Consider the following 55,925-nt stretch of genomic DNA (forward strand, 5'->3'; position numbering starts at 1 on the left):
CACCGGTATCGCCATGTGCTCACCGGTAGGCCGACCACCGCGGCAAGGACATCGAACCCGTTCACGCCGTCACCCGCCTCGGCGACTGTTTCCCCGGAGGCTGTGGACGTCATTCCGGCGGGATTGGGGGCGTCGGGGTGCAGGCGCGCCCGGTAGGCCCGAATGCTGGCGGTCCGGGCGCGGTGGAGGCGTTCGGTCAGCGATCCCATCGAACCGGGCTCACGTTGGTCTTTACGGCCCGGTCGGAGAACAGCAGACTGCCCAGCGGGACGAAGTGAGCGGAGGCCCCGAGGTCGTCGTCGGCCGGGGCGGCGCTCTGCTCCACCGCCCGTACCTGCGCGGGCTCGGCGGCCTCGGCAGCTGGGGCTGCGCCCAGGCATACCGACACGGCGGCGATCGCAGCGGAGGACACTGCGGCAAGTCGGGTAGCTGCGGTAAGAGACATGAAGCACGCTCCTGGCTAGTCAGAGATCAGATAAACCAGGCAACGACACCGCACCCCGTCGGTCACGAGCAGCACGACCACACGTTGACCAAACCCAGCGGTCCGGATCAGAGCGCTTCGCGAAGAGCCCGAGCGAGGAAGTTGTTCGCAGTCGTTCCGGGATGGTGAACAACGGCTGCGTACACGGTCCGCCCGCCGGCCTGGAACCGCAGTGCGCGGGCGCGACGGGGCCGGATGATGTGCGGCCTGGTTCCGTTGATGACGTAGATGCTGGCCGGGTGGGTTGAGGTGATGACTGCGGCCATACCGCGGCCGGTGCCCTGGACGCTGAGGGTGATGCCGCGCCCCATGCTGCCGGGGGCCAGCTGCTCGGCCCGCCTCACGACTGGGGCGGCCCGGCGCCGCAGGATGCGTTCACCGATCCCGCCCGGCCGGCGCAGCGCACGTTCCAGCCGGGTTGCGTCGATACGCACTTCCACACTCATGGTGAGGCCTCCTCCGGGCACGGGGCGCACCCTGGCAGGGCGACGATGACGCGCTGCTCGACACCGACGCATCCGCCCTGCGGGCCGATGGTCCGCTGCTGTCCCATCACGAAGCGTCGACCGCGGCGTCCGGCGGTATGCGGCAGGCAGCACATGAGGCTGTTGTAGACGGTGACCGAGTCGAGGTGGGTCACCCGGGCGGCGGCCGCCAGTTCCTCGCAGGTGGGAGGGCAGCCTTGTTCGGCGACCATCGGGGCGCACCGCAGGAGCGTGACGACGAGCTCGACGGCAGTCGTGGGCGGCGGGCGCCCACAGGACCGCCGCGACGGCAGTAGGTGACGGCAACGTGGACGAACAAGTGCAGTCGTCCACGCTCTCTGGCGATCAGCCGGCGCGATGCCTCAAGCGCCAGGTGCAGGTGCCGAGGTAGCCCGGTCGGTCTTTGGGGAGAAGACTTTCGAGGCGCGGGCCTTCTCCTGGTTTGGGCTGGGACCGCACTGCCCGAAGACTCGGCTTCAATGAGTAAATCTTGATCACCGAGCCCACCTCGGGCGCTGCACCTGGTTGCGGTACAGCAGCGAAGTACAGCAACCTCCGCAACCGACCACGACCGGCAGCGCCCCTTCAGGGCCATATCGCGACCGCTATGACCGTCGCTGACCGATCCACATAGAGCTACGGATCGGAAGGCTTCTGACATCCACGGCTGACATCAATCATGGCCCCGGTTGTCGTAGGCGGTGCCGACCTGGACGGGGCCGATGCGGGTGACGTCGCAGAAGCGGCGGCGGGTCATCAGCTGGTGTCCTCTCCGGTGAAGTCGGCGGTGTGCTCGGTGAGTCATTGCCGGATCTCGGCGTGTTCGTCGTCGGTCGCCCGGCTGATCGCCGCTTCGGCGATGGCCACGGCCTGAACGCCCTCGTTGCGTCGGGTCAGTTCGGCGGCCCTCTTCAGGGCGGACTCGATGGACGGACGCATGGCGTGTATCTCCTTGCTTTCAGGTGAGTTGGGCCGCGATGGCTTCGGTCATGGGCGCCGGGACGCCGAGGCGGGCGCGGAGGGTCAGGGTGTCGATGGGGGTTCGGTGCGGGCGTGGTGGTCGGCGGCGACCTTGCGGGCGTGTTCGACGAGGGCGGCCGGGACGGGTACAGCCGGGCGCTCGGGTGGTGCCTGTCGGAAGGGATCCGAGCCCTTTCGTGTCTCGAGAACGTCTGGGTTGACCGCTCACAACCTATTCGTACATTTGTTCGAATGCAGTGGGTCCACCGTGCTACTCGCCGCCTCGTCCGGGGGCTGCTCGCGTCGATCCCTGTGTGTCCGCGCCGAACGGCCCCCTCTCCGATGCCTCTTGGAGGTACTGCGTGACCGCACGCCACAAGCCGAACCGAAAGCGATCGATCGTACGAGGTGGACTCGCCGCCGCAGTGGCCATGGCGGCCGCCAGCGGAACCCTGCCATTCCTCCTGACGGACGCCCACGCCGAGTCCGCCCCGATGACGATCCCGGCCCCGGACCGCTTCAAGCCGGTCGCCAACCCGGTGTACGGGGCGGGACCCGGCGGTGTCGTGGAGCGCACGGAGGTCAAGGACCAGAGCGGGCTCGGCTACTACCGATGGACCCCGGACGGCGGTACCCCGGTCGACCTGCCCGCCTCGTCCCCGTACGACGACGTCAACAGGATCGACGGAGCGAGCCACGTCTCCGTCACCAGCGGGGACGTCGTCGCGATCTACGACTTCCCGAACAAGGTGCAGCTGAAGGACATGAAGTCCGGCACCACCACCAAGTACACACTGCCGGACGGTCACTTCTACCGGGGCGTCTTCGGCTCCGCCGTGCTCACCGCCACCCGGGACGCGAACGGCAACAAGAACGTCCTGCACGTACTGCGCATGACGGACGGGCAGCTCACCGACATTCCCGTCACCGGTCTGAACGGCTGGGTCGCGGAAGACAACATGACGCTCGGCGGCGACGAACGCACGGTGGCGATCTGGTACGCGCACCCCGACGGCACCCGCGGCGTCGGTCTTCTGGACCTGGCGACGGCCGAGGTCACCCCGGTGCTTCCGGGCGCGACCGGCGCGGACGCACAGGTCGTGTTCTCGGACGCGTACGTCGCCTGGTACTCGCCCGAGGGCGGCAACACCACAGGCCGTGTGCTGCCCCGCGCCACCCCGGAGGCGGCCGACACCAAGATCGAGCTCGGCTCGGGCGGCGAGGGCACCCCGCGGCTCGGGCTCGTCGGCGACTGGCTGCTGACCACGCGCCAGGTCGAGCAGGCTGCGGGTGACTTCCTCGTCCGCGAAGGCGCCCCGCTCACCGCCCTGCCGATCGCCGGCGGCGAGCCGAAGACCCTGCTGGCGCACGCCGGCTGGCGTATGGCGCAAGTCCCGGGCGGCAGCCTGGCCATCACCGGCGGCGCCTCGTCCCGGGACTGGGCCCTGCGCCGGGTCTTCGTCGGCGACGACGGGGCGCCCGCGCTGCGGACGGTGCGCGAGGTGGCGCCCAAGGAGGGCAAGCTCACAGGGCTGTCGCTCACGGCCGGGCACCTGGTCACGGCCGAGTCCGACACCACGTACCTGTCGGCGCTCTTCCAGCGGAACATCACCCTGGGCGCTGCCCCGTCGATGGGCGAGCGGTCCCTGCTCGCGCGCCCGGACGCGCAGACGACCGGCGAGACGGCACAGCGCGTCTACGACTCCCGGCAGCCGGTCGGCACCGGAGACGGCCGTACCGTCGTCGCCACCACGGACGCGGACGGCGCCCAGGTACTGATCGTGCTGGCCGCGGACGGCACGAAGACGGTCGTACCCGCCCTGGACCCGCAGACCGGCGAGAAGATGCCGACGGGTTCCGGCCACTCCTCGGCCGTGCGCTCGGCCTCCGGCCGCTATGTGGTGTTCGGCGACAGCGGGCGCGGTCTGGAGGACCGGCAGTACGTCGTCGATCTGGATGCCTCCGGCGGGCCGAAGGTGGTCCGGGTCCGTCAGGGCCAGGGCGCGCTCGCAGTTTGGGGCACCAAGCTGTGGATGCCCGGTGACACGGACGGCACGCTCCAGGCAGTCGACCTGAAGACCGGCACGGTGACGGAAACGGAGCCGATCACCGACAACGGCTGTCTGCCGCAGCAGATGCAGGCCGTGGGGCCCTGGGTGTACTGGGACTGCTACCCCTCGGGGGCCATCAGCTCCGGTCACGGCGTCTACAACACGCAGGCCCAGCAGTCGTCGTACGCCCCGCGCGGCACCCTCGGCGACGGCTACGTGGTGGCGTACGAATACGACCGCGGCCAGCTCAACCTCACTCCGATCGGGGGGACGCCGCACACCGTCGAGGCGTTCACCTCCCAGTACAACGGCCCGCTCGTGGAGGCCGACCGCTTCGGCGGCGCCATCGCGTACGCGAAGGAGAAGAACGCCCGGATCACCGTGCTCGACTCGGGCGTCGCCACCTCTTCTGTGGCCGAGATCGAGTCGCGGGTCGAGCAGTCCGTGAACCTCGCGTCGGCGACCGACGCCGTGTGGGATGCCGACTGGCAGCTGTCCAAGGCGGTCACCGGCGCCCGGGTGACGATCCGGAACAAGGCCGGGCGCACGGTGTTCACCGGGTCGGCCAAGGAGTACGCCGCCGCCGTCGCCTTCTCGTGGGACGGCCGGAACGGCGACCGCCAGTACGTCAACGACGGCACCTACACCTGGGAGCTCACCGGCACGCCCGGGGACGGCAGCGGCGCCCCCCTGAAGGTCACGGGCACGATCGAGCTCACCAAGCGTGCGTAGGCCGCTGCCGGCCGAGGCACGGACAGGAACATCTCTTGGCCGGGCGGGGTGGCGCTAGCGCACGTCTTGCGGAGTTGGTGTCGCACGCCTCCCTCGACGAGCAGCGGAAGGCGGGTTGGCGTACCCGGCGACAGTCCCTCCGGAAGATCCCGGAGGGGCTGTTCGCCTGGTAGGGCGGTTTTGACTCTCACCGACCGGTCCGCATCGCGCTACGGATCACAAGGCTTCTGACATCCACGGCTGACATCAACGACGCCGGACGGGGGCGTACACCAGCATCTCCGTCCGGCCGTTGCACCAGTCGAGGGCAGCAGCCGGAGCGGGCTCGGATCGAACTTGCAAAGCAGATGTCGGCGGTTCGAAACCGTCCGCGCCCACCAGCAGGAAGCACGACAAAGGCCCAGGCCACCGGTACCGAACCGGAAGCCTGGGCCTTGTTCGTTCCTCAGTCGCGGAGGCGGGGGAGAGGCGTCGTGCCACTTACGTGCCAGATGCTTGGTCGGACTCTGCCGGCCGAACCTTCCTGATCTGCTCATGCAGGTCCTCGGACCATGACAGCTCCCGCCCGAAGTCTCTCCATGCCGACCTTCGCTGCCAGGCGCACGGACCGATGGTAATCGCGAAGCGTCCGTCGCGCCCGGCCTCATTGACACCAAGACTTGAACGTGTTCAAGATGATGTCCGCTGCTTCCTTGAGGCGTCGCTCCCGGGCATGTGCGAGACACGAGAGGCAGGGCCGTATGGCTGCCAATCAGCATCAGAGGATACGACGTGCATTCATGGGCGCTGCGTCGGGATGTGCGGTGACATTCCTGTTGGCCTCCTGTTCCGTCTACCCAGTCGAGGTCAACACCGCTGATCAGCTGACGGGCGTGTGGTCGGACTGGAGCGGGGCGACAGTTGAGTTCAAGGACGACGGCACGTTCACGGCCAAGGGCTTGGACAAGGCGGACGTCGTCGGCTGGGGGTGCTCCGGGTTCGCCGACCGGCAACATGGAACCTGGTCTCCCTCCGGAACGTATGGCACGGTCACCTTCGACGGCGTGGACTGCGAGGACATGAAATTGGCCTTCTACGGCTCCCCGGATTCCTTCATCGCCTGCTTCACTCGGGACGTGACTTCCGGTGGGTGCACGCACGAATTCAGCCGGGAGAAAGGCTGATCCGAGTGATCCTGGCCGCGAACCGACTACTTGATCGCCACGGCACGGGACATGTACGGGACGACTCGTCAGCCGGAGGGCGTATCTCCAACGACTTCAAAATCCGCTGCTGCGCGGTGACCGACGCAAGGTCCGGTCACTGCGCAGCGGTATGAAGTCCCAGTGCAGCCTCTGCTCCTCGTCCACTACGGGCGTGTAGTTGTTGAGGGGCTGGGAGGTCTCGAGAGACATGGCGATCGCCTCCATGAGCACCGGCAGGGACGTCCACATCTCGTGTGATACGCGCATAAGGCCTTCCACGGCCTCGGCTTCGTGGACGCGCCCCCGGTCGATCTCGGGACGGTGGTCCAGTACGAGGTAGCCCCCGCCGACGTCCCGCGCGATGGGGATCAACTGCGGGTGTCCGTACAGGACGTGGCCGGCCCCGATCTTCATGAAGTCGTAGTCCGCCTCCTCTCCTTCCTCGTCCGCCGTGCGCTTGTCGTAGAAGCGGGTGAAGAGTTGCCACTCAGCCGCTGTCTCGCGTGCACTCATCGGTCTGTAGAACCCTGGCAGCAGCGAGAATCGCTGGTCGAGGAGACCGTCGTGCCGCAGCAGCGACATCACCAAGGGCTTCAGCAGTGGCCGGCCGATGACGCGTTCGGTCGCGGCGATGTCCGCCGGATCCGCGGGCGGCGCCAGCGCAGCACAGGTCGCCGGCGCATGCTCGGCCAGCCAGTTCTCGATTCGCGTTCACGACTCACTGATCGGTGCGGTCATGGCACGGCATCCTGCCACCTGGTACTGACAACCCCAGGGAAACAGCCAGACGGCGGCCATGACCCCGATTCATCCGACTGGGGCCGTCGCCGGGCCGTGCGAGGGGACTCAACGATGACAGGCGACGACAATCGCCGACCGCCAACCCGCAGGCCAGAAGGGCGACAGCTGTAGTGCGTGCAGGTCAGGAAGGTACCGCGTCACTTCTTCGGCTACTGACCGAGCTGGAGCCCGAGGTCCGCCCGTGGGCTGCTCGGCCGGCGCCCCTGGATCGTCGCAGGACAGCAGCGAAGTACAGCAACCCCATCGATCGGCGCCAACGGTCTTCGCCCCTCGCCAGGTGCGCCACCAGCCCAGGAGACCCCAGTGACCGCCACGCCCGTAGTTCGCATCGAGGAGTTCAGCGGCAACGCCTCATCGCCAGCCGACGCAGCCTTATGAGTAGAAGCCGACCCCGTACTCGTCACGACTGCACACGAAGTCATCAGGGCGCTCGACGCGCAGCACCTCGTACCGGGCAGCAAAGATGTCCAGCGCCTCATGGAGCGAACAGCCGAGGTGCCCTCGGATCACCATGAGCCCGCGGATGATCTGCTTGGCGAGGATCTGGTGGTCGGCAACGTCGATTGCGGCACCATCGGTCATGGTCGCGATCGAAGCCGACCCGCACCCTATCCGCAACAGAGCTTGCCGCCCTGCCCCTGCGTGCCACTACCGTGCCAGAACGATCGGGCAGTAGCGGTCAGTCAAGAGCAGCGGTGGGGCCAGTACGCGTTCCGCGACCATGGGACCGCTCAGGCTGGATGACCTGGGCAAACTCCTCATAGATCATTGCCAGGTTTACAAAGCAGATGTCGGCGGTTCGAAACCGTCCGCGCCCACCAGCCAGAACGCCCCCGGAGGTCGGGGGTTGCGATGATCGTTAGAACCCAAGCTCGCGACCCGCTGCGGGGGCGTTGACGGTAGTTCTTGACGGCAGTCGCTCAGTCGGACGGGCGGCGATGCCGCAGCAGACGGTCCATGTGGCCCATCGCCTCCCGGACACGTGTCCGCACTGGTCGCAGCATTGTCCGCCACCAGGCCGGGCCCGATGTCCGCAGGTGCCCGGACACCGGCCCGGACACCTGCCCACGAGTGTCCGGACACCAGGCGCGGCCTGCCTGCCCCCTGACTTGGAGGGGCGGGCAGCTATCGGAAGAGCGCGACGACAAGGGCTATGGGGCGGGTATCGAAAGCAGATCTCGACCGCGCGGTGATCTCGGCGAGTGCCGCCGATGTCGCCGACCCGTCAGCCGCCGGGTCGTCCACTGCCAAAAGCCCCACCTTTGTCATCCTTGTGTGCGTCCCTCGGCGAAGAGGGCCGGTTGATCTGATATGGGCTGAGACCTTCCCCGAAATCATCTGCAGCCCTCAAGTTTTCGTCGCTTCGGGAGGCAGGCTCGGCCCGTGGTCCCTGCTGTCGTGCCCGAGACCGACGGCGCGCGTCCCACCGGACGAGGCCAAGCAGAACAGCGACTACGACCACTGCTATACCGACGGGGAAAATCCAGCGCACAGCTGAAGCGGCCAGTGTGATGTCACTGATGGGCACCTGGCTCACAAGGTGGCTCATCTGGCCCACGTCCTTCCTGAGGGGATTCCACCGCTCACGAAGCGAGGCAGAGGCTTCCGCTCATTGGAGAGAGAGCCCGCGATGGCTGGAGCCATGGGGAACTCCAATCCCGCCGCCCTTGGCGGGATCAATCTCGCGGGGCCCGCCTGAACTGGACGTCTGGCAAGGCTCAGGCTCCCTGACAAGTCTACGGCGGGGAGCGTACGGGGGACCGCTCAGTGCGCGGCGGGTGTATCAGCGGCCGGAGAGCCATCTGCACGAGAGTGAGTGCACGCCTGCGCCGATCTCGGGTGATGGCGTTCCACCGTTCTAGGGCTTGTGGTCCGGCACTGACTCGGGCAGCCCTGCGTACCAGCCCTGGACTGCCAGCCAGAATCCGGCCAGCACTATGGCGACGAGGGCGACGCGGCCTGCGTACCCGGCAATGGACGGCCCGATTGTCCATCGCCGGGGCGGCAACCACGCTGACAAAGCGGCTACCACTCCGATGAGAACGGTCAGCGGAAGCTCCGCGTACAGCACGCTCCAGTCCGGCCCTGCTTCGAATCCGGCGCGCGCCCGGAGTTCGGCATCCGCGGCCCATCCCAGCAGCCCGACGAATCCACCGGCCAGGGCCACCCCGGTACCACTCAGTGCTTCAACGCGTTCCCTCATGATCACTGGAGACGCCGGCTACTTCGTGGGAGTTCCCGGAGAACCGCACGATTCTCCGTCGCGAGGCAGGCCGGCGTGCCCATCAATGGTTCGAGTCCTTGATCCGACGATGAGAGACCTGTTCCCGTGCCGTGCGCCACCGTGACCGAGTCTGGTCGACCACCCTGTCCCACTGTCGGCGGACCTCATGGTCGGAAGGACGGTGGCCCTGACGGATCCGGCTGAGCTCGTCTCGTACTTCTCGTCCCAGTGCCGCCGATGCAACCAGGGCGAGCATGACAGCGAAGAGGGCGGAGAGCATCGCGAAGACAGCACCGACCACCCCGTAGCGTGCTACGGAGGTGTTGAAGAGACGCGGCATGTAGATGGTTGCGCCCACTGAATACGCCGCCGTCAGGACGGCGCCGGTGACACCGAAGGGAAGCAGGTCCGGCCGGCTGATCCGCTTCGCCGACAGGATCCGGCCGCTCCAGACGAGGAACGCAGCGGTCACCAGTACCCCACACGCCAAGGCGGCCAGACCCAGCGGGCCCCCGCTGAGGAGCGCGGAGAGCAGCGTGGTGACCGCTGCGTAGCCACCGAGAGTGAGGATCCACCACAAGCCGTTGCGTGTGTTGCGCACACTGAGGGGCTTGAGTTCCCATGTCTGTTCGAAGAGTCGCTGTGCGGCTCGCGCGAAACTCAGCACCGAGATCGCCAGAAACACGACCCCGAAGATGCCCACGCTTGCGCTGGTCGTTTCGGCAGGAGAGAACAGCGAACTGACTGCCGTGGCGCCTGCTCCGGTGAGGTTGTAGCGCCGGATGATCCGCTCTGCGGCGTTGTAGTGCACGAAGTTGCTCAAGACAGCGCCAAGGAGGATGGAGAGCGGGACCAATGCCGTCAAGGCGCTGGATGCCAGGGCCAGCGAGCGGTCGAAACCCACGATCTTCTGAAACCGGTTGATGACTCGCAATGCGAAGGCAGGCCGCAGCCAGAACGTCAGCGTCCTGACGAGGCGCTCTCGATTGATCCCCGTCGTCGTGCCCTCCGTGAAGATCGGGACCTTTGTGGCGACGCGAGCCTAACGGTCGGTCGCCTGACCGATGAAGTGCGACACGAGAAGCAGCATGCCGACCGTACGCAGCACCCCGCCCGGCACGAACCGGGCGGGGTGCAGGTCCGTGTCGGCCGCGGGAGTTCCGGTGTTCACCCGATCGCGGCCGCTGTGCTTCTCCGCCCGTCCGCTGGAGAAGTTCGCGCATGCCCGCCCGGCGAACGGCCCGGCCTGCGGATCAGCGGATTGCGGGCCCCGGTGGGCGCTCTTGTGGGGCGGAGCCAAGGGGGTGAGCAGGGGTACAGGAAGCGGCGGAGGCCCTTCTGCTTCGGCCCCTCGGCCTTGGGTTCGGGCGCAGCCCGGAGCGCCCGAAGAGAGCACCGGGCCGAAACCTGTACGGCAGATGTCACTCCGGTCGGATGGGAGCTACAGGTGTACAGCAGCCACTGACGACCTGCTCAGGTCCCTGATACCCGGTGTGCAGATCCCAGGACGGCGGCCCACGGAAGCTCTCGGTCCGCCGGGCCCTGACGTGGTTCGTCCAGCGGCCAGACGTCAGCCCCGTACACCAGCTCCACACCTGCCTTCCGCAGCGCCTCGATATGCCCCTCCCACGCCGGGTGCCTCGCATGTGCCGCATTGATCCGGGGGAACACCACGACCGGAACGCCGATGGTGCCCAGCGCTTCGCCCACTTGCGTCAGGGCTTGGTTGTCGGCGATGCCCGTCGCGAGCTTGGCCACGAAGTTCGCGCTGGCAGGGGCCACGACGTAGCAATCGGCAACCGGGTGTGGACGTGGCTCAGTCGGCAGGCGAGGCGCATCCCGCACCGGCAGGCCGGTCAGTGACTCCAGTCGGTCCAGCTCGCCGTTCGCACGCAGCCATCGGCCGGCATTCGGCGTCAGGGTCACGGCTGCCTGCCAACCGAGGGCGATGGCCGGTTCGACCAGTCCGGTGCGCAGTGTCTCGATTCCATCGGCCGCCGTGCCTACGACGCCCAGCACTCCAAGACTGCCAACGCTCACCGTTCCACCGCCCCGTATCGGTCCGCCCCAGGGGCAGCAGTACAGCAGAGAAGTACAGCAACCACACCAACTGCCAGCAACCGTTGCTCATTCCTGCAGCCCGTGTTGCCAGGCCGACAGACCTCGGAACCGCAGTTGTACGTGATCACGCCGAGCGCGATTGTGCCGGCTGACAGCTGCTGACAACGGAGATGTTCCGGCAACGGGCCCATGGCCGCAGGCAGTTGGCGGGGGGCGACATGCCGGGGGTTGTGAGCTGCTGTCGGTTTGCTGAGCTGAAGTGCGTTGTGGTGAGCAGGTGAGTCCTGTCGGCGAGTTCACCGAGTGGGAACGGAAGTTCTTGGATCGAATGGGTGACCTTGACGTCTGCTGCTCGTTGGGCAGGTGGCAGGTTTCCGGTCTCGTGGGAGGCGGTGTTGTGGTGGGTGGTGTGCGGGAGTTGGCGGGGCCCTTCGTGGTGCCCGGGCCTTGCGGGGTGGCGGTCCGGGACCGTAGACCCGCGAGAAACACGGCCGCAGGAAACGGTTCCGGCAGCTGATCTCCGGCATCCCGACCGGAAAGCTCAAGGCCCGGCTGGTCTCCATGGCCGCCGAACAGGGCCTGAGCATGGTCGCGGTCGACCCCGCCTACACCAGCATGTGGGGTGCCCAGCACTGGCAGAAACCACTGGCCACCCCGCACCGCAGAATGTCCCGTCACGATGCCGCCGGCATCGCGATCGGACGACGCGCCCTCGGACACCCGGTCCGGCGTCGGACGGCACCGCCCCCACACGACCGGAGCGATCGTGCGGGGCATCGGACCGCCCAGGCCGGACCAGGCACCCGAGGACGTGAGGGAACCCGCCCGCCCGCAACGGACCACGCCCGCAGAGACGTGCCGCCGAACGGGACGAGAAAGCGGCAACCCAGCGCATCCAGCACCGTTCGGGATGCGCCCAGTACACATCGGTGGGCCCAGGACCCACTCATGCACACTGGCTAGGAACGGTTCAGGGCTCGATTGAGTGCGGTCGTACGGTAGTCGGTGATGCGGGTGCTGAGTTCGGCGTCGGGGGCGAGTAGTTCGCCGGCGTGGATGCCCCCTGGGTAGACGTGGAGTTCGACCGGGACCCCTGCCTGGATGAGCCGGTTGGCGTAGGTGATGTCTTCGTCGCGGAAGACGTCGAGGTCGCCGACGTCCAGGTATGTGGGAGGCAGCCCGCTGAGGTCCTCGGCGCGGGCGGGCGCGGCGTAGGGGCTGACGTGGTCGGTGCCGAGCCTGTCGCCCAGGAGGGACTTCCAGCCCTGGAGATTGGCGGCGCGGTCCCAGATGCCGATGTCGGTGATCTCGTGGCTGGAGGGTGTTGTGTTGCGGTCGTCGAGCATCGGGTAGGGGAGCATCTGGAAGGCCAGGTGCGGGCCACCGCGGTCGCGGGCGAGCAGGGCGACGCCGGCGGCCAGGCCGCCGCCCGCGCTGCCGCCGTAGAGGGCCAGCCTGCCGGGGTCGACGCCGAGCGCGGAGGCGTTTCGGGACATCCACAGCAGTGCGGCGTAGCAGTCCTCGACGGGGGCGGGGTCGGGGTGTTCGGGTGCCAGGCGGTATTCGACGGAGACGACGACCGCGTTGACCGCTTCGACGAGGGGCAGCACCTGCCGGTGGTCGGTTTGGATACTGCCGGTGATCATGCCGCCGCCATGGATGTACAGGATGCCCGGGAGGGGTGCGGTGTCCGTGCTGTCCGTGGGGCGGTAGATCCGTACGCTCACCTCCGGGCCGTCGGCCGGGCCGGGCACGGTGAGGTCTTCGTACTGCACTCGGTCATTGGGAGGCAGTGCCGCGAGGGCTGCCCGGTTCATCTCCTCGTACAGCTCGCGCTGGCGCGGGATGTCGAAGTTGATCAGACCGCCGGGACCGGTCAGTGCGTGCAGGCCCTGCAGGCCCTGGCGGACCTGGGGGTCGATGCGGTCGGTCGTGCTCGGGTCGGACATGTGCGTGCGCCTTTTCTCCGGTGATGGGGCTGAGGTGGAGTAACGTAAAACCCTCACGTGGACGTGAGGGTCAATCCGGTGCGTTGTGAGGTGGGTTACATGAAGATCGGCGAGCTCTCGCGGATGACCGGCGTCAGCGTGCGTGCGCTGCGCTATTACGAGGAGGAGGGGCTGATCCGGCCCGCCCGGAGCAGCAACGGCTATCGCGACTTCTGCGACGGCGCCGACGAGGTGGTCCGGCAGATCCGCGGGCTGATCGAGTGCGGGCTGCCCACCCGGATCATCCGCGACATCCTGCCGTACCTCGACGGCCCGTCGGATCTGCTGCCGCAGGTCCCGTGCGCGCAGATGCTCGACCAAGTGGCCGCCGAGCGGGAGCACCTCGACAGCCGCATCCGGTGCCTGACCCGTAATCGCGACGCCGTCGACGCCTATCTGCGGGCCGCCCGGAAGGCTGCCCGCGCGACCGTGGAGGCGTGAGTCCGGGATGGTGCGGCCCGGGTTTGACCCTCACGCAGACGTGAGGGTTTTAGCCTCCGGGCATGACCTCTGCCACTCACTCTCCGCGTTCTGCGAATCCCTCCAGCACCACGAGTTGGCCGCTCGGTGGACTGCTGGTGCTGGCCGGATCCGCGTTCGTCACCATCCTCACCGAGGCCCTGCCGGCCGGAGTGCTGCCCGCGATGAGCGGCGACCTGGGCGTGAGCGAGGCGCGTGCAGGGCTGCTGATCACCGTCTACGCACTCGCCGCGGCCCTCACCGCGATCCCGATGACCGCCTGGACCCTGATCCTGCCCCGCCGCACCCTGCTGCTGGCGCTGCTCCTCGGCTTCGCCGCCACCAACATGGTGACGGCGATGTCCACCGGCTTCGCCCTCACACTTGCCGCGCGGGTCGTCTCCGGGGTGTTCGCCGGCCTGCTGTGGGCCATGGTCCCTGCCTACGCCGCGCGGCTGGCCCCGCAGCGCAGCGGCAAGGCGATCGCCACCGCGCTGGCCGGCATGACAGTCGGGCTGTCGCTCGGCATCCCGGCCGGCACCGCGCTCGGCGGACTCATCGGCTGGCGCGCCACTTTCGGGCTGCTCACCGTGCTGGCCGTGGCCCTGGCCGCCACCGCGCTGTGGCATCTTCCGCAGCTGTCCGGCGAGACGACGAGCCGCGGCGCGGGGCTGATGCGCACACTCCGTACGCCCGGAATCCCCGCCATCAACATCGCGTCGCTCCTGATGGTCCTCGGTTTCTACGTCCTCTACACCTACATCGCTCCCTTCGTGGAACGGGCAGGGCCGGGGGTCGGCACCGGCACCGTGCTGTTCCTGTTCGGGCTGGGCTCCATGGGCGGCGTCTGGATCGCCGGAGCAACCGCCGACCGCCGGCTGCGCGCCGCCACGATCGGCCTGCTGGCGTTGGCCGCCGTGTGCCTGGTGGCATTCGGAGCGGCCGGGCACAGCACCGTGGCCGTAGTGCTCGGTGCGGTGTTCTGGGGCGTGACGCACGGTGGCATTCCGACGCTGACGCAGACCGCGGGGGTGAAGGCGGCCCCGCTCGATCCCGACACAGCCAACTCCCTCTGGGTCACCGGCTGGAACATCGGCATGGCCGGCGGCTCCCTGCTCGGCGGTGCCGTCCTGGACGGCGCAGGGACGGGGGCGCTGCCGTGGACGGCCTCCGCCCTGCTGGCGGCCTCCGTGCTGACGGCCGTGCTCGCCCGGCGCGACGGCTTTCCTTCCCCCAGCCGCATTTACGCCCGCGACCTCGATCGGATGCATCGGGGCCGCTGAACCCGTCCCGCAGGCACGGGCACCCCTGACGATCGTCAGGGGGAGGCCCTTGCCCTTCGGCCCGGGTCTGCCGTTCCCTGGGCTTCTAGGTTCACTTCCCATGAAGCGAGAAACCGGAAGAAACAGGACCCGGAACGGACGGCCGTTGGCCGCCTGCGTCGTTCTGGGGGCGGGCGCGGCCGTCGTCGCGGGGCTTGCCCCGGGCGGATTGGGCAGGGCCGGAGCCGTGGAGGTGACGGGCGGCGCGTCCGCGTCCGCGTACCGTTCGCTGACCGGGGCGGTGGCTGACGGTCCCTCATGGACGGGGCCGCTGCTGGAGGCGGCTACCGAGGGCACCCTGGTGGCTCTCGGGCTGCTGTTGGTGTGGGCCTGGTGGGGTGCCGTACGTCGTGGGGACACCCGGCTGTCCGCCGGTACCGTGCTCACCGGCATCGGCACCGTACTGGCCTACGCGGTCAGCGAGGCCGTGAAGCAGGTGGTGGACGAGGCGCGCCCCTGCCGGGTCCTGCACAGCGGCGCGGAGGCCGTCGCCGAGTGTCCGGACCCTGGCGACTGGTCCTTCCCGAGCAACCACGCCACCCTGGCCGCCGGCCTCGCGGTGGGCCTGGCCATGCTGCGGCCGCGCCTCGCCGCCGTCACCCTGCCGTTGGCCGGCGCGGCGGCGTTGCTGCGGGTCCTGGTGGGGGTGCACTACCCGCACGACGTGCTGGCCGGTGCGGTCCTCGGGGGGTCGGTGACGGCGGCCGTGCTGCTCGCCTTCCTGCCGCTGGCCCGGACCGCGGCGTCAGCGCTCGGGAGGCGGCTCGGCAGGCGCGACGATCCCGGCCTCGTGGGCGACGACCGCCGCGGCGGCACGGTTGTCCACACCCAACCTGGCCAGGATGGAGCTCACATGGGCCTTGACCGTCCCTTCCACCACATGGAGCCGCCGGGCGATCTGTCCGTTGGACAGCCCGCTGCCGAGGAAGGCCAGCACGTCGCGTTCCCGGCCGGTCAGCGCACGGACCCGTTCCCGGGCGGCGGTGCGGCGGCCGGCCAGAGCACCCGCGCCCGTCGCCGAGAGATGGGCGACGACCCGCGCCGCGACCTTCGGTGACAGATAGGCGGCGCCGTCGGCCACCGCGCGGACTCCCGCGATGAGCTCCTCGGGCTCGCCCGACTTGATCAGGAAGCCCGCGGCGCCGCCTCCGAGCGCCTGGAGGATGTAGTCGTCCTCACCGAAGGTCGTGAGCATCACGACCCCCGTCTCCGGCACCGTGCGCCGGATCTCGGCCGCCGCCTCGATGCCGTTCATCCCGGGCATCCGGATGTCGAGCACGGCAACGGCCGGGCGATGGCGGCGGACCAGCTCCACGGCGTCGTGCCCGTCGGCGGCCTCGGCGACGACATCGATTTCCGGATCGGTGGACAGAACGGAGCCCACACCCTTGCGGATCATCGGCTCGTCGTCGGCGATCAGCACCCGGATCACCGGCCGCTCACCGTCCCTTCCCCGCGCAGCGGAATCATGGGGTCAGGGCCTCCTTCGACATCAGCCTGCCGTTTTGGAAGCAGAGCCGGTAGGCGTCCCCGGACCGGTCGTCGAAGCGGTCCGCCGTCATCGCGTAGTACTCGCACGTGGTGTCCTTTCCCTTCGGTTCCCCGGCCACCGGCCGCTGGGTGGTCTGGCGCTCGGGCAGCAGCCGTTTCACCGTGTCCCGATCCTGTCCCACCCGCAGCCGGGCGTAGTCGCCCGGGTCCAGCACGGACTGCCGGGCCGAGCGGATGTCCCAGCCCATGAGGGCGGCACTCAGCACCGCCCACGCCACCAGGGGCAGCACGACCGCCGTGGCCAGCGCCCGGCGGGCACGGCTGCGGGCGTGCCGGTGTTCCGGGGGCAGTGCCGGAGCCGACGCCCGGGGTGCCGCGGCCGGGCGGCGGGCGGGCGGGGTGCGCGGTATCCGCGCGGTGACCGCGAAGCCGCCCTCGTACGGACCGTGCTCGAACATGCCGCCCGCCAGCCGCACCCGTTCGTCGAGCCCGATCAGCCCTCGCCCCGTGCCCGGTACGCCCTCCGGGCCGCCCCGCGCGGGCGAGGGTCCGTTCTGTACCCGGACCGTCGTCTCCTCGGCGGTGTGCGTCACCCGCACGCTCACCCGTGCGTGCGGCGCGTGCTTGGCCGCATTGGTCAGGGACTCCTGGACGACCCGGTGGGCGGCCCGTGCGGCCGATGGCGACACCCCGTCGGCGTCGCCGTCGATCCGCAGGGCGACCGCGAGGCCGGCGGCTGCGGCCTCCTCGACCAGCCGGGGAATGCCGGGTCCGGGCGGCCGCGGCGGCTCGTCGTCCGCCTCCTCGCGCAGGATGCCGATCACCTCGCCGAGCCGCTCCACCGAAGCGGCCGCCCGGGCCCGGATCTCCCCGGCCGCGGTCCGCTGGGCCTCGTCCAGGCCGGGGGCGAGTTTGAGGGCGCCCGCCGACAGGGCGATGAGACTGAGGTCGTGCCCGAGGACGTCGTGCATGTCCTGGGCGATCCGGGCCCGCTCCCGGGAACGCGCCTGTTCGGCGACGAGCTGCTGTTCGCGCTCCAGCCGGCCGGCCCGCTCCCAGCCCGCCCGGACGAGTTCCTGGTACTGGCGCCAGAAGCGCCCGGCGAACCAGGGCAGCATCGCGGCCACCGCCACCACCGCGACGAACCGCCCCGCCATCAGCAGCCACGAGGGCACCAGGGCCACTGCCACGACTCCGCCCGCGACGACCGCGATGAGCAGGAGGACCGTGGGTCCGGTCCTTCCCGGCTCCCGGCCGGCGAAGAAGGCCGCCGCCGCCGCGAGCAGGGCCCACCACGAACTGACGGCGCTCAGTCCGACACAGACCGCCGCGACAACGGTCAGAAGGCTCCCCGGTTCGACGGCCCGCCGGGCCGCACCGCTGATCATTGCTCTGTACACCCGTACGACGGTACGCAGCCGAGGGGCGTCCCGGCACTGCCGAAAGTCAACCCTGCGCGTGCGGTGTCCCTGTCACCCCGTTGTCATGCGTGCGCTGTGCCCCGGCGTCGACAGCGCAGACCGGACCGGCTTGCCGGAGATCCTGTCGGGCCCGACTCGGCGGGAGCAGTGGTTCTGATGGGGCATGAGCTCGTCGACCGTACCGGCCGTCGCCGTCGCCGTCGCCATCGAGTCGAACGGTGTGCTCCATGAGCAGGACGGTCGGCTGTTCACTCGTGGCATTCCCCGCCGGCCCGGTCGTGCACTCCGGACAAGCGCGTCATCAGCTTGCAGCCACGGGCGGGACGCCCCGAGCGTGGAGTCGGCGTCCCCCCGGGCTGTCTGCTCGGTCGGCTCAGGCGTTGGGACGCTTGCCGTGATTGGCCTTCTTCTTCTTGCGGCCGCGGCGCTTGTTTCCTCGCTTCGCCATGCTGCACATCTCCCTCATTCAGGATGTTTCGGGCCTTCGTCAGTCTAGGTTCGACCCGGTGCAGCCGCATCGGAGGCGCTCCGCGGCCGGGTGCGCAGCGCCTGCGTGAACCACGTGAATGCCGGTGCCGGGTCGTCCGGGGGAGGCCAGGCGTTGATCACAGCGAGCAGCTCCAGGTACCGCTGCCGGCGGGGGTCGTTCGCGGTCTCCAACAGGGTCAGCAGTCGTTGGCGGAGGGCGAGGTCGTCGGGGTGGCCGATGCCGTGTGCGTAATCGGTCATGACCGGTTCGACGATCGGATCCGTGTGTGGCGCGTGCCCCCACTCTCACGCCTCCCCCTGCGGGAGACTCAAGCCCCGGTCACGTCGTAACGTGTCTCCTTCACATCCGCACCATCCGCACCATCCCGTGGGGGGAATCCATGTCGTACGGCTATCCGCCGCCTCAGCCGGATCAACAGCCGTCGGCGTACCAGCAGTGGCCGCAGCCGGGCCCGGGAGCGGGCGGCTTTCCGCAGCCGCCGAAGAAGTCCCGTACCGGGCTGATCGTCACGCTGTCCGTGGTGGGTGGGGTGGCTGTCCTGCTGGCCATCGGCGTGCTGATCGCCACCTCGGTCGGCAGTAACTCGTCGTCGGACAAGTCGAATCCGCCGTCGGTGGAGGCCACGGAGGGCGGTGCTCCTGTGGAGGGCGGGGCGTCCGGCGTGCCCACCGAGCCGCCTGCTGCGGGGGACGCGGGGGCCGAGGACGATGTGCGGATCACCAGTTGTGAGCTGGACTCGGTGACGCAGTGGCCCGCGGCGGATGTGGAGATCGTGAACCACACCGGGGCGCGGGCGTCCTACATCGTGAACGTGGAGTTCGTGGACGGGAACGGTACGCGCCACGGCGAGGGGCTGACGTCGTCTTCCGACCTGGATGCCGGGCAGAAGTCCGTGGGGAAGGCCCAGGGGCTGGGGAAATTCACGGGCAAGCTCACGTGCAGGGTCGCGAAGGTGTCGCGGTTCCCGGCGCCCTAGCCCCGGCACCGTAGCCCCAGCCGTTCGGCTCCGGGTTCGGCCCCGGCCGTTCGGCTCCGACTGTTCGCGGACCGGATTTCCCGCGTGACGCACGGCTGCCCGGCTTCACCGCCGCGCTTCCCGGGGCGTCACCCGTATGGATGCGTCCGGGTGGTAGCCCGGGAAGACGCCACGCAGGGTCGGTTCTGTCTTGCAGTCCCGCTCCGGCCAAGGAGTTCCCATGGCACATTCAGCGCATGCGACCGGCTCGGCCCGTTCCGCCGGCCAGGAGGACATCAACCCCTGGGCGGCCGGCGGGATCACGTTCGCCGGCGTGCTGCTTCTCGTCGACGGCGTCTTCGGAGTGATCAAGGGCATCAGCGGTATCGCCTCCGACCAGGTCTACGCGCGCATGAGCAACTACACGTTCAAGTTCGATGTGACCGCATGGGGATGGATCCACCTCGTCCTCGGCATCCTGCTCGGATTCGTCGGCTGGGGCATCCTCAAAGGCGCCACCTGGGCCCGTGCCACGGGTGTCGTACTTGCCGCCGTCAACCTGGTCATGAACTTCATGTGGCTGCCGTACCAGCCGACCTGGGCGATCATCTCCATCGCCATCGACACATTCGTGATCTGGGCCCTGTGCACGGAGACCTCGAAGGCGGTCATCTGAGCCGTCAGGGTGTACGGGCCCGGCCCGGCCTTCCTGGGCGGAGGCCGGTCCACGCCGGCCCTTGCCATGAGCGGGTGCCGTGAGTGAGTGAAGGGACTGCGGTGTCGAAGGAGAACACGGAAGAGCTTGTCGCCCTTGCCGCCGAGGCGTATGTCTACGGCTGTCCGCTGGTCCATGACCTGTCGGCGGTCGAGGACTTCATGCACACGGGCTTCGGTCCGCTGCCGCCCACCCCCTTCAACCACTTCGCGCACTCCGCTCAACTGGATCTCCCTTACACGCACTTCGTGTCCGCCGACAACGACACCGTCCACTCGATCGCCCACCTCGACCTCTCCGGCGGTCCGGTCGTGCTCCATGTCCCCGACACGGACGGCGCGTACTACGTGCTGCAGTTCGTGGACGCCTGGACCAACAACTTCGCGTACGTCGGCCGCCGTGCCACCGGTACGGGGGCCGGGGACTGGCTCGTCGTGCCGCCGGGCTGGTCGGGCAGCGTGCCCGACGGGGTGCGCGGGGTGATCGACGCACCGACCTCCGTCGTCTCCGTCATCGGCCGCAACGCCTGCAACGGTCCGGAGGACCTGGAACGGGTGCGCGCCCTTCAGGCACAGTTCGCCCTCACGCATCTCGAACCGGGCACTCATCGCACGGGACTGCCCGCGCCCGACTCCGACGTACCGGAGCCGCTGCGGTTCTTCGAGCAGCTCAGGGTCTGGATGGCGGACTTCCCGCCGTCCGCGGCCGACCAGGCCTATCAGGACCGGTTCCAGCCGCTGGAGCTGCTGGAGGAGGGGCCCTCGCCGTACGTGTCCGCCGACCCCGCCCTCGTACACGCACTGACCGAGGGCCTCGCGCGGGGCAGAGCGCGGGTGGAGGAGGCGAGCCGGCCCGCGGCGGCGCGCGAGGGCTGGGAGATGGATCCGCATCTCTTCGACTACAACCTCGACTGGCACGGCGTCGGGGTTGTCGACTCCCCGCAGTGGCGGATCACTGACCGCGAGGCCTCCTATCCGGCCAGAGCGGTGGCGGCACGGACCGTGCTGTGGGGGAGCCACGGGTATGAGGCGGTGTACGCGCACACCGTCCGCGACGCCGACGGTGAGCAGCTGAACGGCGCCCACTCCTATGTGCTGCGCTTCGAGCGGCAGCCGCCGGTCGAAGCGTTCTGGTCCGTGACCATGTACGGCCTGCCGGACCATCGCCTCGTCGAGAATCCGGCCGCGCGGTACTCGATCGGTGACCGTACGCCTGGTCTCGTGTACGGCGAGGACGGTTCGCTGACGGTCCACATCCAGAGGGAGCGTCCGGCCGACCCGGATGCGGCGGCGAACTGGCTGCCCGCGCCCGACGGGGATTTCCGGCCCGTGCTCGGGCTCTATACGCCGGGGCCGGAGATCCTCGACGGTACGTACGAGATCCCCGCCGTCGAACGGAGCGGTGAGCGGTGAGGTGAGCGGAACCGGGAGTGGCGAAGCGATGCGAGGTTGATGCCATCGGCAGATGCTCGCCTCGCCCGCTTCTTGTCGCAGACGCACGCCCCCGCCCTCCCGTTGTCAGTGGCCCGGGTCACACTGGACTCATGTGCCGCAGCATCAAGACCCTTCGCCCGCCCGCCCTCCCCGAAGAGGCCACCGAGGAGGACATCCGGGCTGCCGCCCTGCAGTTCGTACGCAAGGTGTCCGGCTTCCGGGCTCCGGCCGCGCACAACCAGGAGGTGTTCGACCGGGCCGTCGACGAGATCGCCGAGGCGACCGCCAGGCTGCTGGACGGTCTGGAGATACGGGGCGCCGTCAGGACGTCGTAGTGGCCGTCGCGGTCGATGCCTGGGCGGCGGCTTCCGCTGCCGGGCGCCGCATGACGTACGCGGCCAGGGCGCCCGCCACGAACAGGGCGAGGACCGAAACGGCCGTGCCCACCCAGGTCGCGCCGAGCCACTGGGCGCCGAAGTAGCCGAGGCCCACGCTGTAACCGGCCCAGGCCACGCCCGCCAGGGCCGACCAGGGCAGGAATTCCTTCGCCTTGCGATGCGCGGCGCCCGCGCCCAGGGAGACGACCGAGCGTCCGGCCGGGGCGAAGCGGGCGATGACGACGAGGATGCCGCCGCCCCGGGCCAGGGCGGTGCCGAGGCGTTCCTGCGCGGAGGTGAGCCGGCGGGAGCGGGCGATGGCCCGGTCCAGGCGCTCGCCACCGCGCCAGGCCAGCCGGTACGCGACGAGGTCGCCGAGCACCGAGGCGGTGGCCGCGCACAGGATCAGGGCAAGGAGGGAGGGGACCTCGGGTACCTGCTCGGCGCCGTGCGTCGCGGAGGCCGCGCCTGCGACGGTCGTCGAACCGGCGGCTGCCGTGGCAGCGGCGATCACCAGGACTCCGCTGGGCAGCACGGGCAGAAAGACGTCCAGGAGCACCGAGACCGCGACCACGGCGTAGATCCATGGGCTGCCGGTCAGCGCACCCACACTCTCAAGCACCTACTACTCCCCGATCCGGAACAACGCCGCGACGTCGCAGGGGAGCGGCAGGAGCGGCAGGGCCAGCTGTACAGCGTACGCCTGAGGCTCATCCGGTGATCTACAAATACGGATGATGTTGGAAAGCTCACGTACACCCGGAAATGGGAAGCCTGGGTTCCGGGTGTACGTGAGAGAACGGCCCGTGAGCGGAAGGGGCGGTCCGGTCGTGATCGGGCCGTGACGGCCGTCGGTGGGGCCGTCACTCCGGTCGTCAGACCGTTACGGCCGGTGCCTGCTCGCGTGCGCGGTCCTCGCTGTCGCTCTCCGCGCCGCCCCGGCTGAACAGCCGGTCCAGGGCCAGCGCGCCGGGGCCGGTGAAGATCAGCAGGAGGAACACCCAGCAGAAGACGGCCGAGGGCTCGCCGCCGTTCTGCAGCGGGAAGAGCGCCTCGGGCTGGTGGACCTTGAAGTACGCGTACGCCATGGAGCCGGAGGAGATCAGGGCGGCGATGCGGGTGCCCAGGCCGAGCACCACCAGGCTGCCGCCGACGAGCTGGATGACCGCCGCGTACCAGCCGGGCCAGGTTCCGGCGGGTATGGAACCGCCGCCCATCGCGCCGCCGAGGACGCCGAAGAGAGAGGCGGCGCCGTGGCAGGCGAAGAGCAGGCCCATGACGATCCGGAACAGGGCGAGGGCATAGGGCTGAGCCTGGTTCAGGCGTGTGTGCATGGGGGGAGGGCTCCTTCGGTCTGGTGGGGACGTGAACCGATCGAGTGCCCCAGGTTAGGGAAACCTCACCAATGCTTGCAAGTTCAACATTTGGTTGCCTGGCTGAAAGTCGTCCCATGGTTGTCGGCCAGGGGGCGGTCCGGCACCGTCTCCAGCTGCGCACCCTTCTTCGTCGCCTTGGCCTGAACCAATGTCGGCGCAGCTTTCCGGCCATGCAGGGTGAGTGTCATGAGCTGATTGCCGAACCACGGTCCGCCGGTCCTGCGCCAGTGGACCGGAGGTGTGCCCGTCCGCCCGTGCCGCGCCGGCAGTCGGCCGAGCCGCCGCCCCGCCCGGCTCCAGCCGAAGCGGAAGCCGGCCCTGAGCGGGCCGGGGATCGAGTTGTGCACAGGGGAGCAGGTCAGCTGAAGGATGCGTGCCTCCGGGGCGCCGCCGGGCACCCCGGCCGGCCATGCCGGCTCCGCGATGTGCGCGTGGTGCACATCGCCCGACAGCGCGCATACCGACGCCGGGGCGTCCGGCCCGCGGCCCGCCTGCCGGATCAGCTCGGTCAGCTCCCCGAAGGGGTCGGGGAAGGCCGCCCAATGTTCCAGGTCGGAGCGTTGGCGCAGCTTCTCGCCGAAGCGCGCCCAGCGCCCCTCGGGCCCGCCGCGCTCGCCACGGCGCAGCGCGGCGTTCCACTGCTCCGCGTCGTGGACGTGCGGCGGCAGGAGCCACGGCAGCGAAGTGCCGATCAGGAGATGGTCGTACGAACCGGGGTCGGCAAGGGCTTCCTCGCGCCCCAGCGGGCCTCTTCGGCGTCGAGCACCGACCGCCGCTGCTCGTCGAGCTCGCGGGCCGCGCGGGTGTCCACCATCAGCAGCCGTACTCGGCCGAAAACACGTCGGTAGCTCCAGCGCGTACGGGTCGGTTCGGCGTACGGGTCGGTTCGGCGTCCGCCTCGGCAGCGAAGCGGCGCAGCGTCTCGGTGCCGTCCGGGGTGGCGCGGACCGCGGCGTAGAGCGGGTCGGCGGTCAGCTCGGCGCCGCCGAGACAGCAGCGCGCCGGCCGCTCGAACCCTGCCGACTTCCCTCGTCTCACCGTGGTTCGACGCATCTGACGGAGTGTTCGGAGCGCCGGTAGGCGGGCGAGAGCAGATGGACCACTTCGTATTCTCCGCCGGGGCAGTCGTCGTTCAACACTCGCGTATCGATCAGCAGGCGGTTCACGGTGTGCCCGTCGCGTTCCAAGAGGTCTCTCAGGAACGTTTCGGGAGCTGCCCTGAGCGCACTCTGCTCGGCCTCGGTCAGTTCAAGTCTGTAGACCTCAACGGCGGATGCTTCAACTTCCGTCGGGCGGTGGACGGTAGCCATGGCGGCACCTCTCGCTGGGACGTCTCTTTCCAGCATGCGCTGATCGGGTTGTCCCGCAACTGCTCCGAGGCGGAGCGCCTCCACGTTCGGGGGGAGATGCGGGTTCGAACCCCGTCCGCGACGCCTCGTCTTCGACGTCATGCACTCCGGGACCTCTCGGAGCCGGCCTCTGACGTCGCAGCGGTCTCCCGGTCGACGTACCGCAGCAGTGGTCCCAGCCGGAGCCCGGCCATGGTGTGCCCGTCTCGCGTCGTCCCGGTGTACGGGTACGGAGCCGTGCGGCGTGCACGGCTCCGTACGGTACGGAACGACGTGGGAGGGCGGGCCGGTTCCGCTCAGCGGCCCCCGGCTCTTCGGCGGGGCCGGACGCGGTTGCCCGGCGCGGTCCTCGCTGTGTCGTTCGGCGGCCGTTCAGCAGCCGTTCAGGACGGACTGCAGGGCGCTCTTCTCGGCCGAGTCGACGCTCAGGTCGTAGTAGTGCTTCACATGCACCCAGGCGCGCACGTACGTGCACCGGTACGCGGTGCGCGAGGGCAGCCAACTGGCCGGGTCCTGGTCACCCTTGGACTGGTTGACATTGTCGGTGACCGCGATCAGCTGCGGGCGCGTCAGGTCGTTGGCGTACGCCTGTCGTTGGGCGGTCGTCCAGCTGCTGGCGCCCGATCGCCAGGCCTCGGCGAGCGGGACCATGTGGTCGATGTCCAGATCGGATGCGGCGGTCCAGGTGGCGCCGTCGTACTCCGAGTACCAACTTCCGCTGACGGCTGCGCAGCTGGAGTTCTGCGTCACATTCGTGCCGTCCCGATCGAGGACGACCTCACGGGTGTTGCAGGTGCCCGACTGGGTGATCCAGTGCGGGAACTTGTCGCGGCTGTAGCCGGTCGACGAGCCCTCCGCGGAGACTGTCAGTTCGCTCAGATAGGTACGGGCGGTCGATGCCGAGACCGGGGTGGGCATGGCCGCCTGGGCGGTGGGGGCGGTGAGCAGTCCGGTGGTTGCGGCGAGGGCGGCGGATGCGGCGACGACAGTGATGCGACGCGCGTAGACACCTGACATGCGAACTCCCTTGATGTGGGGGGACCTTGGACGGGCGACCCGTGGGGCCCGGCCATCGTGGCGGCGCCAGGTTTCCGTGGGGTGGGCGCCAGGTAACAGAGTGGCGACATGGGCACGTCACATCAAGAGTTCTGACGAACAGGGCTGGGGCATGGGGGCGTACGTCCGCATCTGCGCGGGCGCATGTACTGACGCACCGGCAATTCGCCGGTGCAGTGGCCCGATTCGCTCAGGTGCTCCGGGCCTGGCCGGTCGTAGGGTTACGGCGTGCTGCTACCGGTCGACATCACGCTCGGGGTCGTCCTGGCCCTGCTGCTCGCGGCGGCGGCCTCCGTCGCCGCCCTGGCCTCGCTCGGCCGGTCGCGCGAGATCCTGCTGGCCGGGCTGCGGGCCGCGGTCCAACTCGCCGCGGTTTCCCTGCTCATCGGCTGGGTGGTCCGTTCGCTGCCGCCGCTGCTCGGGTTCGTGGCGTTGATGTACGCCGTGGCGGTACGGACCGCGGGCCGTCGGATCACCCGCAATCGCACCTGGTGGTGGGCGGCTCTGCCGATCGGGGCGGGGGTCGCGCCGGTGGTCGCCCTGCTGCTGCTCACCGGACTCGTTCCGGTCCGGGGCATCACGCTGATCCCGGTGACCGGCATCCTCATCGGGGGTGCGCTGACCGCGACCGTGCTCGGCGGGCGGCGGGCGCTGGACGAGTTGACGACCCGGCGCGGGGAGGTGGAGGCGGGTATGGCGCTCGGGCTGCTCGACCGTGACGCGAGGCTGGAGATCGCCCGGCCCGCGGCGGCGGACGCGCTGCTGCCGGGGCTCGATCAGACGCGGACGGTGGGGCTCGTCACATTGCCGGGCGCCTTCGTGGGCATGCTGCTGGGCGGCGCCTCGCCGGTCCAGGCGGGGGCCGTGCAGCTGTTCGTACTGGTGGCGCTCATGGCCGTACAGGCGGTGGCTGTCACGACCGTGCTCGAACTGGTGGCACGGGGACGGCTGCACCGGGACTGAGGGCTGCCGCAGGCCGGCTGTCGCGGACCGGGGCCCGCCGGGGCCCGGCTATCGCGCGCTGATGCGCAGCCGGATCGAACCGTCGGCCGCCGCTTCCACCCGGAGCTGAGTCAGGTCCTCGACGTGTGCGTCGGGCGAGAGTGCTGAGGCCCGCGGGCCGACGCCCACGACACGCATGCCCGCCGCCCGGCCGGCCGCGATGCCCGCCTCCGAGTCCTCGAAGACGACACAGTCCGCCGGGGCGAAGCCCAGCTCGGCCGCTCCCTTGAGGAAACCCTCGGGGTCCGGCTTGCTCGCGCCGACGCTCTCGGCGGTGACGCGGATGACCGGCATCCGCAGTCCGGACGCGTTCATCCGGGTCCGGGCCAGCGCCTCGTCGGCCGAGGTGACCAGGGCGTGCGGGAGCCCGGCGATCGCGTCCATGAAGGCGGGTGCGCCGGCGATCGGGACGACGCCGTCGGTGTCGGCGGTTTCCTCGGCGAGCATCGCCCGGTTGTCCGCGTAGTTCTGCTCCATCGGGCGGTCCGGGAGGAGCACCGCCATGGTGGCGTACCCCTGCCGCCCGTGGACCACCTTGAGCGCGGCCTCCGGGTCGAGCCCCTCCCGCAGTGCCCAGCGCCGCCAGCAGCGCTCCACGACGGCGTCGGAGTTCACGAGGGTGCCGTCCATGTCCAGGAGCAATGCCTTAAAAACGCCAATGGTCTCTGACCTGGGCAAGGGGCCGTCCTCTGTGTGAGACAAGTTTGTTTCGCCACGATACAAAAAGGATGCCGCTCTGGTCAATCCAGAGGCGCGCTGGAGGCCCGGCCGCATTCGCGATCGGGCCTCCAGTTGTCTTCATCGCCGATGCGATCGGTGTATCCCTAGCCGACTTCCTACGCGAATGAGCCCCGGCCGGCCGACGGGGGGCGCCGACCAGGGCGGTCTCGGGGCGGTGGCTCCGTCAGTTCCCGCAGACGTTGCAGGGATATGCCGTCTGGGAGATGCAGTTGCCGTGATCGTCGTACACGTACACAACGCTCTTGGTTCCGGGGCAGTTCGGCGTGGAGCTACAGGCCATGGCGTGGTCTTCTCGGTGTCCCATACGAGAGCTTCGCCTTCTGTTCGAGAGTGGGCTCCCACTTCGCTCGGCATCCGGCGCAGTACCAGTCCCACCGTTCCGCTGTAGTCGGTGTGGTGCGGCTGGTGTCTCGCCAGAGCGCCGGGTGGTCGAGGCAGTGGGGGCATGACGGCGGCCGATACACCACGTGGTCCTCCTGTATGGGGTCCTGGCCAGGGTGGCTCGGTCACTGGGGACGTGCTGTGCTGACCCGCTGCGGCCACCCGTTCGGGGGACCTGCGGCGGGAGTCATCGGGGCTGTGCGCTGGTGCAGCAGGGTCCGGCCCATACCTCGGTGTCGAGGTTGTGGGCTCCGAGCTGGTTGCGGATGAACCCGACACTCACGGCGCCGGTGGTGAGGGGCTTCTTGCATCAGACGCAGGCGCGACCCATGGACTGGTCCCACGTCAGCGTCCCCGGACCGGGAAGCGGACGGGCGGGGGCGGTCACTGCTGCTTGGCCTTGCATTGGTCGCACTCGCAGTCCGGATACGCCGCGGTGAGGGAATACCGCTGACCGTAGGAACCCGTTGTGCATGCGAGCTACGAATGTGCAGAAGTGTGCGCACACTGCGCTCGCGCGGGTGGTTGGCCGCTTCGCACCCTTAACCGGTTGGTCCTTTTGGAAGACTGTGATGCGCACAACTGCACACCACATGGACGGAGGCCGGCATGTCGTTGCTGTTCATCGGGATCGAACCACGTCTACGACGACGCGCTCGTCTCTGTCGAACTGGTGTCTGCGCAGGTGAGAATCACGCAACCCAGCGAGATCGCCTTGTACGTGAAGGCGTTCGAGCAGATGAGACAGACAGCCGTGTACGGCGCTGAGGCGCGCGCCCTGATCGTGAAGGCCATCGATGCCCTGACCTGATCCGGGCGCACGAAACCGCCCCCGCACCGGCCGAAGCCGGAACGGGGGCGTGGTGAGCGGGCCCACTGCTGGGGACTGCCTGATCGGGCGAGTCGAGTCACCCCCATCGGTGCGGTGCGTTGGCGGGGGGCCTCCGAACCAATGTTATACGTTGCGTAATCAATCGGGCACGCAATGTGACCGCTTTGGAGTGGAGGAGTCCTTCATGCGCATTCGATCTGCCTGCGTCACGGTTGCCGTAGCGCTGAGTGCGACCGTACTTGGGGTGGGCACCGCCGACGCGACCGGGCCGTTGAGCGGCACCAAGGTCCGCAACTGGCAGACCGGCTATGTCCTCGGTGTTGCCGGTGGCTCGACGGTCGGCGGCGCCCAGATCCAGTACGAGGTCGACACCGACAACTTGGCCCAGAAGTGGGCCATCGACCCGGTCACCAGCAGCACCTTCCTGCTGCGCAATCTCAACAGTGACATGTGCGTCACTGCGGTGGGCGGAGGTAACACCGAAGCCCTCCAACAGCGTCCATGTGACGCCCGGTGGGACGAGCAGATCTTCAGCATGGAGGCCTCCAGTAAGGCCAACCGGTACCAGCTCAAGAACCAGGCCTACAACCTGTGCTTGAACCCCGGCACCACTGGCGCCCCCGCCTACGCCCGAGTTATCGCCTGTAGCGTTACCAACAACTACAACGCCCACTCGTTTGACGTCCGCTGACCTCTTCAGCGCGGAGTGATACGAAGCGGCGTGACGAGACCGCCCCCTCCCACACGGCGCGGGAGGGGGCGCGGTTACTTCTGCGGGATCTGCCACAGGGTCAGGGCGAGGCCGGTCACGTCGGCCGGTGCAGCGATGGACGGGAGCGGCCACCGGGTACGTTCGAGGGTGTCGAGGCGCTGCTCGTGGTCGTCGATACGCCGGTCGGTCTGGTCGCCACGCTGTACGAGCAGGGTGAGCGACCCATCGACCTTGGTGAAGCCGGTTTCCATTGCGCCGCGTAGCTTCTCCAGCTCGACCGCGACCGCGGCCGCCAGCCGCCTTGAGCGCCCGCTGACGTCCCTTCGCCGAGGGCGACTTGCGACCAGGGGCGAGGCCGGCCGGAAAGGCGGGCGGCGAGTACGGCTTGCGGACCCCGTGGACGAAGGGGTCGACGCAGCAGCGCCGGTCATCCCCCGCCGGCGGCGCGACGTAGCCCGGGACCGGGCCCGTGCTGCTCGCGAGCGGGCCCGACTGCAAGGGGAACTGGTTGAAACTCCAGGACGGATTGGCGAGGCTTCAGGCCGACCGCGCCGTGAACCCGGACGGCTACCCGCCCGGCGTCCATGAAGCCGCCCGCGACCGCATCAAGACCCAGGTGAGACGGCCGATCAGCTGCTCGCCAAGTCCGCCGTCATCGAGGCAACGCCCGACGTATCCGACTATGAGCTGCCGATCGTCGGGCTGCTGGATGAGTGGGAGACGATCGCTGACAGCGAGCGAAGCGGCATTCTTCGGCAGCTGCTCATCCGCGTTGCCGTCTACCGGGTAGAACGCGAGGGATACGCCCGCGCAGCGAGCCGCATCGAGTTTCACCCGGTGTGGGAGCCGGACCCATGGGAGGACGGTGGCCGGGCATGGGCGGGCTCCAGGGGGAAAGAGAACAAGTAGCCTCGCCCGCCGGTCAGGGAGTGGCGGGCGGAGGCTACTTTGTTCCATCACGATACAAAAACCCGTCCGGGAAAGCCAATTCGGTCCCGGGCGGGTTCGTCGGGCCGGGTGGTCAGGAGCGTCCCCGGCCCGTCGTCTCCGCCTCCAGGGCGCGGCGCGTATTGGGGCCGTACACCCCCGACGGGTCGCCCTCGATGGACTTGTACGACTGGTAGACGCTTACGGCGTGCTCGACCTGGCCCGTGAAGTCGCCGTCGTCCCGCCCGTGGAAGAGCCAGATCTCCTCCAGCCGGCGTTGCAGCTCGGCCACCGCGGGCCCCTGGTCGCCGAGGCGCAGCGTGGGACCGGCCAGTGGAGCGGGCGGTGCGGACGAGGCCGGACGGCTCGCGTGCGGCGTGGACGCCGAGGGCGAGGGGGTGGCCGGCTGTGAGGCGGCGGACGCGGAGGGGGACGGCGAGGCGCTCGCCGAGGGGGACGTGGAGGCGGACACGGACGCGGACGGTGACGTGGAAGCCGGTCCGGAGGGCGCGGCCGATGCGGAGGCCGATGCGGAGGCCGATGCCGTCTCCTCCGCCGGGGCGCTCGCCACGGTGCTCGGCAGGGCCTGTTCCCCGTCGGCGTCCCCGTTGCCGATTCCGTCGAACAGTCCGCCTGCGAACGCCGCCGTGCCCACGACCGCGGCCACGGCCGCTCCTGCGGCGAGTGCCGCGAAGGGCCGTCGGCGGCGCGGCTGAACGGGATCACCGGCGGGTGCGAAGGCCGGTGCGAGGTGCGGTGTGCGGGCCGTGGTGCCGGGGACTTCGGCCGGCTCGACGGCGTCCGGCGGCGGACCTGCTGTCGCCGGGCCGAGAAAGAGCGGCATCGTCGTGGCCGCGTCCCCCGCCGGTCTGTGGTGCTGCTCGTCGTCTGCGGCCGGTGTCTCGTCGCCCAGCGTCACGTACGGCCGGATGCGCAGTGGATCGAAGTCCTCCGCCGCCGCGATCTCCGCCGAGTCGGCCGCCGACCGCGCGGCCCGGTGCTGCTCGGCGGCCCGGCGCTGCTCGGCGGCCCGCTGTGCCGCCCGTTCCCCGCACGCGCAGCCGGCCCCGGGTCTTCCGCCCGGCCCTCCGCCCAGCGGCCCTCCGTCCGGGCGTCCATCAGGTCTCTGCTTCTCGCCCGGTCTGCTGTCCATACCGCACTCCGGGCATATATGTCCGGTCATATTGGGCCCCTCCCCTTGAACTGCCTGCGATTATGCAGCCCGCTGCCGGGATGCCCAATGCCGTACCGAAATGCGTACCCGGGATGAATCCCGCTGCGACACACGCCGCGACACCCGCCCAGGGCCCGTCCCCGCAGGTCCCGGGCCCGGTCCCGCTCGGCAGGCCATAACCGTGCGGAACGGCCAGGATGGGGATGTAGCGGATCCGAGGAGATGTTCCATGGCCAAGCATCTGAGCCCCCCGGCCCCGGCCCCCGGCGAGGACCGCTCCACGCGGTCGGTCATGGTGGCCATCGGTGCGCTTCTTCTCGGCATGCTTCTGGCCGCGCTCGACCAGACCATCGTCTCCACCGCGCTGCCGACCATCGTCAGCGACCTCGGCGGTCTGGAACATCTCTCCTGGGTCGTCACGGCCTATCTGCTGGCGTCGACCGCCGCGACGCCGCTCTGGGGCAAGCTCGGTGACCAGTACGGGCGCAAGAAGCTCTTCCAGACCGCCATCGTCATCTTCCTCATCGGCTCGGCGCTCTGCGGCGTCGCCCAGAACATGCCGCAGCTCATCGGCTTCCGGGCCCTTCAGGGCCTCGGCGGCGGCGGCCTCATCGTGCTCTCGATGGCGATCGTCGGCGACATCGTCGCGCCGCGCGAACGAGGCAAGTACCAGGGCCTGTTCGGAGCGGTCTTCGGCGCGACGAGCGTCCTCGGGCCGCTCCTGGGCGGCTTCTTCACCCAGCACCTCAGCTGGCGCTGGGTCTTCTACATCAACCTGCCGATCGGCGTCGTCGCGCTCCTCGTGATCGCCGCCGTGCTCTACATCCCGGTCCGTCGTACGCAGCACACCATCGACTACCTCGGCACCTTCCTCATCGCCTCCGTCGCCACCTGTCTGGTCCTCGTCGCCTCGCTCGGCGGCACCACCTGGGCCTGGGGCTCCGTGCAGATCATCACTCTCGCCGCGCTGAGCGTGCTGCTGCTGATCGCCTTCGTGCACGTGGAGCGCCGTGCCGCGGAGCCCGTCATTCCGCTGAAGCTGTTCCGGATCAGGACCTTCACCCTCGTCGCCGTCATCAGCTTCGTCGTGGGCTTCGCGATGTTCGGCGCGATGACCTATCTGCCGACCTTCCTGCAGGTGGTGCACAGCATCACGCCGACGATGTCCGGTGTGCACATGCTCCCGATGGTGCTCGGTCTGCTCCTCACCTCGACCCTGTCCGGGCAGATCGTCAGCCGCACCGGCCGCTGGAAGGTCTTCCCGATCGCGGGCACCGGCATCACCGCGATCGGACTGCAGCTCCTGCACCGGCTCACGGAGACCAGCAGCACCCTGGAGATGAGCATCTACTTCTTCGTCTTCGGTGCCGGGCTCGGCCTGGTGATGCAGGTTCTGGTACTGGTCGTGCAGAACGCCGTCACGTACGAGGATCTCGGCGTCGCCACGTCCGGAGCCACTTTCTTCCGCTCCATCGGCGCCTCGTTCGGTGTCGCCGTCTTCGGCACGATCTTCACGAACCGGCTCACCGACAAACTGGCCGCCGCGCTCACCGGCCGCTCCCTGCCCCCCGGGGTCAGTGCCCAGGGGCTGGCCGCCGACCCGCGCGCCATCGGCCGGCTGCCGCCCGCGCTGCGGCCCTCGGTGCTCCACGCGTACTCGACCTCGATCACCGATGTGTTCGTGTACGCGGCACCCGTCGTCCTGGTCGCCTTCGTCTTCGCGTGGTTCCTCAAGGAGGACAGGCTGCGCGGCTCGGTGACCGCGCCGGAGCCCACCGAGACCCTGGCGTCGAACCCGGTCGAGCGGTCCTCGTACGACGAATGCGCCCGGGCCCTCTCGGTGCTCGCCACCCGCGCGGGGCGCCGCAAGGTCTACGAGGAGATCACCAAGAGAGCGGGGTACGACCTGCTGCCCGCGGCGAGCTGGATGCTGCTGCGCACAGCCCGGCACGGCACGGTCGAACCGGCCATGCTCGCCGAGGTCACCCCGGTGCCGCTACGGGTGGTCACCGAGGCGGCACGTCAGCTGGAGGAGCGCGGACTGGTCCGGCGCGAAGGCGTACAGCTGGTGCTCACGGAGGCCGGCGCGGAAGTGGTGGTGAAGCTCGCGCAGGCCCGTGAGGAATCGATGGCCGAGCTGCTGGGCGACTGGTGGGGGCCGGAACGGCCGACGGACCTGGTCAAGCTCGTGGCGGAGCTGACCGCCGAGACGAACGGGTCGAGCAAGGAGCGGCCGCAGAGCCCCGAGGCGATGCGGGACCACACGGCCCGACCGCGGTGAGCCGCTTCGCGGACACCTCCTGCGCCTCCTGCAGGCTCCCGGACCCCTACAACTCCTTGGCGAACCAGTGCTCCGCGTACTGTCGCCGGTGGAACGCCGGAACCTCCCGATAGCCGTGCTTGGCGTACAGCCCCCGTGCCTCGACCAGGTCATTGCGGGTGTCGAGCCTGACCGTGCTTATGCCGAAGGCGCGCGCCGCGCTCTCGACGGCCGCCAGGAGCAGCCCGCCGCCGCCCGTACCGCGGTGTTCGGGGCGTACGAACACCCGGGTCAGTTCCGCGACGTCCGCGTCCACCACCAGCAGCCCGGCGCAGGCCGCCGGCTTCCCCCCGAACCGGCCGACGACGAACTGGCCGGTGGGCGCAGCGAGCCGGTGGGCGCCGTCGTCGGTGAGCCCCTCGTCGATCTCCTCGGCGGTCGCGGGCCGCCCCCAGTAGCGGCTGGCGACCTCGTCGTAATAGTCGCGACGCAGCAGCGCGGCGTCGGGGGAGTCGAAGGGTTCGGGGGCCATGGTCCAGGTCATGCCGGTCATCCTGACTCGATCACGGCCGGCGGAGCGAACGGATTTGGCCGGCTCGGCAGGGAGGAACGAACGGATCGGTGGAGCCGGCGCTTCACTCCGCACGCAAGCGTTCGGATTGCGGCAAGCGGCCCCGGTGCTCATCCCAGCGGCGGCGGAACCGTGACCGGCGGCGGAGGCACCACAGGCCGGTGCCGTCGGACCCGCAGCACCAGCAGCACCACCGCAGCCGCCACCAGCACGGCCCCGAGCAGCGACAGCACCCAGACGGGGACACCGCCCACGGTCAGCAGCCTGTCCGTGTACACCATGGTCCGGTACGGGGTGTCGGCCTCGGCCGCGCGCAGTTCATGATCGCCGTCGATCCGCTCCGGATACGGGAACGACTGCTCGATCGCGGTGACGAACACCGGCTTCCCGCCCGTCACCGCCTCCAGCGCCCCGGTGTCGTCCCGTGCCGACCGGGGGTCGATCCTGCCCGCATACGTCACCTGCGGCGCATTGCCGCCGATCGCGTCGCGCGGCTCCATCCGATGCGCCGCCAGGACGTACAGGTCCAGCTGCTGCGGCGTCGAAGCGAGCTTCGACAGCCGCATCGGGTAGACCAGCCGGTCGCTGGCGAAGCGCAGCCGCAGCGGATCGAGGTCGCCGCCGAGGGGATTGTTCTTGTCCCGGGGAGCGAGGCGGATCGCGACGTACTCCCACTTCTGGTCGACATAGGGCTTCAGCGCCGTCGCCAGCCGGTCGGGCAGCTCGAAGCCGTTGTCCTGCAGCCATTTCTGCAGCGCCTCGGGGTCGGTCGCGGCCAGCCGCGCCACATCGAACGGGCCTAGCCGTTCCCGGCCCACCACCTCGACGGACGGCGCGGCGCTCGAAGGGGCCCCGACTCCGTCCCCGCTGTTGCCCGAACCGGCGAACGGCCAGTCGTCGGAGCGCGGCCAGAAGTAGTGTCTGGTCGCCTGCACCGGTGCGGTGAGGGTGGCGAGCTCGGAGAAGAGCGACGGATCACCGAGCTCCACGGTCGCCCGGTGCGGCACCGGCATGATCCAGGCCGCCTCGGGGGCGTCCCCGCGGACCGTGAGCCGCATGACGATCTGTTCGGTACGGCCGTCCCAGTCCACCACCGACGTCTCCCGGTCGACCGAGACCTGGGTTGCCCTGCTCGGGACCATCGCCCCGCAGCCACAGGCGTACGCCGGGCTGATCAGCGACCCCAGCTGCAGCGACGCCAGCATCAGCAGCAGTGACAGTGCGCGCACCAGCCACCCGCGCCCCTCACCCCGCACACCCCGCATCCCCCCTGCGCACCGCATGTCCTGTCTTCCTCCCCCGCGATCGACGAACACGGGGGAGGACGTGGGAACCACCGGTCCGGTTCCGGCGCCGAGGCCCGGCCCAACAGGCCCTTCGGTCACTCTTTCGGAAAAAAAGGATGATGACGGTCAGGCGAAGAGGGGGTTGATTGTGTCTACCTCATAGCGCAATGCGAAGGTTTCACAGCACGCCCAGGTCGAGGGACGGGCACGGAAACGGCGGGAGGGTCGGCGCAGCGTGGCGGATGCGGAGCACAGTGTGCGCGGAAATGCGGCGACAGGGGAGAGGACGGGAGCTGCCCGGGCTCTGCTCTGGCTGGTTGTGGCCGCACTGGCCGTACGGCAGATGGCGGTGGTGCTACGGCAGCCGCCGGGCGAACGGCTCACCGATCTGGAGACCTGGATCGGTGAGAACGGTGTCCTGCACGTGACGGGCTCGCTGTACAGCAGCGACCGGTTCACCGGCACCCCGTTCGCCGGGCTGGTGCTCAAGCCACTGACCCGGACCGCCGAACAGAGCCTGGGCGTCGCCTGGACCTTCGGTTCGCTGCTGCTCGTCGCCGCCCTCGGCATCATCGCCGCCCGTGCGCTGCCGGCCCCGGTCACCCGCCGCACCTCACTGCTGGCCGCCCCCGTCGCGATCAGCCTGCTGATGCTCTCCCTGCCGGTCCGAAACGCACTCCACCTGGGGCAGACCAGCATCCTGCCGGTCCTGCTGGTGCTGCTGGCCTGTTTCGCGGTCCGCGGGGAACGTGCCTCGGGCCTCCTGATCGGGCTCGCGGCCGCGCTCCAGCCGGCCGTGCTGCTCTTCGCGGTCCTGCTCCGGCTCACCGGCCGCCGGCAGGCGGCGGTGACCGGTGGCATCGCGTTCGCCGCCTGCACCGCGCTGGCCTGGGCCGCGATGCCGCACGACTCATGGACCTACTGGGTGCACCATGTCGCGGGCGCCGGGCTCGGCGACAACGCGGACAGCCTGGCCAACCAGTCCCTGCACGGCGCGCTGCTCCGATTCGGCCTGGAGGGCCCGCTGGAAATCGCGCTGTTCGTGGTGCTGGCGGCCGCCGTCTGCTACCTCGGACTGCGCCGCGCCATACGGTACGCACGCGACGGGCAGCTGCTGCTCGCCGTCGCCGTGACCGGCTGTGTCGCCGTCGCCGTCTCACCCACCGCTTGGCAGCACCAGTTGCTGTGGGTGCTGCTCGCCGTGGTCGGCCGGGTCGGCAAGCGGGCTTCCGACCGGCTGGTGTGGCCGGTGGTCGTGGTGCTCGTGCTCACACTGCCGGGGAAGATGCTGCTGCCGAACAATGCGGTGGTCTTCCCCGTACGCGACAACGTGCTGCTGATCGCGGCGCTCGGCGCGGCCTGTGCCGCACCGTTCCTGCCGCGCACCTCGCCGTACTGGCAACACCCGATCCCGACGGACCACGCGGCCCCGGTCGCGGCCCGCTGGGGACGCGTCCCCCTGCTGCCGTTCTGGCGGCGGGTGCTCAGCCGGCCCAATCTGCTGCTGGAACTGCTTCTGATCAGGGTCGTGTACTCCGCTTACTCCCATGTCAGACTCGCGGCGACGGCCGGCCGCGCCACCGCCGAACACCACGGTCGGCAGGTCCACTCCCTCGAACAGTGGCTGCACATCGACATCGAGCACTGGGCCAACCACGCGGTCGTCGAGGTCCCCTGGCTGCGGGGCTTCTTCGACTACTACTACGCGACGTTCCACTTCATCGTGCCGCTGGCGATTCTCGGTGTGCTGTACGTACGACGCCCCGCGGACTACCGCTGGGTCCGCAGCTCCATAGGCTTCGCCACGGTCCTCGGGCTGGTCGGCTTCTGGCTCTACCCGCTGGCCCCGCCGCGGCTGATGCCGGGACTCGGCTTCATCGACACCGTCCATGGCGTGCAGGACTTCGCGAAGCCGGACTACGGAACGCTGACCTCGATGACCAATCAGTACGCGGCGATGCCCTCGCTGCACTTCGGCTGGTCGCTCTGGTGCGGTGTGGTCATCGTCATGCTGGCCCCGAAGATGTGGATGAAGGCGCTGGGGCTGCTGCACCCGCTGTTCACGGTCTCCGCGATCGTGGCCACGGCCAATCACTGGGTGCTGGACGCGGTGGGCGGCGCGGCCGTCGTCGCGCTCGGCTTCGGGCTGACCTACGTACTGTCGGGGCCGCGGAGGCTGCAGCTGCCGGCCGTGCCTGCGGCGGCGGAGCCGAAGGACGGGATCGCGGTGCCGGTTCCGAGGTCGCCCGACGACGCGGTGAGCAGCAAGCAGCTCCAGTAGCGCGGAGACCGTGAAGGGCCGAAGGGGTGCCGGGACGAGCACATCGTCCCGGCACCCCTTCGGCATGGATCGCCGCCTGCCCAGCATCCGCCCGTCGGCCTCACCCCGCCACTCGAACGGCTCAGGGGCCGGTCGTCCCGAGCACCCAGGTGGCCAAGGACAGCGTGGCCATGGACACCACCGTCGAGGCCACCACGGAGTTGCGGGCCACGCGGGTGTCCAGGCCGTACTGCTGGGCGTAGATGAAGGCGTTCTGAGCGGTCGGCAGCGCGGAACAGAGCACGACGGCCATCAACTGGTGGTCCGGCAGATGCAACAGCGGGCCGCCGACGACGAAGGCGATCAGGGGCTGGACCAATGTCTTGAGAGCGACCGTCACAACGACCTCCGCACGCTTCGTACGCACCGTGGACTCGGCAGGCTCCGTGTGCTCCGTCGGACCGCCGGTCGCCGGGCGGCTGTTCAGGGACAGGCCCAGCGTGATCAGGGCCGTCGGCACGGCGGCGGCGCCGAGCAGGTCGCCGGAGTGGGCGAGGGCGTGCGGCAGCCGCAGGCCGAGTGCGGAGACGACGACACCCAGCAACGAGGCCATGATGATGGGGTTGCGGACCGGCATGGTCAGCATCCGCCGGACCACGACGCCCTTTCCGGAGCCCGTCCCCGTGCCCGTGTCCAGCAGCGTCAGGATCACCGGGGAGACCAACAGCACCTGGAACAGGATGATCTGGGCGACGAACGACGCGTCGCCGAGCACCTGGACCGCCACCGGAATACCGAGATTCGCGGAGTTGACGTAACCGGACGCCATGCTGCCGATCGCCCGGTCGGCCGTGCCGCGGCCGAAGAGCCGGCCGGCCGCCACGAAGCCGAGGCCGCAGACCAGCGCCGTACCCGCCGCGAAGGCCACCATCGAGGAGTTGGCGAAGGCGGCCGGCCGTGCCCCGGAAACCATGGTGAACAGGGCGGCGGGCATCGCCACATGGAAGACGAACCGGCCGAGCACGGCTTCCGCCTGTTCGCCGAGGAGACCACTGCGTCCGACCGCGTACCCGATGGCCGTGAGCGTCCAGATGGGGGCGAAGGCGGAGAGCAGGGCGTGCATGCCCGCCATCATCCTCGCGCAGTTGTGCGTGTCTCCCGCGGGGGTTCGGAGGGGGGCGGGGTCTGTCGGTACGGACGGCGGGGGCCGGGGCGTGAGAGGGAGCCCCCCGCCGTCCGAAGCTGCCGGAAGCGGTCAGCTCCCGGTGGTACCGACGCCCGCGGCGCTCGCGGCGGTGCTGACCTGAAGCTGCTTGATCCCGTTGAGCCATGCCGAGCGCAGCCGCCGCGGGTCGCCGACCAGCCGCAGGTCCGGCAGCACATCCGCGATCGCGTTGAAGATCAGGTTGATCTCCATCACGGCAAGGGACTTGCCGAGGCAGAAGTGCGGACCGCCGCCGCCGAAGCCGAGGTGGGGGTTGGGATCGCGGGAGATGTCGAAGGTCTCCGGGTTCTCGAAGACCTCGGGGTCGTTATTGGCCGAGGAGTAGAACAGGCCGACCCTGTCGCCCTTCTTGATCTGCTGCCCGCCCAGTTCGGTGTCCTGAGTGGCCGTCCGCTGGAAGGAGACCACGGGGGTGGCCCAGCGGACGATCTCCTCGGCGGTCGTCTCCGGCCGCTCGCGCTTGTAGAGCTCCCACTCGTCGGGGTGGGTGAGGAAGGCGTGCATGCCGTGGCTGATGGCGTTGCGGGTGGTCTCGTTCCCGGCGACGGCGAGCAGGATCACGAAGAAGCCGAACTCGTCGGAGGAGAGGTTCCCTTGACCTTCCGCGGCGACCAGCTGGGAGACGATGTCCTTGGCCGGGCACTCCTTGCGGGCGGCCGCCAGATTCATCGAGTACGAGACGATCTCCATGGCCGCCTCGGCGCCGACCTCCTCGGTGATCGCGTACTCGGGATCGTCGTACGCGGCCATCTTGTTGGACCAGTCGAAGATCCTGGACCGGTCCTCCTGCGGCACACCGATGAGTTCGGCGATGGCCTGGAGCGGCAGTTCGACGGCGATGTTGGTGACGAAGTCGAACGAACCGTCATCGCCCGCGGCGGCCAGAGCGGTCTCGACGATCTGGCGGGCGCGGCTACGGAGGGCCTGCTCCAGGGAACGAATCGCCCGGGGCGTGAACCCCCGCTGGACGATCTGCCGGACCCGGGTGTGTTCGGGCGGGTCCATGTTCAGCATGATCAGCTTCTGGACCTCGATCTGGTCGTGGCTGATCGACTCGTTGAACCGGATGACCGCGGTGTTGGTGTTCGAGGAGAACAGCTCGGGATGGGTGGAGACGTACTTGACGTCCGCGTGCCGGGTGACGACCCAGTAGCCCTCGTCGTCGAAACCGGAGATACCGGCCGGCTGGGTGCACCACCAGACCGGTGCGGTCTGCCGCATCTGTGCGAACTCCGGGTGCGGAATGCGGGCTTGGAGCAGATCGGGATCGGTGAAGTCGAACCCTTCGGGCAGATGGGGGCAGGGCATCGGCAACTCCAGGTCGGGCCGAGAGTCGCCCGAACGATGTCTGACGACCCATCAGAAGTTGCCCGAAAGGTAGTAACGAGTTCTACAACTGGCAAGAGGGGTGGCTCGATCTGTTGCGTGAAGAGTGGGTGAGGCAGGCATGAAGCGGGCGCAAGGTGCGTGCAAGACCCTTGCGTACCCGGGGTAAGCCCCACAAGACTGCCTACAGAACTAGAACGCGTACTAGTTCCCCTCCGCGGGCGCCGGGACGCCCCTGCGGAAGTGCGAGGAGAGGACGAGCTCATGGCCGCGGAACCCGTCATCGTCGAAGCTGTACGCACCCCCATCGGCAAGCGCGGAGGTGCGCTCGCCAATCTGCACCCCGCCTATCTGCTGGGCGAGACCTACCGAGAACTCCTCGGCCGCACCGGCATCCACGCCGACTGCGTCGAACAGATCGTCGGCGGTACGGTCACCCACGCCGGCGAACAGTCCATGAACCCGGCCCGCAACGCCTGGCTCACCGTGGGCCTTCCGTACGAGACCGCCGCCACCACCGTGGACTGCCAGTGCGGCTCCTCGCAGCAGGCCTCCCACATGGTCGCCAACATGGTCGCGGCCGGAGTGATCGACATCGGTATCAGCTGCGGTGTCGAGGCCATGTCGCGGGTGCCGCTGGGCAGCGGCTCCAAGCACGGACCGGGCAAGCCCTGGCCCGACGAGTGGAACGTCGACCTGCCCAACCAGTTCGAGGCGGCCGAGCGCATCGCCCGCAATCGCGGACTCACCCGGGAGAACGTCGACTCGCTCGGGTTGATCTCGCAGGAGCGGGCCGCCGTCGCCTGGGCCGAGGAACGGTTCAAACGGGAGACGTACGCGGTCCAGGTGCCGACCACCGAGGAGGAGCAGGCGGCCGGGCAGGGCATGTGGCGTCTGGTCGACCGGGACGAGGGGCTGCGGGACACCACGATGGAGGGGCTCGGCCGGCTCAAACCGGTCATGCCCACCGCGATCCACACCGCGGGCAACTCCTCGCAGATATCCGACGGCGCCTGCGCGATCATGTGGGCGTCCAAGCGGATGGCGCGCGCACTCAAGCTCAAGCCTCGCGCCAGGATCGTTGCGCAGGCGCTGGTCGGCGCCGACCCGCACTTCCACCTCGACGGACCGATCGACGCGACCCGCGCGGTGCTCGGCAAGGCAGGGATGTCGCTCAAGGACATCGACATCGTCGAGATCAACGAGGCCTTCGCATCGGTGGTGCTGAGCTGGGCCCAGGTCTTCGAGCAGGACCTCGAAAAGGTCAACGTCAACGGCGGTGCCATCGCGCTGGGCCACCCGGTGGGCGCCACCGGGGCCCGGCTGATCACCACGGCCCTGCATGAACTGGAGCGCCGCGACAAGGAGTTCGCTCTGATCACGATGTGCGCGGGCGGAGCGCTGGCGACGGGCACGATCATCCAGCGGCTGTAACGCGGCACTGTGGAGGAAGCCCCCGCGGCCGGGGGTGTTGTCAGATGCACCTCCGGCCGGGGGCCCACGCCGGTACCGGCGCCGCGCGCGGCTGCATACAGGGTTCTGCCGGCCACACGTACATGAAGTCGGGGCCACAGATCGTGCGCTGGTTCGACACAGTCGCCGCGCGGCACTGAACCGGGCGCCCGGCGGCATGAACCCGACCGGGTCCATGCCGCCGGGGTGACGGACGGGCGCGCCCGCTCAGTACGGCACGTGGGTGGGGAAGGTGGTGGTGGGGGCGAACAGTGTGGCGTATCCGTCTTCGTGCTGGCGGCGGTGCCGCCCGGACCGGCTCACCTCGGCGACCGGGGCCGTGAGCGTGAGCAGTCCGTCGTTGGCGAGCTCCTGCACGCGCATCAGCAGTGCCCTTACGTCCAGACCGAGTTCGGCGGCGACCGTCTGCACGTCGAGGCCGGACTCCCAGCTCCACAGCAGTACGGAGTCCATGCTGGGCGACCAGACGACCGTGTTCTCCATCTCGACGGGCGGCAAGGAAGGAGGGGGCGGAGCCGGGGCCGGCGGTGGCGTGTCCAGCGGCGCGACGACCACCTCTTCGCGCGGGTGAGGTACGGGGATCTCGGGTGCTGGTTCGGCCGGCGCTTCCCTCGTCGCCTGCTGGGTCCGGCTCAGGAGTTCCTGGGCGAGGGACCGGGCGTCACCGCGGCCCACCGTGCGTCGCGCTAATCGCACTTCGCGTTCGTTGAGGCCCATCATGTCTGCGATCGAGCCGTCGTCGCCGACTGTGACGGCGAAAGCCGCAAGCATTCTGCTCCGCTCCGCCTGCGCCTCGTCCAGTAGCGCCTGCGCCAGGCGCATGCGTTCGTCGCTGGCGCAGAATGCTTCCGCCAGTACGGCGTTCCGATCCCAGAAATCTCGAGGTTCCACGTAGGTGACAACGCTTCGGCGGCTGACGGGAACGGACGCCCAAGCAAAATGCGCCTAAATGGACCAACGGTTTATTAAGCTGGCCAAGTTATATGAAGTAGACCGTTTCCAAGTGTTGACCCGCCTCAGGGCGTGGCGAAGGCCCCGACCGGTGGTCGGGGCCAACGCGTGAGCTCAGGAGGTGTCGGCTCAGTACCAGTGGTTGGCCTGCCAGAACGACCAGGCGCCGCACGGGCTGCCGTAGCGGGAGTTCATGTAGTCCATGCCCCACTTGATCTGGGTCTTGGCGTTGGTCTTCCAGTCGGAGCCGGCGGAGGCCATCTTCGAGCCGGGCAGGGCCTGGACGAGGCCGTAGGCGCCGGACGAGGCGTTGGTCGCGCTGGGGTTCCAGCCGCTCTCGTGCTGGACGATGTTGCTGAAGCACTGGAACTGTGCGGCGTTGCCGATCAACGACTTCGCCGTGTCCTGCGCGCCTGCGGCGACGGCGGTCGGCGCGGTGGCCGGTGCGGCCATGGCCGGGGTGACGCCGAGGGCCAGGCCGGTGGTGCCGAGGAGTACGGCGGTGCCGGCGACGGCGGACTTGCGGCGGGCGGTGCGGGGCAGGGCGAGGATGTTACGGGCGAACGACACAGGAGTCCTGACGGTCGGGTACGGGGGAGTCGCGGGCCGATCCGGATCGTGCGGTGGTGCGGGTGGATCGGTCTCGTCCGACCGCGGTCCGTTTCGGTGGACCAGGCGGTGCTCGGCGACGTGCTCCAGTGTTAGCGGCGCCGTTCGGCCGTGGCAACGACCCCCGATACGAGCCCGCTTCGCACCCGGAGGCGGAAGTCCCAAACCGTCCGAATTACCTCAAAGGTGTCATAGCAGGTCAGGGGGCATATGGAGTGGTTCGTACCGGATGGGTGCGGCTACTACCCCGGGTCGTGGAGCACCGAGGCCCTGTGGGAGGCCTCACTTGCCGGAGGCGTCGAATGTGACCTGGGCCTCGAAGGCGGCGCGGCGGGTGGCCCGGCGCAGCGCCTTCAGCAGCGTCGCGCCGATGGTGAGGGTCAGCACCAAGGTGAGCACGGCCCGGCCCAGGTCCCAGCCGAGCGAGGTGGCCGTGCAGTACGCGAGGAAGCGGACCAGGTTCTCCGGCAGTGGGTCACCCGGCTGGAAGGAGATCCCCGAGCCGAGTCCGGGCACGATCGTCCAGCCGTACAGGTTCATCACCGTGCCGTACGCGAACGACGCCACGAACCCGTACGCCGCGAGCATCAGGAGCTCGGCCCGTCCGCGCAGCCGGTCGGGGCCCGGCAGCAGGCCCGCGCCCATCGCGAACCAGCCCATCGACAGCATCTGGAACGGCATCCACGGACCCACCCCACCGGTGAGCAGCGCGGACGCGAACATCGTCACCGAGCCGAGCACGAAGCCGAAGCCGGGCCCGAGCACCCGGCCGCTCAGCACCATCAGGAAGAACATCGGTTCCAGCCCCGCCGTGCCCGCGCCCAGCGGGCGCAGCGCGGCGCCGACCGCGGCCAGCACCCCCAGCATCGCCACCGCCTTCGCGTCGAGACCGGAGTCCGCGATCATCGCGACGACCACGCCGACCAGCAGCGGCAGCAACGCGGCGAACAGCCACGGCGCGTCCTGGGAATGCGCCAGACCGGAGTCCGCACCGGCCAGCAGCGGCCAGCCGAACGCGACCACCCCGATCGCACTGATGAGGACGAGCGCGGCGATCGCACGCGGCCCGAGACGTACCGGTCGTGTCCGGCGCCCGCTCATGACGTGGCTCCCAGCGCGCCGCGCACCTGCGTCACGGTCAGCCACTCCTGCGGGGCGAGGATCTTCGCGGTCTGCGGAGCGAACGCCGGGGAGGAGACCACCACCTGCCGGGTCTCCCCGTCCGCGACGGTCTCCCCGTCGGCGAGTATCACCACCCGGTGCGCCAGTTCGGCGGCGAGTTCCACGTCGTGCGTGGCCAGGACGATCGCATGCCCGTCGGCCGCGAGACCGCGCAGCACCCCCACCAGTCGGGCCTTCGCCGCGTAGTCCAGCCCGCGGGTCGGCTCGTCCAGGAGCAGCAGCGGGGGCCTCGCGGTGAGCACGACGGCCAGGGCGAGCGCGAGGCGCTGCCCCTCGGAGAGATCGCGGGGGTGCGTGTCGTCCGGCACACCGGGCAGCAGTTCGCAGACCAGGGCCCGACAGCTGCCCGCTGCGGCGCCCGCGTCGGCGTCGGCCGCGGCGCACTCGGTGGCGACCGTGTCCGCGTACAGCAGATCGCGTGGTTCCTGCGGTACGAGGCCGACCCGGCGCACCATCTCGCGCGGCTGTGTACGGTGCGGGGTCCGGTCCCCGACGAGGACGCTGCCCGTGGTGGGCTCGACCATGCCGACGAGCGCAGCCAGCAGGGTGGACTTGCCCGCACCGTTACGGCCCATCAGGGCGACGGTCTCGCCGGCGGCGACGGTGAGCGTCACCCGGCGCAGCGCCTCGACGCGCCCACGCCGTACACCGAGACGCTCGACCCGGGCCGTGGCATCGGTGACGGGCTCAAAAGCGGCGGTGGTGGTCTGTGCGCCGCGGCCCAGCAGCCGGGCGAGGGCGCCGCGCCGCGCGGGGGCGGTGGGCAGCGGGGCCAGCACGGTTGCGCAGGCCGGCGCGGGCGACGGGGGGTGTGCCTGCGCCAGCCGCTCGCGCAGGCCCGCCGCCCGGCGCCGGGCATCGCGGACCGAGAGCGGCAGTGGCTCCCACCCCGCCAGCCGGCCCAGCGCGACGACCGGTGGGTGGACCGGGGAGACGGCCATGATGTCCGCGGGCGCGCCCATGACCGGTGCGGCGCCCGGCGACGGCAGCAGGACGACCTGGTCCGCGTACTGCACCACCCGCTCCAGCCGGTGCTCCGCCATCAGGACCGTCGTACCCAGGTCGTGCACCAGCCGTTGCAGCACGGCGAGGACCTCCTCGGCCGCCGCCGGGTCCAGCGCGGACGTCGGCTCGTCGAGGACCAGGACCTTCGGATGCGGGGTGAGGACCGAGCCGATCGCGACCCGCTGCTGCTGCCCGCCGGAGAGCGTGGCGATCGGCCGGTCGCGCAGCCCGGCCAGGCCCAGCAGATCGAGGGTCTCCTCGACCCGCCGCCGCATCACATCGGGGGCGAGGCCCAGCGACTCCATCCCGTAGGCCAGCTCGTCCTCGACCGTGTCGGTGACGAAGTGGGAGAGCGGGTCCTGGCCCACCGTGCCGACCAGATCGGCGAGTTCGCGTGGTTTGTGAGTACGCGTGTCGCGACCGTCGACCGTGACCCGGCCGCTCAGCGTGCCGCCGGTGAAGTGCGGTACGAGACCGGACACGGCGCCCAGCAGCGTCGACTTGCCGACCCCGGACGGACCGACGAGCAGTACCAACTCGCCCTCGGGAATGGTCAGATCGACCCCGCAGAGGGTGGGGCGCTCCGTCCCCTCGTACTGCACCGAGACGTGCTCGAACCGGATCACTGGCTCTCCTTGGAATTCGGGGCGCCCACCGGGGGCGGCACGGGCGCCACCACCGCGGGCAGCAGCCCGATCAGCACCGCCGCCGCGGGCCACAACGGAAGCACCGGTGCGACCAGCGGCACGACCCCGGGGCGCAGCGCCTCCCCGTCGACACCGCCCGCCCAGATCATCGCCACGGCCACCGCGACCCCCGAACCCGCCACCAGCCAGGCCCGCACACCCCACCGGTCGGGCCGGTAGCGGGTACGGACCGAGCGGGCCCCGCCGAGCCGCAGCCCGGCCATCGCGGCGACGAGCCCGGCGATCAGCAGCGGCAGGCCGTACACCGCACCCTGCGCGGCCAGCAGACCGTACGTACCCGCGCACACCCCGAGCAGCCCGCCGAGCGTGAGGACGTTCGTGGTGTGCCGGACGGCGGGCGGGACCTCGGCGGTGCGCCCGTATCCGCGCGCGTCCATCGAGGCCGCCACCGCGACCGATCGCTCCAGCGCACCCTCCAGGACCGGCAGTCCGATCTGGAGGACCGCCTTGATGCCACCGGTCGGACGGCCCCGCAGCCGCCGCGCGGTGCGCAGCCGCACCACATCGGCGACCATGTTCGGCGCGAACGTCATCGCGACGACGACGGCGACCCCCGCCTCGTACAGCGCACCCGGCAGCGACTTCAGCAGCCTGGCCGGGTTGGCGAGCGAGTTCGCCGCACCGACGCAGATCAGCAGGGTGGCCAGCTTCGCCCCGTCGTACAGCGCGAAGACCAGCTGTTCGGCGGTGACCCGGCCCCCGATCCTGACGCCCTTCGCCCAGTCGGGCAGCGGCACCTCGGGGAGTGTGAACACCGTATGCGTACCGGGGATCGGCGAACCGAGAAAGACGGCGAAGACCAGCCGCACACCGACGACGAACAGCCCGATCCTGATGAACGCCCCGTACGAACGGGCCCACGGCGCATCCGTACGGCGTGCCGCGACCACATAGCCCGCCACCCCCACCAACAGGCCGAGCAGCAGTGGGTTGGTGGTCCGGGACGCGGCGGTGGCGAGGCCGAGCGCCCACAGCCACCAGGCCCCGGCGGGCAGGGCGTTGCTCCGGGTCGCCCCGGGGGCGCGCAGCGGGCGGCGCAGCCGGACCGGGCCGGTGGTCGGGGCGGTCATCCGCGGCGGCGGCGGGCCTGCACGACTGCGGCGATGCCGAGGAGAAGAACGGCACCGACCCCGACCAGCACCCCGGCGGACGGTCCGCCACCGGAGCCGCCGGAGTCCCCGTCGGCGGCGGAATCGGCCGGGGACGCGGATGCGGACGCGGCAGGCGCCTGGTCACCGTTGCCCGAGACCTGTTCGCCGCAGCCCGAGGCCGGATAGCCGGATATGGCACAGAGCAGCGCGTCGCTGCTGTAGCGCAGCGGTTTGGCCACCGATGCGAGCGCCTCCGCGGTGCTCGCGTCCGGGGCGACCCGTGCGCACGCGGTGCGCAGCGCGGGCGGAGTCTCGCCGGCCGGGGCGTCCGCCGTCGTGCCCGGGTCGATGACCAGCGCGACCCGCTTGGTGCCGTCCTCGGCCGGGGTGTCCGCGCAGATCTTCGCGAAACCGGGAGAGCGGCGCGGCTTCGCCGAGTCCTGGGAGTCCTCGCTCACCGAGAACCGGAAACCCTGCACCGCGCCGTCGTCCGGGCGGACCAGGGACGGGCCCTGGGTGGCATACGTCCACCCGGTGCCGGAGCCCTCCCAGAACGACCAGTACCGGTACCCGGCCGCCTGAGCCGTCCCCGCGCCGAGTACGGCCAGGACGGCGCCCAGGACCACCAGGAGAGCGGCGGCCCTTCCCGCCCGCCTCACAGCTGCTGGTTCTTGCGGCGGCCGCTGATCAGGAAGCCGGCGCCCGCACCGACGACGAGGCCGATGCCGACGTACCACCACACGCCGCCGATCACGTCGTCCCCGCTGTGGACCTGGTCCTTCTCCGTGGCCACGTACCCGGTGTCGGCGGACGGGTCGGGCGTCGTGACGGCCGCGGGGGCGGGACCGGTCGCGTTCAGCTTGTCGATCAGGTTGACGCCGCCGAAGTCGCGGGCGTCGGCGCCGGTCGCGTGCGCGGCGAGGGCGAGCTGCGCGTAGGCGGCGGGACCGTTCTGCTCCGCCCAGGCCCCGGAGTTCTTCTTCAGCCAGGCCACGGCCTTGGCCGCCTTGTCCTGGTGGCCCGCGGCCGACAGCGCGACGACCGCGTCCGCGGTGTTGCCGAAGTCGGGCTGCGGGGTGGAGTCGGTGGCGCCGGGCATCGGCGCCAGGTCGAGATGACCGCTGGTCGCGAGGGCGTCCGCGAGGAAGTGGGCGCCGTTCTGGGCGGCCTGCTCGGGCGTGAGACCGGACCCCGGATGGCAGCTGGGCGCCTTGACCGCGGCGTTGTTCCCGACGGCCATGGCCTTGCCCATCGTGCCGAGCACGGCGGCCGCGGTGGCGTCCGCGTTGGCGGCGAGCTTCCCGGCCTTGTCGGGCTGGTAGGCGAAGGCGCCGCCGTCCTTGCTGCCGCACGGGATCGCGAGCCCCAGCAGTGCGTCGTAGGGGGTCTTGCCGCCCGGGGTCGTGATGTCCGCGATCCGCTGGCCCTGCCGGGCAAGGGCGCCGATCACCAGCGAGGTGGAGTTGGCGTCACTGGCCCCGCCCGCGGTGTAGCCCCAGCCGCCGTCCTTGTTCTGTACGGACTTCAGCCAGCGCACCGAGTTGTTCACGATGTCCCGGTGCCCGCCCACCTCGACGAGCGCCTGGACGGCGGCCGCGGTGGCATTGGTGTCCAGCACGGTCTTCTCGGTGCACGGCTGGGAGACATCGGGCCGGTACGAGGCGTAGGCGCCGTTGCCGCACTGCTGGGCGATCAGCCAGTCCACCGACTTCGTGGCGGGCGTGACGCCCTCGACCCGCTGGGCGAGGAAGGCCAGCGACTGCCGCCAGACACCGTCGTACGTGGGGTCCTTCGTCCCGTACAGCCCGGAAGGCAGTGCGGTGGACGGCGAGGGCGACGGGGACGGCGCTGCGACCGCGACCGGGGCAGCGGCCGCACAGAGCACGGTGGCGGTGGCGGCGAGCATTGCTGCGCTGCGGCGTACGGTCATGGCGGGCGGGGCCTCTCCTGCGGGGGGAACCGGGCACAGGCACGCTCACGCACCAGGCTCCGGCTCCGTATACCTCGACGGTGCCGACCACCGGGGTTCCGGTGGTGCGAGCCGGTCACGACCGCGGACAGGGCATTCCGACTCACCGTCTCCTGTGACGGTTCACGGCTGCGTGGTCAGTGCCGGATTTGCACCGGCTTCCCCCTGAACGGGCATGATGACGACTCGCATACTCTACCGGGCGGGTTCGGGCGGCCTCCGAGCCGGGAGGAGCGTCGACGCCCGTCCTGGCTCCCGCCAGGGCGGGAGCCCCGTCACACCGCGATGTACGTCACCGGCTCGCTCCCCGCCACCGCCTCCGCGCGCCCCAGCTTCACCAGCCGCCGCAGATGCGCCTCCGCCTCCGAGACGGCGATGCTCCGCGAGCCGTGCGGGATCTGCGCCCAGGGCCGGTTCCACTCCATTCGCTCGGCCAGCTGCCACGGCGTCAGCGGGGCGGCCAGCAGTTCGAGCAGGCCGGTCAGCCGCTCCTCGTGATGGTCCAGGAGTTCCTGTACGCGGCCGGCGGCATCCGCGAACGCGTACTGATGGGCGGGCAGCACTTCGGCGACCCCGAGCCTGCCGATGCGCTCCAGTGAGTCGAGGTAGTCCCCGAGAGGGTCGGTCACCGTCGCGTCGTCCGGGCCCTCGTACAGCCCGATGTGCGGGCTGATGCCCGGCAGCAGATGATCCCCGGAAAAGAGCCGGCCACGGCCCGGCAGATTCCGCGGATGCTCCTCCTCCAGGTGCAGGCAGACATGGCCGGGCGTGTGCCCCGGCGTCCAGATGGCCCGCAGCTTGCGGCCGGCCAGACCGAGGAGTTCACCGGGAACGATCTCCCGGTCGGGAAGTGCGGCCCGCAGCCCGGGCAGCGTGCGCATCCGGCCCCTCTCGGCCGCGGCCGCCCGCAACGGCGCGAGATGCTCCTCGGGCGCACCGACCGCGCTGAGCTTCGCCGAGAGATACGCCAGCCAGGTACCCGGCCGGGACTCACGGGTACGCCGCACGATCGCGGTGTCCGCCGCATGCATGGCGATCCAGGCCCCGGACGCCTCGCGCACCTGCCCGGAGAGGCCGTGGTGGTCCGGGTGATGGTGGGTGATGACCACACCGTGGATGTCGCCGATATCCACACCGGTGGCGGCGAGCCCGTCGGTGAGCGTGTCCCACGCCTCCGGATCGTCCCAGCCCGTATCGATCAGGACCGGCCCGCGATCGGTGTCGAGAACATGCACAAGAGTGTGGCCGAGCGGATTGTCAGGGATGGGGACCTTGATGCTGTGTACGCCCCCGCCGTGGTCGGTCACCTGCGTCATGGGCTCCCCATCTCTCTCCGCGGCCTGGTCGGCGTACCGGACGTACGGCTGTGCGGTGCACCGCGCCCACTGTAACGAGAACTTGTTCCAGTAGTAGCCCCGGTCGACCATCTATTCGTTCGGGGGTGTTCCTCGGTTGTGCGGCGGCCCGGATCGATCGGCCGGCGGCCCGGGTGGGTGCTGTCGCAGCCGTGGACTCCTGGAACTGGAACTGGTATCAGTTCTGGCACGGAGTCAGGTAACGTGCCGGGTCGCGGGAGGCAGCAGCCATGACCGAGCTTGTCGAACACGGAAAACTGTTCATCGGCGGGGAGTTGGTCGATCCGCTGGGCCGGGATGTCATCGAGGTCATCTCCCCGCACACCGAACAGGTCATCGGCCGGGTGCCGCACGCCTGCGAGGGGGATGTGGACCGGGCGGTCGCCGCCGCCCGGCGGGCCTTCGACGAGGGACCCTGGCCACGGGCGTCCCTCGACGAGCGGATCGAGGTGATCACCCGGATCAAGGACGCGTTCGCCGTGCGGTACGAGGAGATCGCCCGGGTCATCAGCTCGGAGAACGGCACCCCGTACACGTCCGGTGTCATGGTGCAGGCGCTTGCCGCGATGATGGTGTGGGACGCGGCGATCACCGTCGCCCGCAGCTTCCCGTACGAGGAGCGGCGGGACGGGGTGCTCGGGCCGCTGCTGGTGCGCCGGGAGCCGGTGGGGGTGGTCGCGGCCGTGGTGCCGTGGAACGTTCCGCAGTTCACCGCCGCCGCCAAGCTCGCGCCCGCGCTGCTGGCCGGCTGCTCCGCCGTGCTCAAGGTCTCGCCCGAATCCCCGCTGGACGCCTACATCCTGGCCGAGATCGCCGCCGAGGCCGGGCTGCCGGAGGGGGTGCTGTCGATCCTTCCGGCCGACCGTGAGGTCAGCGAGTACCTGGTCGGGCATCCGGGCGTCGACAAGGTGTCGTTCACCGGGTCCGTGGCCGCGGGGCGCCGGGTGATGGAGGTCGCCTCCCGCAACCTCACCCGGGTCACGCTGGAGCTGGGCGGGAAGTCCGCCGCCGTGATCCTCCCCGACGCCGATCTGGACGCGGCCGTCGCGGGCATCGTCCCCTTCGCCTGGATGATCAACGGCCAGGCGTGCGTGGCCCAGACCCGCATCCTCGTCCCGCGCTCCCGCTACGACGAGATGGCCGAGGCGTTCGCCGCCGCGGCGGGTGCGCTGAAGGTCGGCGACCCGCTCGACCCCGCCACCGAACTCGGCCCCCTTGTCGCGCAGCGCCAGCAGCGGCGCTCGCTCGACTACATCCGGATCGGACAGGACGAGGGCGCCAAGATCCTTACCGGCGGCGGTCGTCCGGCGTCCCAGGAACGGGGCTGGTACGTGGAGCCGACCCTCTTCGGCGACGTCGACAACTCCATGCGCATCGCCCGCGAGGAGATCTTCGGCCCCGTCATCTGCCTCCTGCCGTACGGCGACGAGGACGAGGCCGTACGGATCGCCAACGACTCCGACTACGGGCTCAGCGGCAGCGTCTGGACCGCCGACACCGAACGCGGCATCGACATCGCCCGCCGGGTCAGGACGGGCACGTACAGCGTGAACACCTTCAGCCTCGACATGCTCGGCCCGTTCGGCGGCTACAAGAACTCCGGTCTGGGACGGGAGTTCGGCCCCGAGGGATACGCCGAGTACTTCGAGCACAAGATGATCCATCTGCCGGCCGGATACGAGGGGGCGTGATGGGGGACCGCTGGGCCGTGGAGGTCGACCGCGGGGTCTGCATCGGTTCCGGGATGTGCGTGAACCATGCCCCGGGCGGATTCGCGCTGGATTCCGCCCGGCAGTCCCACCCGGCAGCCCCGGAGACCGATGCCAACGAGAAGGTCCTCGCCGCGGCCGAGGGGTGCCCGGTCGAGGCGATCACGATCACGCTGACCGGATCGGGGGAGGTCGTCTTCCCGCCGGAGGAGTAGCGGGAGCAGCAGGCGGGAGGGCGACGGTCAGAAGTCGATCCGCATGACGACCCGCCTGAGTGTGGGCCTGTTCACCCCGGTGAACCTCGCGTCGGCGAAAACGTCGCGGCTGCCGACGTGGAGTTCTCCCCAAGTGATCTCCATTCCTGGCTTTGTGATCACCGGGTATGCCTCCGGCGCGCGAGCGCCGCGCTCGCGCATGAAACCGACCGTGGCGCGTGCGAGCGCGTAGGTGATGCCGCGGCGGGGTCGCGCAGCCGCTCGGCGCGGCCCACGGCATCCTCGGCGAGTGGCTGGTGTCCGTACAGAACAACTTCTCGCCGGCCACCCGTGACAGCGAGCCGCAGCTGCGCCCGTGCACCGAGCTGGGGATCGCCTTCCTGCCGTACAGCCCGCTGGACGGCATCTCCCGGGCGGGCGGCCCGGGTTCATCACACGCTGCGTTCGCGCGGATCGCCGAGGAACGCGGGGGCGGCCCTCAGCAAGTGTGTCCGGCCCGGGAGTTGGCCGAATCCCCGGTCGTCGTCCCGATCCCGGGGCCGCCCCGGCCGGCCACCATTCGCGACTCGGCGGCAGCGGCCGACCCGACGCCCGACGAAGCGGAGTCGCCGAACTCGACGCGGCCTCAGGGATGCCCCAGGAAGGGCGCTGAACCCCGGCGCAAGGGCTGGAGCGACCGGTCAGCGGGGCGGGAACGGGGCCAGGCAACGGTCCCATTCGTCCGCCGCCCGCCGCAGTCCTTCAGCGGTGGCCCTGATCTCGATCACGCACGCATCAGAGCTCTTGCCGCCCGCCCGCCATGCAGGCGCTGCTTCGTAGCAGAGGTGCACTCGCAGTGCCCCGGCGCCATCGCCCCCTGCGGCATGACTGAAGGACAGAACGGGCTCGAGGAAGGAGAGATCCGGCAGTGTGCCCGTCAGCGTTTCTCCGCCCGCGGCCCGCAGCCACGGCGAGATCTGGCGTGCCTCTTCGGTCAGCAGGCATGGGTCGGTGAAGGACCAACTGGCCTCGGGTGTGGTCACCTCGCCTTCGACGACCAGCCAGTTGTCGTCGTACCGGTCGCCGATGACCGCGGGGAACCGGTAGCGCAGCGGGCGCAATTCGATGCGATGTTCCTGATCCGTGAGCAGCACCGCCCAAGGGTGCCACGCACCGTCGCGCACACCAACGTGAATGAATGCGGAACCAGCCGAAAGTCAGGCGCCGTGTATCGCGGGCAGGGCTTCACCTCGTACGCGGTCGGCAGCGTTGCGGGCCGGGAAGTTGCCGGACACTGCACAAGCAGGTGCAGCCCGGCCGATGGCAGGATTCCGCGCATGACCGATGCCCGGGAAGTGACCTGCCTGCCCCTCGGGAGGCGCACCCTGTGGTCGTTCGTAGGGCTCGGTGCGGCCGGGGTGAGCCTGGCCGCGGTACGCACGGCGTACTGGGGCCCGGATGTGTGGCTGGGCGTGGGCCTTCTTCTCGCATGGGTGGGCAGCGCGTCGCTCCGCGCGGTCACCTGGGGCTGACCGCGGAGCAGCGGGCGGCGCTGGACGCGGCCCACTGACGGCCCGGGACCGGACCCGCACCATGTACGCCGCCACCATGCCGTCGTACGACGGTGTGTGCACCGACCCCGTGTGACGAGGGCCTGGGTCTCCTTACGGTGACGACCATGGAGACTCCTCAGAGCCCGGACCGCGGGCCCGCCCAGCAGGCCGCCCCGTCCACCGTCCCGCCGCCCGCCGCAGGTCCCTCGCCGTCGACCGCGGACCGGCTCCTCGCCGGGCGCACCGCCCTGGTGACCGGTGCCGCCAGCGGTATCGGGCGGGCCTGCGCACAGGCCCTGGCCGCCGCGGGCGCCCATGTCCATGTGGTGGACAAGGCCGCGGACGCCGCGAAGAGCCTGGCGGAGACGATCGGCGGGACGGCGTGGGTGGTCGATCTCTCCGTCCCGGACACGGTGGACACGCTGCCCGCCGACGTGGACATCGTGGTCAACAACGCAGGGCTTCAGCACGTCGCCCCCGTGCACGAATTCCCACCGGACCGGTTCGCGCTGATCCAGCGCGTCATGGTGGAGGCCCCGTTCCGCATCTTGCGCCGGACCCTGCCGGGCATGTACGAACGCGGCTGGGGACGCGTGGTCAACATCTCGTCCGTGCACGGCCTGCGGGCCAGCCCCTACAAATCGGCCTATGTGACGGCCAAGCACGCACTGGAGGGACTCAGCAAGGTGGTCGCGCTCGAAGCGGCGGAGCACGGGGTGACGAGCAACTGCGTCAGCCCCGGGTACGTACGCACCCCCCTGGTCGAGAACCAGATCGCGGACCAGGCCCGTACGCACGGCATCTCCGAGGAGGAGGTGGTGGGCCGGGTCATGCTGGAACGCAGCGCGATCAAGCGCCTGATCGAACCCGACGACGTCGCCGAGGCCGTGCTGTGGCTCTGCGGGCCGCGTACCGGGCACATCACCGGCACCTCGCTCTCCATGGACGGCGGCTGGACCGCCAACTGATCACCCGACCCCTACGAACGATGGCCGCCCATGTCTGAACCGTCCGCCTCCGCCGCGCCCCATCTGCGGCGCCTTCTCGACCTGCTGGCCGACGACGCCCCCGCCGAGGCGCTGGGCGCCGTCTCCTCGCAGGCGCGGGCCGCCGGTGTGCCCGCGGGCGATCTGGCGGAGGTGGAGCGGGCCACCGCCACCGCCCTGCGGATCAGGGGCGCTCTGCGGCAGCACCGGCGCCGCGAGCTCCAGCTCACCGCCCTCTTCGACACCGCGGGCGACCTGGCCGCATCCCGCGACCTGGACGACGTGCTGAAGGCGATCGTCCGCCGCGCCAGGATGCTGCTCGGCACGGACACGGCATATCTCACGCTCCCCGACGAGGAGGCGGGGGACACCTATATGCGGGTCACCGACGGGTCGGTGTCGGTGTCCTTCCAGTGCCTGCGGCTGGAGCTCGGTGAAGGGCTCGGCGGGCTGGTGGCGCAGACCGCGAGCCCGTACGCCACCCACGACTACCGCACCGACGACCGCTTCCACCACACCCGCAACATCGACTCCGCGGTGCTGGACGACGGGCTCGTCGCCATCCTGGGCGTGCCCCTGCTTCTCGGCTCCAGCCGCGGCGGTACGGGAAAGGTCATCGGCGTCCTCTTCGCAGCCGACCGCGCACCCCGCGTCTTCAGTCCCGACGAGGTCGCCCTGCTGTGCTCGCTCGCCGCACATGCCGCGATCGCCATCGACACCGCCCGCGCGCTCGCCGACACCCGGTCCGCGCTGGACGAACTGGCCGAGACCAACGCCGAACTGGCCGAGGCCAACGCGGCCGTACGGGCCCACTCGGCGGCGATGCGGCGCGCCGAGGAGTCCCACGACCGGCTGACCGATCTGGTCCTGCGCGGCCGTGATGTCAAGGATGTCGCCGCGGCGGTCGCGGGGCTGTTGAACTCCCCGCTCACCATTCATGACCCGGGCGGGCGGCCCCTGGCGGCGGTCCGGCCCGACGGTGCGGACTTCGCCGCCGACAGCATGGACGCCGGGTGGCTGGCCGAGACCG

The 55,925-nt window shown here is 70.1% G+C and carries 55 protein-coding genes, 6 pseudogenes and 1 riboswitch (1 of these 62 running past the window's edge); of the genes and pseudogenes, 22 read left to right on the top strand and 39 right to left on the bottom strand.

The features are described from left to right. The 6 genes and pseudogenes from IEZ15_RS44650 to IEZ15_RS44655 form a co-directional block, all read right to left on the bottom strand. Nucleotides 1-209: hypothetical protein (locus tag IEZ15_RS44650; protein ID WP_229845901.1), on the bottom strand; the 209-nt coding region annotated here is incomplete at its 3' end. Next, a complete protein-coding gene (locus IEZ15_RS15545; protein ID WP_189277344.1) occupies nt 197-445 on the bottom strand; it encodes a hypothetical protein in 249 nt (82 codons plus the stop codon). The genes IEZ15_RS15545 and IEZ15_RS44650, both read right to left, overlap by 13 nt. A gap of 107 nt (nt 446-552) precedes the next feature. Then, nucleotides 553-930, bottom strand: coding sequence for a hypothetical protein (locus tag IEZ15_RS15550; protein ID WP_189277346.1), 378 nt, complete (start codon nt 928-930; stop codon nt 553-555). Then, nucleotides 927-1,181, bottom strand: a complete 255-nt coding sequence (locus IEZ15_RS15555) for a hypothetical protein (protein WP_229845902.1) — start codon at nt 1,179-1,181, stop codon at nt 927-929. Before IEZ15_RS15555 ends, IEZ15_RS15550 begins: the two co-directional genes overlap by 4 nt. A 589-nt stretch (nt 1,182-1,770) precedes the next feature. Further along, nucleotides 1,771-1,908, bottom strand: coding sequence for a hypothetical protein (locus IEZ15_RS15560; protein WP_189277348.1), 138 nt, complete (start codon nt 1,906-1,908; stop codon nt 1,771-1,773). A gap of 19 nt (nt 1,909-1,927) precedes the next feature. Continuing rightward, a pseudogene (locus tag IEZ15_RS44655) lies at nt 1,928-2,100 on the bottom strand (DUF2637 domain-containing protein); the annotation flags it as partial. Nucleotides 2,101-2,291: 191 nt separating this feature from the next. On the opposite strand from IEZ15_RS44655, the gene IEZ15_RS15565 reads away from it, so the two are divergent. Then, a complete protein-coding gene (locus IEZ15_RS15565) occupies nt 2,292-4,712 on the top strand; it encodes a FlgD immunoglobulin-like domain containing protein (protein ID WP_189277350.1) in 2,421 nt (806 codons plus the stop codon). 740 nt (nt 4,713-5,452) lie between these two features. Further along, the gene (locus tag IEZ15_RS15570) at nt 5,453-5,875 is read left to right on the top strand and encodes a hypothetical protein (RefSeq protein ID WP_189277352.1); all 423 of its coding nucleotides are present in this window, start codon (nt 5,453-5,455) and stop codon (nt 5,873-5,875) included. A gap of 96 nt (nt 5,876-5,971) precedes the next feature. Here the strand turns inward: IEZ15_RS15570 and IEZ15_RS15575 are convergent, their stop codons facing one another. The 6 genes from IEZ15_RS15575 to IEZ15_RS15600 form a co-directional block, all read right to left on the bottom strand. Next, nucleotides 5,972-6,601: an SMI1/KNR4 family protein gene (locus tag IEZ15_RS15575; RefSeq protein ID WP_308427409.1), complete on the bottom strand. Its 630-nt coding sequence runs from the start codon at nt 6,599-6,601 to the stop codon at nt 5,972-5,974. A gap of 468 nt (nt 6,602-7,069) precedes the next feature. Then, complete coding sequence (locus tag IEZ15_RS15580) at nt 7,070-7,279, bottom strand: hypothetical protein (RefSeq protein ID WP_114244337.1); 210 nt, start codon at nt 7,277-7,279, stop codon at nt 7,070-7,072. Between the two features lie 1,276 nt (nt 7,280-8,555). Next, a complete protein-coding gene (locus IEZ15_RS44660) occupies nt 8,556-8,900 on the bottom strand; it encodes a hypothetical protein (RefSeq protein ID WP_229845903.1) in 345 nt (114 codons plus the stop codon). Between the two features lie 82 nt (nt 8,901-8,982). Beyond that, complete coding sequence (locus IEZ15_RS15590) at nt 8,983-9,855, bottom strand: YhjD/YihY/BrkB family envelope integrity protein (protein ID WP_506354104.1); 873 nt, start codon at nt 9,853-9,855, stop codon at nt 8,983-8,985. Between the two features lie 108 nt (nt 9,856-9,963). Beyond that, nucleotides 9,964-10,221, bottom strand: coding sequence for a hypothetical protein (locus tag IEZ15_RS15595; protein ID WP_189277355.1), 258 nt, complete (start codon nt 10,219-10,221; stop codon nt 9,964-9,966). Between the two features lie 173 nt (nt 10,222-10,394). Then, nucleotides 10,395-10,961, bottom strand: a complete 567-nt coding sequence (locus tag IEZ15_RS15600) for a flavoprotein (protein WP_189277357.1) — start codon at nt 10,959-10,961, stop codon at nt 10,395-10,397. A gap of 495 nt (nt 10,962-11,456) precedes the next feature. Between IEZ15_RS15600 and IEZ15_RS44665 the strand changes: the two are divergent. Beyond that, nucleotides 11,457-11,945: pseudogene (locus IEZ15_RS44665) on the top strand (transposase family protein); the annotation flags it as partial. Here IEZ15_RS44665 and IEZ15_RS15605 read toward each other — a convergent pair. Beyond that, nucleotides 11,942-12,931 carry an alpha/beta hydrolase gene (locus IEZ15_RS15605; RefSeq protein WP_229845905.1) on the bottom strand — a complete coding sequence of 330 codons (990 nt, stop codon included), beginning with the start codon at nt 12,929-12,931 and terminating at the stop codon, nt 11,942-11,944. The pseudogene IEZ15_RS44665 and the gene IEZ15_RS15605 sit on opposite strands and share 4 nt — an antisense overlap. Before the next feature lie 99 nt (nt 12,932-13,030). Between IEZ15_RS15605 and IEZ15_RS15610 the strand changes: the two genes are divergently transcribed. The 3 genes and pseudogenes from IEZ15_RS15610 to IEZ15_RS44670 form a co-directional block, all read left to right on the top strand. Continuing rightward, complete coding sequence (locus IEZ15_RS15610) at nt 13,031-13,411, top strand: MerR family transcriptional regulator (protein ID WP_189277359.1); 381 nt, start codon at nt 13,031-13,033, stop codon at nt 13,409-13,411. A 62-nt stretch (nt 13,412-13,473) separates the two neighbouring features. Continuing rightward, nucleotides 13,474-14,712, top strand: coding sequence for an MFS transporter (locus IEZ15_RS15615; RefSeq protein WP_189277362.1), 1,239 nt, complete (start codon nt 13,474-13,476; stop codon nt 14,710-14,712). Nucleotides 14,713-14,812: 100 nt separating this feature from the next. Beyond that, nucleotides 14,813-15,520: pseudogene (locus IEZ15_RS44670) on the top strand (phosphatase PAP2 family protein); the annotation flags it as partial. Here IEZ15_RS44670 and IEZ15_RS44675 read toward each other — a convergent pair. The 4 genes from IEZ15_RS44675 to IEZ15_RS44680 all read right to left on the bottom strand — a co-directional run bounded on the left by IEZ15_RS44675 (nt 15,497) and on the right by IEZ15_RS44680 (nt 18,392). After that, on the bottom strand, nt 15,497-16,183 hold the full coding sequence (locus IEZ15_RS44675; RefSeq protein WP_114244331.1) for a response regulator: 687 nt from the start codon (nt 16,181-16,183) through the stop codon (nt 15,497-15,499). The pseudogene IEZ15_RS44670 and the gene IEZ15_RS44675 sit on opposite strands and share 24 nt — an antisense overlap. Nucleotides 16,184-16,217: 34 nt before the next feature. After that, entirely contained in the window at nt 16,218-17,642 is a 1,425-nt protein-coding gene (locus tag IEZ15_RS15625; RefSeq protein ID WP_373302570.1) for a sensor histidine kinase, read from the bottom strand. 394 nt (nt 17,643-18,036) lie between these two features. Next, nucleotides 18,037-18,111: a 50S ribosomal protein bL37 gene (locus IEZ15_RS47045; protein ID WP_099504217.1), complete on the bottom strand. Its 75-nt coding sequence runs from the start codon at nt 18,109-18,111 to the stop codon at nt 18,037-18,039. A 44-nt stretch (nt 18,112-18,155) separates the two neighbouring features. After that, nucleotides 18,156-18,392, bottom strand: a complete 237-nt coding sequence (locus IEZ15_RS44680) for a hypothetical protein (protein WP_229845906.1) — start codon at nt 18,390-18,392, stop codon at nt 18,156-18,158. Between the two features lie 140 nt (nt 18,393-18,532). Here IEZ15_RS44680 and IEZ15_RS15635 point away from each other — a divergent pair, with 140 nt between their 5' ends. From IEZ15_RS15635 to IEZ15_RS15650, 4 genes are all read left to right on the top strand, one after another. Next, nucleotides 18,533-19,129, top strand: a complete 597-nt coding sequence (locus IEZ15_RS15635; protein WP_189277366.1) for a hypothetical protein — start codon at nt 18,533-18,535, stop codon at nt 19,127-19,129. Between the two features lie 220 nt (nt 19,130-19,349). Further along, nucleotides 19,350-19,784 (top strand): DUF7144 family membrane protein, encoded by a 435-nt coding sequence (locus IEZ15_RS15640; protein WP_114244327.1) that lies wholly within the window; start codon nt 19,350-19,352, stop codon nt 19,782-19,784. A gap of 83 nt (nt 19,785-19,867) precedes the next feature. Further along, nucleotides 19,868-21,235: a DUF1254 domain-containing protein gene (locus IEZ15_RS15645; RefSeq protein ID WP_229845907.1), complete on the top strand. Its 1,368-nt coding sequence runs from the start codon at nt 19,868-19,870 to the stop codon at nt 21,233-21,235. Between the two features lie 131 nt (nt 21,236-21,366). Then, nucleotides 21,367-21,591, top strand: coding sequence for a DUF2277 domain-containing protein (locus IEZ15_RS15650; protein WP_114244326.1), 225 nt, complete (start codon nt 21,367-21,369; stop codon nt 21,589-21,591). Here IEZ15_RS15650 and IEZ15_RS15655 read toward each other — a convergent pair. From IEZ15_RS15655 to IEZ15_RS15675, 5 genes and pseudogenes are all read right to left on the bottom strand, one after another. Continuing rightward, on the bottom strand, nt 21,578-22,255 hold the full coding sequence (locus IEZ15_RS15655; protein ID WP_114244325.1) for a DedA family protein: 678 nt from the start codon (nt 22,253-22,255) through the stop codon (nt 21,578-21,580). The two genes, IEZ15_RS15650 and IEZ15_RS15655, sit on opposite strands and share 14 nt — an antisense overlap. A 253-nt stretch (nt 22,256-22,508) precedes the next feature. Beyond that, nucleotides 22,509-22,967 (bottom strand): DoxX family protein, encoded by a 459-nt coding sequence (locus IEZ15_RS15660; protein ID WP_189277368.1) that lies wholly within the window; start codon nt 22,965-22,967, stop codon nt 22,509-22,511. Between the two features lie 83 nt (nt 22,968-23,050). Continuing rightward, nucleotides 23,051-23,999 (bottom strand): annotated as a pseudogene (locus tag IEZ15_RS15665) (metallophosphoesterase family protein); the annotation flags it as partial. 44 nt (nt 24,000-24,043) lie between these two features. Continuing rightward, entirely contained in the window at nt 24,044-24,319 is a 276-nt protein-coding gene (locus tag IEZ15_RS15670) for a hypothetical protein (RefSeq protein ID WP_114244323.1), read from the bottom strand. A 411-nt stretch (nt 24,320-24,730) separates the two neighbouring features. After that, the gene (locus IEZ15_RS15675; RefSeq protein ID WP_189277370.1) at nt 24,731-25,375 is read right to left on the bottom strand and encodes an HNH endonuclease family protein; all 645 of its coding nucleotides are present in this window, start codon (nt 25,373-25,375) and stop codon (nt 24,731-24,733) included. A gap of 267 nt (nt 25,376-25,642) precedes the next feature. Between IEZ15_RS15675 and IEZ15_RS15680 the strand changes: the two genes are divergently transcribed. Beyond that, nucleotides 25,643-26,377, top strand: coding sequence for an ABC transporter permease (locus IEZ15_RS15680; protein WP_114244321.1), 735 nt, complete (start codon nt 25,643-25,645; stop codon nt 26,375-26,377). Between the two features lie 48 nt (nt 26,378-26,425). Here IEZ15_RS15680 and IEZ15_RS15685 read toward each other — a convergent pair whose 3' ends face one another. Further along, on the bottom strand, nt 26,426-27,094 hold the full coding sequence (locus tag IEZ15_RS15685; protein WP_268250384.1) for an HAD-IA family hydrolase: 669 nt from the start codon (nt 27,092-27,094) through the stop codon (nt 26,426-26,428). A gap of 1,081 nt (nt 27,095-28,175) precedes the next feature. On the opposite strand from IEZ15_RS15685, the pseudogene IEZ15_RS15690 reads away from it, so the two are divergent. Together IEZ15_RS15690 and IEZ15_RS15695 are read left to right on the top strand one after the other, a co-directional pair. Then, nucleotides 28,176-28,349 (top strand): annotated as a pseudogene (locus IEZ15_RS15690) (transcriptional regulator); the annotation flags it as partial. Between the two features lie 205 nt (nt 28,350-28,554). Further along, a complete protein-coding gene (locus IEZ15_RS15695; RefSeq protein WP_114248971.1) occupies nt 28,555-29,061 on the top strand; it encodes an RICIN domain-containing protein in 507 nt (168 codons plus the stop codon). A gap of 74 nt (nt 29,062-29,135) precedes the next feature. On the opposite strand, the gene IEZ15_RS15700 is transcribed toward IEZ15_RS15695, so the two are convergent. Further along, nucleotides 29,136-29,378, bottom strand: coding sequence for a hypothetical protein (locus IEZ15_RS15700; protein ID WP_189277753.1), 243 nt, complete (start codon nt 29,376-29,378; stop codon nt 29,136-29,138). A 725-nt stretch (nt 29,379-30,103) separates the two neighbouring features. Then, complete coding sequence (locus tag IEZ15_RS15705; protein ID WP_189277374.1) at nt 30,104-31,192, bottom strand: peptidoglycan-binding domain-containing protein; 1,089 nt, start codon at nt 31,190-31,192, stop codon at nt 30,104-30,106. Between the two features lie 220 nt (nt 31,193-31,412). Here IEZ15_RS15705 and IEZ15_RS15710 point away from each other — a divergent pair, with 220 nt between their 5' ends. Next, entirely contained in the window at nt 31,413-33,464 is a 2,052-nt protein-coding gene (locus tag IEZ15_RS15710) for an MFS transporter (protein ID WP_189277376.1), read from the top strand. Nucleotides 33,465-33,510: 46 nt separating this feature from the next. Here the strand turns inward: IEZ15_RS15710 and IEZ15_RS15715 are convergent, their stop codons facing one another. Next, nucleotides 33,511-33,987, bottom strand: coding sequence for a GNAT family N-acetyltransferase (locus IEZ15_RS15715; protein WP_189277378.1), 477 nt, complete (start codon nt 33,985-33,987; stop codon nt 33,511-33,513). Between the two features lie 137 nt (nt 33,988-34,124). Next, a complete protein-coding gene (locus tag IEZ15_RS15720) occupies nt 34,125-35,219 on the bottom strand; it encodes a DUF2330 domain-containing protein (RefSeq protein ID WP_189277755.1) in 1,095 nt (364 codons plus the stop codon). A 385-nt stretch (nt 35,220-35,604) separates the two neighbouring features. Here IEZ15_RS15720 and IEZ15_RS15725 point away from each other — a divergent pair, with 385 nt between their 5' ends. Then, nucleotides 35,605-37,581 (top strand): bifunctional glycosyltransferase 87/phosphatase PAP2 family protein, encoded by a 1,977-nt coding sequence (locus tag IEZ15_RS15725; RefSeq protein WP_229845922.1) that lies wholly within the window; start codon nt 35,605-35,607, stop codon nt 37,579-37,581. A gap of 121 nt (nt 37,582-37,702) precedes the next feature. On the opposite strand, the gene IEZ15_RS15730 is transcribed toward IEZ15_RS15725, so the two are convergent. Next, nucleotides 37,703-38,683: an AEC family transporter gene (locus tag IEZ15_RS15730; RefSeq protein ID WP_229845909.1), complete on the bottom strand. Its 981-nt coding sequence runs from the start codon at nt 38,681-38,683 to the stop codon at nt 37,703-37,705. A 132-nt stretch (nt 38,684-38,815) separates the two neighbouring features. Beyond that, the gene (locus IEZ15_RS15735) at nt 38,816-40,093 is read right to left on the bottom strand and encodes a cytochrome P450 (RefSeq protein WP_189277384.1); all 1,278 of its coding nucleotides are present in this window, start codon (nt 40,091-40,093) and stop codon (nt 38,816-38,818) included. Between the two features lie 282 nt (nt 40,094-40,375). On the opposite strand from IEZ15_RS15735, the gene IEZ15_RS15740 reads away from it, so the two are divergent. After that, a complete protein-coding gene (locus IEZ15_RS15740) occupies nt 40,376-41,545 on the top strand; it encodes a steroid 3-ketoacyl-CoA thiolase (RefSeq protein ID WP_189277386.1) in 1,170 nt (389 codons plus the stop codon). Nucleotides 41,546-41,791: 246 nt separating this feature from the next. Here IEZ15_RS15740 and IEZ15_RS15745 read toward each other — a convergent pair whose 3' ends face one another. The 8 genes from IEZ15_RS15745 to IEZ15_RS15780 form a co-directional block, all read right to left on the bottom strand. After that, nucleotides 41,792-42,406 (bottom strand): hypothetical protein, encoded by a 615-nt coding sequence (locus IEZ15_RS15745; RefSeq protein ID WP_229845910.1) that lies wholly within the window; start codon nt 42,404-42,406, stop codon nt 41,792-41,794. Nucleotides 42,407-42,664: 258 nt separating this feature from the next. Further along, nucleotides 42,665-43,105 (bottom strand): aggregation-promoting factor C-terminal-like domain-containing protein, encoded by a 441-nt coding sequence (locus tag IEZ15_RS15750; protein ID WP_189277389.1) that lies wholly within the window; start codon nt 43,103-43,105, stop codon nt 42,665-42,667. A gap of 321 nt (nt 43,106-43,426) precedes the next feature. Next, entirely contained in the window at nt 43,427-44,245 is an 819-nt protein-coding gene (locus IEZ15_RS15755) for an ECF transporter S component (protein WP_189277391.1), read from the bottom strand. Next, entirely contained in the window at nt 44,242-45,957 is a 1,716-nt protein-coding gene (locus IEZ15_RS15760; protein ID WP_189277393.1) for an ABC transporter ATP-binding protein, read from the bottom strand. The genes IEZ15_RS15755 and IEZ15_RS15760 overlap by 4 nt, the downstream gene beginning before the upstream one ends. Continuing rightward, entirely contained in the window at nt 45,954-47,108 is a 1,155-nt protein-coding gene (locus tag IEZ15_RS15765; RefSeq protein ID WP_189277395.1) for an energy-coupling factor transporter transmembrane component T, read from the bottom strand. The genes IEZ15_RS15760 and IEZ15_RS15765 overlap by 4 nt, the downstream gene beginning before the upstream one ends. Then, nucleotides 47,105-47,788: an SCO2322 family protein gene (locus tag IEZ15_RS15770; RefSeq protein WP_189277397.1), complete on the bottom strand. Its 684-nt coding sequence runs from the start codon at nt 47,786-47,788 to the stop codon at nt 47,105-47,107. The genes IEZ15_RS15765 and IEZ15_RS15770 overlap by 4 nt, the downstream gene beginning before the upstream one ends. Further along, on the bottom strand, nt 47,785-49,059 hold the full coding sequence (locus IEZ15_RS15775; protein WP_189277399.1) for an SCO2321 family membrane protein: 1,275 nt from the start codon (nt 49,057-49,059) through the stop codon (nt 47,785-47,787). Before IEZ15_RS15775 ends, IEZ15_RS15770 begins: the two co-directional genes overlap by 4 nt. Nucleotides 49,060-49,189: 130 nt before the next feature. Then, a riboswitch (cobalamin riboswitch) is annotated at nt 49,190-49,263 on the bottom strand. Between the two features lie 110 nt (nt 49,264-49,373). Then, the gene (locus tag IEZ15_RS15780; RefSeq protein ID WP_189277400.1) at nt 49,374-50,414 is read right to left on the bottom strand and encodes a Strvi_7410 family MBL fold metallo-hydrolase; all 1,041 of its coding nucleotides are present in this window, start codon (nt 50,412-50,414) and stop codon (nt 49,374-49,376) included. Between the two features lie 269 nt (nt 50,415-50,683). Here IEZ15_RS15780 and IEZ15_RS15785 point away from each other — a divergent pair, with 269 nt between their 5' ends. Beyond that, a complete protein-coding gene (locus IEZ15_RS15785) occupies nt 50,684-52,144 on the top strand; it encodes an aldehyde dehydrogenase (RefSeq protein WP_114244307.1) in 1,461 nt (486 codons plus the stop codon). Beyond that, nucleotides 52,144-52,377 (top strand): ferredoxin, encoded by a 234-nt coding sequence (locus IEZ15_RS15790; RefSeq protein ID WP_114244306.1) that lies wholly within the window; start codon nt 52,144-52,146, stop codon nt 52,375-52,377. Before IEZ15_RS15785 ends, IEZ15_RS15790 begins: the two co-directional genes overlap by 1 nt. Nucleotides 52,378-52,404: 27 nt before the next feature. On the opposite strand, the gene IEZ15_RS15795 is transcribed toward IEZ15_RS15790, so the two are convergent. After that, complete coding sequence (locus IEZ15_RS15795; RefSeq protein ID WP_189277401.1) at nt 52,405-52,578, bottom strand: hypothetical protein; 174 nt, start codon at nt 52,576-52,578, stop codon at nt 52,405-52,407. Between the two features lie 68 nt (nt 52,579-52,646). On the opposite strand from IEZ15_RS15795, the pseudogene IEZ15_RS44685 reads away from it, so the two are divergent. Continuing rightward, nucleotides 52,647-52,961 (top strand): annotated as a pseudogene (locus tag IEZ15_RS44685) (aldo/keto reductase); the annotation flags it as partial. Nucleotides 52,962-53,057: 96 nt separating this feature from the next. Here the strand turns inward: IEZ15_RS44685 and IEZ15_RS15800 are convergent. Next, nucleotides 53,058-53,510, bottom strand: coding sequence for a WapI family immunity protein (locus tag IEZ15_RS15800; RefSeq protein WP_189277402.1), 453 nt, complete (start codon nt 53,508-53,510; stop codon nt 53,058-53,060). A 183-nt stretch (nt 53,511-53,693) separates the two neighbouring features. Between IEZ15_RS15800 and IEZ15_RS15805 the strand changes: the two genes are divergently transcribed. The 3 genes from IEZ15_RS15805 to IEZ15_RS15815 form a co-directional block, all read left to right on the top strand. Next, on the top strand, nt 53,694-53,888 hold the full coding sequence (locus tag IEZ15_RS15805) for a hypothetical protein (RefSeq protein ID WP_189277403.1): 195 nt from the start codon (nt 53,694-53,696) through the stop codon (nt 53,886-53,888). A gap of 146 nt (nt 53,889-54,034) precedes the next feature. Next, complete coding sequence (locus IEZ15_RS15810; RefSeq protein ID WP_189277404.1) at nt 54,035-54,877, top strand: 3-hydroxybutyrate dehydrogenase; 843 nt, start codon at nt 54,035-54,037, stop codon at nt 54,875-54,877. A 30-nt stretch (nt 54,878-54,907) separates the two neighbouring features. Continuing rightward, a protein-coding gene (locus IEZ15_RS15815) for a helix-turn-helix domain-containing protein (RefSeq protein WP_189277405.1) crosses the window boundary here: on the top strand, nt 54,908-55,925 show its 5' portion. The gene runs 959 nt beyond the window's last position; 1,018 of the gene's 1,977 nt are visible here — the first part of the coding sequence; its start codon is at nt 54,908-54,910; its stop codon lies beyond the right edge, outside the window.

Source organism: Streptomyces atratus (assembly GCF_014648655.1).
Classification (GTDB): Bacteria; Actinomycetota; Actinomycetes; order Streptomycetales; family Streptomycetaceae; genus Streptomyces; species Streptomyces atratus.

Bases quoted from the DNA above. Each gene is read 5' to 3' on its own strand.
- IEZ15_RS15545 (WP_189277344.1), bottom strand. From the start codon at position 445: ATGTCTCTTACCGCAGCTACCCGACTTGCCGCAGTGTCCTCCGCTGCG.
- IEZ15_RS15550 (WP_189277346.1), bottom strand. From the start codon at position 930: ATGAGTGTGGAAGTGCGTATCGACGCAACCCGGCTGGAACGTGCGCTG.
- IEZ15_RS15555 (WP_229845902.1), bottom strand. From the start codon at position 1,181: ATGGTCGCCGAACAAGGCTGCCCTCCCACCTGCGAGGAACTGGCGGCC.
- IEZ15_RS15560 (WP_189277348.1), bottom strand. From the start codon at position 1,908: ATGCGTCCGTCCATCGAGTCCGCCCTGAAGAGGGCCGCCGAACTGACC.
- IEZ15_RS15570 (WP_189277352.1), top strand. From the start codon at position 5,453: ATGGCTGCCAATCAGCATCAGAGGATACGACGTGCATTCATGGGCGCT.
- IEZ15_RS15580 (WP_114244337.1), bottom strand. From the start codon at position 7,279: ATGACCGATGGTGCCGCAATCGACGTTGCCGACCACCAGATCCTCGCC.
- IEZ15_RS44660 (WP_229845903.1), bottom strand. From the start codon at position 8,900: ATGAGGGAACGCGTTGAAGCACTGAGTGGTACCGGGGTGGCCCTGGCC.
- IEZ15_RS15605 (WP_229845905.1), bottom strand. From the start codon at position 12,931: ATGTCCGACCCGAGCACGACCGACCGCATCGACCCCCAGGTCCGCCAG.
- IEZ15_RS15610 (WP_189277359.1), top strand. From the start codon at position 13,031: ATGAAGATCGGCGAGCTCTCGCGGATGACCGGCGTCAGCGTGCGTGCG.
- IEZ15_RS15615 (WP_189277362.1), top strand. From the start codon at position 13,474: ATGACCTCTGCCACTCACTCTCCGCGTTCTGCGAATCCCTCCAGCACC.
- IEZ15_RS44680 (WP_229845906.1), bottom strand. From the start codon at position 18,392: ATGACCGATTACGCACACGGCATCGGCCACCCCGACGACCTCGCCCTC.
- IEZ15_RS15635 (WP_189277366.1), top strand. From the start codon at position 18,533: ATGTCGTACGGCTATCCGCCGCCTCAGCCGGATCAACAGCCGTCGGCG.
- IEZ15_RS15640 (WP_114244327.1), top strand. From the start codon at position 19,350: ATGGCACATTCAGCGCATGCGACCGGCTCGGCCCGTTCCGCCGGCCAG.
- IEZ15_RS15650 (WP_114244326.1), top strand. From the start codon at position 21,367: ATGTGCCGCAGCATCAAGACCCTTCGCCCGCCCGCCCTCCCCGAAGAG.
- IEZ15_RS15660 (WP_189277368.1), bottom strand. From the start codon at position 22,967: ATGCACACACGCCTGAACCAGGCTCAGCCCTATGCCCTCGCCCTGTTC.
- IEZ15_RS15670 (WP_114244323.1), bottom strand. From the start codon at position 24,319: ATGGCTACCGTCCACCGCCCGACGGAAGTTGAAGCATCCGCCGTTGAG.
- IEZ15_RS15675 (WP_189277370.1), bottom strand. From the start codon at position 25,375: ATGTCAGGTGTCTACGCGCGTCGCATCACTGTCGTCGCCGCATCCGCC.
- IEZ15_RS15695 (WP_114248971.1), top strand. From the start codon at position 28,555: ATGCGCATTCGATCTGCCTGCGTCACGGTTGCCGTAGCGCTGAGTGCG.
- IEZ15_RS15705 (WP_189277374.1), bottom strand. From the start codon at position 31,192: ATGACCGGACATATATGCCCGGAGTGCGGTATGGACAGCAGACCGGGC.
- IEZ15_RS15710 (WP_189277376.1), top strand. From the start codon at position 31,413: ATGGCCAAGCATCTGAGCCCCCCGGCCCCGGCCCCCGGCGAGGACCGC.
- IEZ15_RS15715 (WP_189277378.1), bottom strand. From the start codon at position 33,987: ATGACCTGGACCATGGCCCCCGAACCCTTCGACTCCCCCGACGCCGCG.
- IEZ15_RS15720 (WP_189277755.1), bottom strand. From the start codon at position 35,219: ATGCTGGCGTCGCTGCAGCTGGGGTCGCTGATCAGCCCGGCGTACGCC.
- IEZ15_RS15730 (WP_229845909.1), bottom strand. From the start codon at position 38,683: ATGCACGCCCTGCTCTCCGCCTTCGCCCCCATCTGGACGCTCACGGCC.
- IEZ15_RS15735 (WP_189277384.1), bottom strand. From the start codon at position 40,093: ATGCCCTGCCCCCATCTGCCCGAAGGGTTCGACTTCACCGATCCCGAT.
- IEZ15_RS15740 (WP_189277386.1), top strand. From the start codon at position 40,376: ATGGCCGCGGAACCCGTCATCGTCGAAGCTGTACGCACCCCCATCGGC.
- IEZ15_RS15745 (WP_229845910.1), bottom strand. From the start codon at position 42,406: ATGCGCCTGGCGCAGGCGCTACTGGACGAGGCGCAGGCGGAGCGGAGC.
- IEZ15_RS15755 (WP_189277391.1), bottom strand. From the start codon at position 44,245: ATGAGCGGGCGCCGGACACGACCGGTACGTCTCGGGCCGCGTGCGATC.
- IEZ15_RS15765 (WP_189277395.1), bottom strand. From the start codon at position 47,108: ATGACCGCCCCGACCACCGGCCCGGTCCGGCTGCGCCGCCCGCTGCGC.
- IEZ15_RS15775 (WP_189277399.1), bottom strand. From the start codon at position 49,059: ATGACCGTACGCCGCAGCGCAGCAATGCTCGCCGCCACCGCCACCGTG.
- IEZ15_RS15780 (WP_189277400.1), bottom strand. From the start codon at position 50,414: ATGACGCAGGTGACCGACCACGGCGGGGGCGTACACAGCATCAAGGTC.
- IEZ15_RS15785 (WP_114244307.1), top strand. From the start codon at position 50,684: ATGACCGAGCTTGTCGAACACGGAAAACTGTTCATCGGCGGGGAGTTG.
- IEZ15_RS15790 (WP_114244306.1), top strand. From the start codon at position 52,144: ATGGGGGACCGCTGGGCCGTGGAGGTCGACCGCGGGGTCTGCATCGGT.
- IEZ15_RS15795 (WP_189277401.1), bottom strand. From the start codon at position 52,578: ATGCGCGAGCGCGGCGCTCGCGCGCCGGAGGCATACCCGGTGATCACA.
- IEZ15_RS15805 (WP_189277403.1), top strand. From the start codon at position 53,694: ATGACCGATGCCCGGGAAGTGACCTGCCTGCCCCTCGGGAGGCGCACC.
- IEZ15_RS15810 (WP_189277404.1), top strand. From the start codon at position 54,035: ATGGAGACTCCTCAGAGCCCGGACCGCGGGCCCGCCCAGCAGGCCGCC.